This window comes from Polaribacter uvawellassae, from assembly GCF_039748955.1.
GTDB classification, from domain to species: Bacteria; Bacteroidota; Bacteroidia; order Flavobacteriales; family Flavobacteriaceae; genus Polaribacter; species Polaribacter uvawellassae.
In genome coordinates, this window is sequence record NZ_JBDIZN010000001.1 from 230,686 (window position 1) to 288,356 (window position 57,671).

Below are 57,671 nucleotides of genomic sequence, written 5' to 3' on the forward strand. Positions count from 1 at the left end.
GGCGCAACGGCTTTTGTTCCTGCGTTGGTAAATTCTGGTTTGCCAAATGATAAATTTGTTTTTGAAGGATTTTTACCTGTTAAAAAAGGACGACAAACACGTTTGTTATTGTTAGCCGAAGAAACCAGAACGATGATTTTTTATGAATCTCCACATAAATTAGTAAAAACTTTAGGGCATTTTGTGGAGTATTTTGGAGCAGACAGACAGGTTTCTGTTTCTAGAGAACTCACTAAACTATTTGAAGAAACCATCAGAGGAACTGCAACTGAAGTGTTAGCACATTACACCAACAAACCACCAAAAGGAGAAATTGTGGTTGTTGTTGAAGGAAAGAAATGATTAATGTAACAATTTGCTAATTTTAAAATGTAATAATGTCTGTTCGAGCGAAACAAAGTGAAGTCGAGAAATCTGTAAACTAATTAATTGAGATCTCTCCACCACGGTTGAGATGACAGAACATTGTTGTTTTAAAATTATCGAGAAATTTGTATTTTTATAAGATGCAAAACCTCCTCACAGAAATAAAAAAATGCACACTTTGCGAACCTCATTTAGAGTTGGGCGCAAATCCTGTAGTTTCTACGCATCAAAATTCTAAAATTGTAATTATTGGGCAAGCACCCGGAATTAAAGTCCACAAATCTGGCATTCCGTGGCACGATGCAAGCGGAAAACAATTGCGAAAATGGCTCAATGTTTCTGATAAAGATTTTTACGATGTAGAAAAGTTTGCGATTATCCCAATGGGATTTTGTTATCCTGGAAAAGGGAAAAGTGGAGATAAACCACCACGAAAAGAATGCGCTCCGTTGTGGCACAAACAATTATTTGACAACATGCCAAATATAGAATTGATAATTCTTATCGGAATGTACGCGCAAAATTATTACTTAAAAGAAAAAGCAAAAAGAACATTGACAGAAACAGTAAATAATTACCCTGAATATTTACCTAGCTATTTTGTATTGCCACATCCATCACCTAGAAATCGGTTTTGGTTGGCAAAAAATCCGTGGTTTGAAAAAGAAGTACTCCCAATTTTAAAACAAAAAGTTTCAGAAATTTTTACATAAAAGTAATAAGACTTTTTACTTCTATTTGCCTTTGTAATTGCACAACTTTTTCAGTCATTGACGAGAAAAATAGTTGTCGCTCTACATTGGTGTCGTTCGATATTTTTTTCGAATATTGCAACTGCTTATATAAATACGCCTCAACTTCTTTACAGGTTACTTCATCATCAACCCTAAAATAAGACAAGCGTGTATACGGAATAATTAACGAGCTTGTTTTCTCTGTTTTTAAATACACCGTATTGTTCAAGTTGATAAGTTTGTTGTAATATAAATTGTATTTGGATTTGTTTGTTGAAGATTTAATAACCTCATTTTCCACATCCTTTAGTACATTAATAATGTCGTTACACAACTCTAAAGCTTCCTCTTTATCAATAAAATTCAGTTCAAAAAAATAATAAATTTGATAAAGTGTCGCGTTCATGGTTGTATCATTCCATATTTCTGTAAGTTTTACCTTTCTAAAAGTGTTCGAAAATTCATTAGCTGCGGCGATTAAATATTCTGGAACAACAAAATCTTTAAAATTAATTGTTGATTTTAAAGGCTCATCAAAATGAACATTTGAAAAAACAAACAAACGAAATTTAGTAAATAAAGTTCCTGGTGGTAGGTAATACAAAGGTAAATCTTTGGCAGCATAAAAAATCTCTAACGATTTAAATTTTGCATGTTCTTTGGCTGATTTCGTAACAATATTAAAATAAGTAGCTAAGCCTTCTAAAGAATTTGTATTTCCTCTTTTTAAAACATGAAAAATTTCTTTGTCTTCAATATCGTATAAACAATTTAAAGATATTTTAAAATGCTTTGCAAGCTTTAAAGCTTCAGAGAAAGAAAGCATTGTTTTGCCATTTATCCTCCGATACATGGCGTCATAACTAATGTTTAATACATCTGCAATTTCATCAATAAATGAAATAGTATCTGGTAATTTTTGCTTTATAAGGCAAAATAGCTTATCAACTTCTAAATTCATATCCTTTTTTTAGCCTATATTTTATATGAGAATTAAAAAGCACAAAACATAAAAAACTGTTTTGCAATTTTCACAACCGCTCTTCCAAAAAATATATTTTAATTTGCAACCGAATATTTAAAATTTAATGATTAGGGGCATTAAAATTTCAATACTAATTCAAAAGTCTTTTCTTGAAAAAGAAAAGGCTTTTTTTTTGCACTAAAATAGCATTTTTTACTTTAAAAAAAAGAAAATACTTAGTTTTCATATTTTTTTAATCAATTGGTTTCTAACAATTAGAATTGCTTTTTATAATCTATTTTAAATCTTTATCTTTCGGTCTTATTATTATAAACCTTTATGGCCATGTTTAAAAAATATGTTTTTACCATTGCAGTACTTGCATTCGGATTTATTGCGTGTAACACCAATGAAGAATTAAAACCATCAGAATATGCTGATGTTATCAACCAAGAAATGACTGGAGAATTGGCTTTTGAAACTGTTTCATTCGTAGAAAAATTTTGGAGAGTTGTCGGCAACACAGGTTTTAATAAAAGTGTGTACAGAATTGCAGCGCAATTAGAAAAAGATGGTTATGTTTTAGAAGAAAATGCCACAGATAAAGATGTGCTGACATACAGAATTGAAACCAGGCCGCTAAAAAGACCAACATGGGAGTCTGTTGATGCTAACATAATTATTAATGGAGAAGCTAATCCATTATTAGCACATACAACTAATAGAAATATGATTGCTTTAAATTCTTACAGTACTCCAAAAGAAGGTGTTACTGCAGAAGTAATTTATATTAAAGATTTAAAGAAATTAAAAACTACCAATGTTAAAGGCAAAATTGTTTTTGCAGAAACAAGTCCAGGTAGAATTTTTAAAACTGTTCTTGATGGCGGTGCTGTTGGCGTAATGACTTATAGTAATCCTAAATATTTGCAGCCAGAAAAAAACACAACATCTATTCAGTTTCGTTCAGTTCCTTTAGATTCAGTTCATAAATCTTGGGGAATTGCCATGTCTTATGCTGCAAAAGAACGTTTAAAAACGGCTTTATCTAAAGGGAAAGTCACTTTAAATGTTAAGATTGAAACAAAGATTTACAAATCAGAAGAATTAACAATTGTTGCTGATATTAAAGGAAGTGAGCAACCAAAAAAACGGTTGGTTTTTAGCGCACATATTCAAGAACCTGGAGCAAATGATAATGCTTCTGGAGTTGGTGCTGCATTAGAAATGGCTTCTTTAACAGCAAAATTGGTAAAAGCAGGAAAAATAAATCCGAAGAGAACATTAACCTTTTTATGGGGAGATGAAATTGTTTCTACAGGAAGATATGTAAAAGAAGATAGCATCAGAGCAAAAGATATTGTTTGGGGAATTTCTTTAGATATGGTTGGTGAAGACACTGAAAAAACTGGAGGAACTTTCTTAATCGAAAAAATGCCAGATCCAAGTGCAATTTGGACACGTGGAAATGACAAGCATACAGAATGGGGAGGAAGAAAAATGAAGTTAGATCAAATGAAACCTCATTATTTAAATGATTTTGTGATTGAAAAATTTAAAGCGCAGGGAAAACGTGCAAACTGGGTTGTAAATACAAATCCATATGAAGGAGGAAGTGATCACGTTCCGTTTTTAAGAGGAAATATTCCAAGTGTGTTGTTTTGGCATTTTACTGATCAATTTTATCATACAGACAATGACAGAATTGATAAAGTTTCTAAAACTACCTTGAAAAATGTTGGAACTGCTGCCTTAGTTTCTGCTTTTGAATTATTAAACTCTGATGCAAACACTGCAAAAAAAGTGTTGAAAAATATTGAAAACGCTGCAATTTCTCGTTTAAATGAAGAGTTAAAACAAGGCAAATTAGCAATTGAAAAAGGAGATGAGGTGAAGACCCAATTAGAAATAATTGCCGCTTGGGAAGATTGGTATGTAAAAGCTGCAGCAACAACTTCTGATATGGTTTCTGATGTTTCATTGATACAATCAGAAATAGAAAAAGTGCAAACTGTTATAAAAGAAAAAGCTGCAAGTATCACTCAAGAATTGAGTAAATAAAGTAACGCAAAATGAACGACACAAGTCACCACGATGAACGAATTGCAAAAATGACTTTTGCTTCTGTTTATCCACATTATTTAGCTAGAATTGAGAAAAATGGAAGAACTAAAGAAGAATTGCATCAAGTAATTGAGTGGTTAACTGGTTTTGATGAAAAAAAACTTACAGAGCTCATCAAAAATAAAGTAACATTTAAATCCTTTTTTAAAGAAGCTACATTACACAAAAATGCGCAGCTTATTAAAGGTGTAATTTGTGGTTATCGAATTGAAGAAATCGAAAACACATTAACAAAACAAACAAGGTATTTAGATAAATTGGTAGATGAATTAGCAAAAGGTCGTAAAATGGAGAAAATATTGAGAGCTACTTAAATAAATAAGCTTAAAAATCCTAAATAAAAAAAACCTCATCAATTTGATGAGGTTTTTTTATAAACTATGTTTAAATACAAATTAATCTAATCCACCTTTTCTTTGAGGAGAGCGAGGAGTTGGCCAAGCTCTTGGTTTTCCTGTTCTTGGATTGATTGGCATTACAATTTTCTCTCTAGAAGTTCTGTTTGGATCTTCACTTGCCATATAAGTTAAAATTGCTGTTAAGATTGCATTATTTCTAACATCGTCAAAAACAACTTTATCATAAGTATCTCTATTTGTGTGCCAAGTATAATTCCAATAAGACCAGTTTAAAGCACTTAAATTAAATCCTGGCGCTCCTGCTGCTAAGAAAGATGCATGATCTGTTCCTCCGCTACTTGGTGTTCCTGGGAAATTAGTTTCAATATGCTTTGTAATATCTCTTGGTACTGCAGCTAACCATCTTCCAACATAATCGTAAGCGTGTACAAATCCAGAACCAGAAATGTTTACAACACGTCCTGTTCCATTATCTTGGTTAAATAAAGCTTGAATATTTTTAACAATTTCAGGATGATCTTCTACAAAAGCTCTAGAACCGTTTAAACCTTGCTCTTCACTTCCCCAATGACCAACTAAAATTGTTCTCTTTGGATTTGGATACATTTTCTTTAAAATACGCATTGCTTCCATCATTACTAGAGTTCCTGTACCGTTGTCAGTTGCTCCAGTTCCACCATCCCAAGAATCGAAATGTGCTGAAAGAATAACATATTCATTTGGGAATTCAGATCCTTTAATCTCTGCAATTGTGTTAAAGTTATCTACTTTACCTAATTCTTTAGATTTTGCAACGATATCTATTCTTGGTTTGCTACCATATTCTGCTAATCTGTATAACATTCCGTAATCTTCTAACTCCATATCAATTGTTGGAATTTTTATAGTTCTAGCACTAAAAATTTTGTTTACACCAAATCCTCTAGACCAGTTAGAAGCAACTAAACCAGCTGCACCAGCTTTTTCTAATTCTGCAATTATTGTTCTAGAATTAAATCCTGTATTTCTAATATTTTGAGCCCAAGCACTAGCAGCATCATTACGGTCTTTTTTCATTTTTTCAAATGATTCTTTCGTTGCAAACTCTTCCCAGTTATAATCTGGTCTTCCTGTTGGTTGCTTCATAGAAATCAACACAATTTTTCCTTTAATTGTTTTTAACCAACGTTGAAACGCTGCTTTGTCAGAAATTGTAGGAATAATTACCACTTCTCCAGAAACTCCTTTATTAGAAGTACTTGGATTCCATGCTAATTGTGTTGCTTTTAAACTTTGAACTCTTGGATACGTCATATCTACATGCGTAATTCCGCGTTCCCATCCGCGCCATTCTCCCCACTTTTCATTTCTTGCAGAAATTCCCCAAGATTTGTATTTGGCAACAGCCCAATCATTGGCTTGTTTCATTTGTGGCGTACCAACTAATCTTGGTCCGATAACGTCTAATAATTCGTGTCCTAACCTTTCTAATTGTGAGTTGTCATTCGCTTCTTTAATAATGTTTTGAACAACTGGGTCTTTACTTTGTGCAGTTACAGCTGTTGAAGCCATAATAAACAACACAAAAATTTGTAGGATTTTTTTCATTGTGTAAAATTTAAATTAAGTTGATTACAAATTTGTTAACTGTAAATATAGCAAAAGAGAGTCTATCTAATTGTTAAAATTTATGTTAAATATCTAAGAACATCCTAAAGAAAATAAGGGTTTTAAGTAAAAAACGCATCAAAATACTGAAATAAATTCAGCATAAATGATGCGTTACATATATTTTAAAAATATTTATACGTGTTTTCCTTTTTCCCAGCCTGTTTTTCCTAAATATTTTTCGCCACTTTCTACCGCTCCGTCTTCAATTGATGTTCCCATAGAATCATTCCATCTATTTAAATATCCGAAGAGAGAAATAACGCCTAACATTTCTACAATTTCGCCTTCGTTCCAATATTTATATAACTCGGTTTTAATAGTTTCATCAACAGCATTTGGCACCATAGAAGCCGCCAACGAAAAATCTAAAGCTGCGCGTTCTGCATCAGAAAAAGCAGCATGTGTTTTATATTCCCAAATATTATCTAATTGTTCTTGTTCTGCTCCGTAACGTTCTGCTGCTCTAATGGCATGCGCTTGACAATATCTGCAACCTGTTGCGTTGCTAGAAACCCAAGCAATCATTCTTTTTAATGCTGATGTTACGCGTCCTTCATTTGCCATTACAGCTTTATTTAAATTGATAAATGCTTTAGAAATTGCTGGTCTTCGTTGCATTGTTAAAACCGAGTTTGGGCAAAACCCTAAGGTTTCATTAAAGAATTCTGCTAATTCTTGTGTTTCTAAATCGTGGTTTGCGGATAATGGTGTTACTAATGGCATATCTTTTCTGTTTTTATAACCTCAAATATATCTATTTTTATAACTTTAACTTTTAATTCATCAAACTTTCTATATGAAACTCAAATTACACACTTACGACTTAGTCTTAAAACATACATTTACAATTTCTAGAGAATCTAGAAACACACAACCTACTTTAATTGTTGAGTTAATAGATGATGGTTTTCAAGGTTTTGGAGAAACTTCTTCAAATAATTATTATAAAATTACCATGGAAAATTTGAATGATCAAATTACCGAAAATAAAGCTTTTATTGAATCATTGTCTGATGCAACTCCAGATGAATTTTGGACAAAACTACAGCCACTTTTTAAAAATAATATGTTTGCGTTATGTGCTTTAGACATGGCTTTTAATGATTTATACGCACGTAAACAAGGTAAAAAATTATACGAAGTTTGGGGTTTACAAGCTGATAATAATCCGATGACAGATTATACCATTGGAATTGATACTATTGAAACCATGGTTGCTAAAATGACAGCATTGCCTTGGCCGATTTATAAAATAAAATTGGGAACAAAGAACGATATTGAAATTGTAACTGAGCTTAGAAAACACACAGATGCAGTTTTTAGAATTGATGCCAATTGTGGTTGGACGGCTGATGAAGCCATCGAAAACTCCTTCAAATTAAAAGAGTTAGGTGTTGAGTTTTTAGAACAACCTTTAAGAGCTGATGATATTGAAGGTCATAAAAAATTATATGAAAATTCTGCGTTGCCAATTATTGCTGACGAAAGTTGTATTGTAGAAAGCGATGTTGAAAAATGTGCAGGTTTATTTCATGGCGTAAATGTAAAACTAACAAAATGTGGAGGTTTAACTCCGGGAAAAAGAATGTTAGAAAAAGCAAAAGGTTTAGGGTTAAAAACCATGGTTGGTTGTATGACAGAATCGAGCATCGGAATTTCTGCAATTGCACATTTATTGCCTTTGTTAGATTATGTAGATATGGACGGAACCTTACTTTTAAAAGAAGACATTGCAACCGGAATTACTATTAAAGATGGTGTAATTTTGTATGCTAATGAAAACGGAATTGGCGGAAGCTTACTGTAAATATGCAATTACAAAAAGCACCAAATACCACAGCAATAATCAACAATAAAGAGTTTTTGTTTTTTAGCGGAACATCTTATTTAGGAATTCCGTTATTGCCTAATTTTCAGGAATTGGTTACGCAAAGTATTTTAAAATGGGGAACATCTTATGGAAGTTCTAGAAGTGCCAATTTAAAACTTGCTGTATATCAAAAGAGTGAACAGTATATAAGTGCTTTTTTAAATACAGAAGACACGGTTACTGTTTCTTCTGGAACATTAGCCGGACAATTTGCTTTGCGAAGTTTACGAAAAAAAGTAGATGCTTTTTTTTATATGCCAAAAACGCATCCAGCGATTTTAACGGAAGATGCAAAACCTGTTTTTGAAAATTCTGAGGTAAATTCTGAATTAAAAAACATACAAAATAAATCGATTTGTATTATTGTTGATGCAATTGCCGCATTAGAAACAACGCCTTTTTCATTTGAATTTTTAAACACAATTTCCAATACAAATACTGTGTTTATTTTGTTAGATGAATCGCATAGTTTGGGTGTTTTAGGAAAAACCGGAAATGGAATTTCATCTCAAATTAAGAAAGCAAAAAACAGAGAACTTATTGTAGTTGCTTCTTTAGGAAAAGCATTTGGTGTAAATGGTGGAATAATTTCTGGAAGTAGAGAATTTATCAATTTGATAAAAACAGATTCGTTATTTATTGGTTGCGCAGGTATGAGTCCATCTTTTTTAGAAACATTTGTAAACGCAAAAGAAATCTATCAAAATCAGCAAAAAAAACTACAAGAAAATTGTAGTTATGTGTATCATAAATTAAAACATTTAACAGCAGTTAAGATTTCAGAAAAGTATCCTGTTTTCTTTTTTGAAAATGGAGAAATAGCTGATTATTTATACAAAAATAAGATTTTAATTACTAGTTTCTATTATCCATCATCAACCAAAAAAATCAATAGAATTGTATTGAATGCAAATCACACAAAAAAACAATTAGATTCTTTAATTGATTGCATCATCCAATTCAAAATATAGTAAATTTGTAAAAACATATATAAAAATGGCAACAAATACAGTAACAACATCTTGGAAAAAAAACGGAATTTTAGAATCGGATAATCCGAGTGGAAACTCACTAATTATGTACGATGCAAGTGAAGATCAAGGCGATTTAGTAGGTTTTGGACCAAAAGCTTTAATGCTTGCTTCTTTAGCTGGTTGCTCTGGTTTAGATGTAGATTCGCTTTTGAAAAAAATGCGTGCAGAACCTGAAGATTTTAAAATAGTTGTTGAAGCAGAATTAACAGAAGAGCATCCAAAATTTTATCATAAAGTACATGTTGCTTATCATTTTTACGGAACTGATTTAAAAGAAGATAAAATTAAAAAAGCTGTAAATTTATCTGTTGATACCTATTGTGGTGTGATGGAAATGTTTAGACAATTTGCTAAAATAACAACAGAAATACATTTGCATGAAAATGAATAAGTAAAACAAAAATATTGCTATGCGTTGGACTTTAAAAACAAAACCCGAAAAAGAAAAAATTAAACAACTTGTTAGCGAATTATCCATAGAAAAACCTCTTGCAGAAATCTTATTGCAACGTGGAATTTCTACGTTTGATGAAGCTAAAAAATACTTTCGACCATCGTTAGAAGATTTGCACGATCCTTTTTTGATGAAAGATATGGATGTTGCTGTAAATCGCATTGAAACCGCCATTGCCAACAACGAAAATATTTTAATTTATGGCGATTACGATGTTGACGGAACTACTGCGGTTTCGTTGGTTTCATCCTATTTAAAAACTTTTTATCCAACTGTTTCAACTTACATTCCAGATAGATACGGCGAAGGTTACGGCGTTTCTTTCAAAGGAATTGACTTTGCCGAAGACAACGGTTTTTCGTTAATTATTGCATTAGATTGTGGCATCAAAGCAATCGATAAGGTTGCATACGCATCAGAAAAAAACATTGATTTTATTATTTGTGATCATCACAAACCTGGCGCAGAAATTCCGAAAGCTGTTGCAATTTTAAATCCGAAAAGAACAGATTGTAATTATCCGTACGATGAATTGTGTGGTTGTGGAGTTGGTTTTAAATTGATTCAAGCGTTGGCATCCAAAAGAAATCAAACCATTGATAATTTAACGCCATATTTAGATTTGGTTGCTACGGCAATTGGCGCAGATATTGTTCCGATGACTGGCGAAAATAGAACTTTGGCGTATTTTGGTTTGCAGGTAATCAATACAAATCCTAGAAACGGATTTAAAGCAATTATTCATCAATTAAAAAAGAAAGAATTAACCATTACAGATGTGGTTTTTATCATCGCTCCGCGGATAAATGCTGCCGGACGCATGAAACACGGAAATTATGCGGTAGAATTATTAACAGAAATGGATTTTGAAACTGCGGTTGAATTTGCATCAGCCATCGAAAAAAATAATTCTGACAGAAAAGAACTCGATAAAAAAATTACGCAAGAAGGATTGCTACAAATTGCAGAAAACAAGGAAGAAAAAAACGTTACAACAGTTGTTTATCGTGAAGATTGGCACAAAGGTGTTATTGGAATTGTGGCTTCTAGATTGATAGAAACGCATTACAGACCAACGCTAGTTTTTACAAAAAGTGGCGATAGATTAGCCGCTTCTGCACGTTCTGTAAAAGGATTTGATGTGTATAATGCACTTGAACAATGTTCTGAATTTATTGAACAATTTGGCGGACATAAATATGCAGCAGGATTAACATTATTGCCAGAGAATTACGAAAACTTTAAACAGAAATTTGAAGAAGTTGTGCAACAAACCATTTTACCAGAACAATTAATTCCAGAAATTACCATTGATGCAGAAATTGAACTTTCTGATATTACTCCGAAATTTTTTAGAATTATACAACAAATGGCGCCTTTTGGTCCGCAAAACATGAAACCAACTTTTAAAACTGCTGCGGTTAGAGATAACGGATTTGGAAAACAAGTTGGCGAAGACAAAAGTCATTTACGCCTCAATTTAATTTACGGTTCTGATAACAAAACCTACACCGCAATTGGTTTTGGTTTGGGAGATAAATTACCTTTAATTAAAAATGATTTTGATATTGTATATAACATCGATGAAAATACGTGGAATGGCTTTACGAGTATTCAGTTGTTGTTAAAGGATATTAAGTAAATTTTCTTATTCAGAGAATTAAAATCAATATATTTGGTTGATGTAATTAGCTGTATGTAATTATGAAAAAACTTCTAAATTCAATATTTTTTCTACTTTTAAGCTTTTCTTCTTTTAGTCAAAATAGCGGAAATGAAAATTTGAATTTAGTCTTTTATAGTGAGTGTTCTACTAAAAATATAAAAGCTGAATTTGAAATTGATTCTATTCCTGGATCAAAAAACCTAAAAATATAACCTATTATGTCATGCGCGGAGAATGGTTTTCTTCTAACAGAATCACAATTAATTTAAAAACAAAAGATATAATTAGAATTCCTAGAATATTATTGAGTTTTGGAAATGAATTACACACAGCGTTGGAGTTATTTAAACTGTAACGAAATTTGTAATGGAGAAATATATTGATTTGTATTCAAATGGAAATAAAAGACTAGTAGGAAGTTTTATAAATGGAAAACTTAAAGAAATAAAATTCTACAGAAAAAAGGAATTATTGAAAGAGAGGAAATATATAAACTTGGAAAATTTGATTATAGACGACAAAATTATTTTAATTCCTTGGGAGAGCTAAAAGAGTTCAAAACGTTTGATTATAAAAAAAGAAAAACAATAATTAAGAGGTTTAATGCAAAAGACAAGCTACTTAATAAACAACAAATAAAAGAATAACTACGTACAACATTTATAATTAATTGCTACGGAGAATAAATTGTTCTTTTAACCGCAACAAATTACACACAAGCAAGTTTCTGGTAATTTAACACAACAACTAAAAGTAAACCTTATTGTTTACTTTTTTTATTTTTTATAAACACATATAATTACTTTTTTATATATTTGTAAATATATATGTTTACAAATATGTGTTTTTGTAAACTTAAAAAGTTACAAAAAAAATGAGAAATAAACGAAAACTTTTAATTGAGCAGCTTGCCCAAAAGCTTCAACCATTTTCTAAAACCAGTAAGGTCCTGGTACCAGAACGTGGATGGATTAATACAATTAGAACCACATTGAATATGACAATGGCTCAACTTGGTACGAAATTAAATATAACTAGACAAGGTGTAAAAAGAATTGAAGAAAGTGAGGCAAATGGAACAATAACACTTAATTCTTTAAAAGATGTAGCTAATGCAATGGATTTAAAATTAGTTTATGCGCTGGTTCCAAAAGAGGGAACCATCAATAATTTAATACAACTGAAAGCAGAAAAACTTGCCAGAAAAATTGTTTTAAGAACCAATCAAAATATGAAATTAGAAGATCAAGGAATTGGAGATAAAAAGATGGCTAAAACCATAAAAGAACTTGCTAATGAAATAAAACGAGAGATGAAAAAATCGTTATGGGATTAGAATTTGATTATAAAGATGGTCAAACACCTTTAGACGAAGAAGAAAAGGAAGGTCTTAAAATAAAATCAATTACAACTCAAGGAGAGCTGGATGAATTTGAGCAATTGAATATTGAAAAAGCAGTAGAATGGACTATTCACACAAAATTAAAACCTGAAAAAATTTTAACAGAAAAGTTTGTAAAAGACTTACACAAAAAAATGTATGGTGATGTATGGAAATGGGCAGGCGAGTTTAGAAAGACCGAAAAAAACATTGGAATTCCGTGGACACAAATTGGAATTGAATTAAAGAATTTATTAGACGACACTAAATATTGGATAGAAAATAAAACTTTTCTGCCAGAAGAAATAGCTATAAGATTTAAACACCGCATAGTATCCATTCATTGTTTTCCAAATGGAAATGGAAGGCACTCTAGAATGATGGCTGACATTATTATGGAATCAATTTTTGGGAATGAAATATTTTCTTGGCATCAATCAAATATGGTTAAAGCTAACGAGATAAGAAGTCAATATATAAAAGCGTTAAGAAAAGCTGATAATGGTAATTATGAACAGTTAATTGAATTCGCAAAAAACTAAACCAACAAATAGCTGAGCTAAAAAACAACTCTTTTCTTTAGTAATTATTTACTAAACTTAGTGCTTAAAAAAAGCAACTAATCTTGTACAAAAACGTTACTCTAAATTAAAAAATCATTCTTTTTTAATAATTTATTATTGTTTTTCGATAATTTTTATATCTTTGCAATGTAAAAAATATAACATGGCACAAAAACCTATATCAAAAGAAAGGATCATAAAAGGAAACAAGTTAAGTTGTACCGTTTGTAAAAACGAAACTTTTTGGGAAAGAGAAACATTAATGAATACAACTGCTTTAACTTTTTTTAAACTCGATTGGCTTAACAAAAAAGCACAAAATTTAATCTGTGATAATTGCGGACACGTGCATTGGTTTATGAATAAAAAATAAGAAGTTATGAAAACAGAAAAACTATTAAAAGTCATGAAGTTCTTTTCATGGTTTGCATTTATTGGATTAATGATTAAAGCTGGTGCAATTTTAGTTACCTATTTATTGAGTATAGAAAATGCAACAGTATCTAAAGATTTATACGAAGGAATGAATCTTATTGAATATAGAAATTATAGCTTTACGCACTATTCTTTTATTATAGGGTATAAAATTTTACTGTTTTCTGTAGAAGCTTACATTGCGTATTTGGTAATTAAACTATTGCAGAAATTAAATATGGAACATCCTTTTAATATGGATGTACAAAAGTTTATGCAAAAAATAAGTTACTGCATTTTTTATCTGTGGATCATTGCAATTATTCATAATACACATATGCAATTGATTGGTAAAAAAAACGATTTTGAATTGTATTTATTCTCTAGCGATTTTGTATTCTTATCTGTTATTATCTTTATTTTTGCGCAAATTGTAAAACGTGGAATTGCCATTCAATCAGAAAATGACTTAACAATTTAACGTATGGCAATAATTGTAAACTTAGATGTAATGCTTGCCAAACGAAAAATGAAAAGTAAAGACTTGGCAGAAATAATTGATATTACAACTGCTAACTTATCCATCTTAAAATCTGGGAAAGCAAAAGCCATTCGTTTTTCTACTTTAGAAGCTATTTGTAAGGCGTTAGATTGTCAACCATCAGATATTTTAGAATATGTAAATGATTGATAGATTTTGTGTAGTTTTGAAGAACTATTTAAAATCTTATAAAAATGCGTTTACAAATTCTTAAAATTTTAGTGTTATCGCTTTGTATTACTACCATGAGTAATGCTCAAAGTTATATTAATTACGATATTTCGTTTCCAAATGCTGTGCACCACGAAGCAGAAATTAAAGTATCGTTTACAAAAATTAAAAAAGGTCAATTCTCTTTTAGAATGAGTAGATCTTCTCCTGGAAGATATGCAATTCATGAGTTTGCTAAAAATGTTTACAATGTAAAAGCAACAAACAGCAAAGGAGAAGCTTTACAAATTACGCGTCCAAATCCATATCAATGGGATGTAGATAATCATGACGGAACTGTAATTGTTACGTATACATTATTTGCAAATAGAGGCGGAGGAACGTATGCTCAAATTGACGAAACACATGCGCATTTAAATATTCCTGCAACATTTATGTTTGCGCCATCATTAAAGGAAACTCCAATTCAAGTTACATTTAACCCAAGAAAAGATTGGAAAATTGCAACGCAATTAAAACCAATGTTCGACAACACCTATTATGCTCCAAACATGCAGTATTTTATGGATAGTCCAACTGAATTGAGTGATCATTTTGTGCGTTCTTTTGAAGTTGAATCTGACGGAGAAAAATTAAACGTAAAATTAGCATTACATAATATTGGAACAGAAGCAGAAGCTGATGAATATTTTGAAAGCGTTAAAAAAGTTGTATTACAACAAATGGCTGTTTTTGGCGAATTACCAAAGTTTGATTATGGCGAATACGTGTTCTTAGCTTGTTATGTACCAAATGCAAGTGGAGACGGAATGGAACACAGAAATTCAACCGTTTTAACAAGTACAAGAACGTTGGCTAATGGCGGAATGAAAGGTAATATCGGAACTGTTTCACATGAATTTTTCCACGCTTGGAATGTAGAAAGAATTAGACCACAATCTTTAGAGCCATTTGATTTTGAAGAAGCAAATATGAGTGGCGAATTATGGTTTGCAGAAGGTTTTACCAGTTATTACACAAACTTAATCTTAACAAGAGCAGGTTTAATGTCTCATGAAAGCTATATAAATAGTTTAAACGGAACTTTTAACTATGTATGGAATTCTCCTGGAAGATCATTTTTTAATCCAATAGAAATGAGTTATCAAGCTCCGTTTGTAGATGCAGCAACTTCTGTTGATCCTGTAAATAGAGAAAACACATTTATTTCTTATTATTCTTACGGAAGTGCTTTAGGGTTGGCTTTAGATTTGGCTTTACGTAACGAAAAAGGAAATTTAAGCTTAGATGGTTATATGAAAGTGCTTTGGAAAACGCACAGAAAGAAAGAAAAACCATACACTATTGATGATTTAAATAATGTTTTAAATAAGTACGCAGGTAAATTATTTGGAGATTATTTCTTTTCTCATTTTATCTATAAAAGTGCAATGCCAAATTACGAACCTTTATTTAAAAAGGTAGGTGTTGTTTTAACTCGAGATAGTAAGGATGTGTTTTTTGGAGCTTCAATTTCGAATGGTGTTGTAAGAAATAATCCACAAATTGGAAGTCCAGCTTATAAAGCAGGAATCAATTCTGGAGATAAAATTTTAGCAATAGACAATCACGTTGTTGGGAGCAGAAACTCCGTAAATGCAATTTTAAGCAATTATAAAATTGGAGATACTGTTACGATTAAGTTTAGCAGATATAACCAATTAAGAAGCGCAAAAGTTACGTTGATAAAAGATCCTAGTTATACAATTATGTCTTTTGAAAAAGCTGGATTAGAAGTTTCTCCAGAGGTTTTAAAGAACAGAAAAGATTGGTTAGATAAAAAGTAATATCTAATTAAGATGTATAAAAAAACGCCGAGCTAAGCTCGGCGTTTTTGTTTTTTTTAAGGAATTGTATTATTTATTCTTCGGGTTGTCTCTATTCATTTCTGTAATATCTACACCAGTAGCTTCAACTCCTAAAAAGTATTTGCTAAAATGATCTGCTCGTAACCAGAAAGAATATTCTGTCATGCTTCCAAATCCGTGACGTTGTCCGGGCATAATCATAAATTTAAAACGCTTATTCGCTTTAATCAATTCATTTGCCATTCTAATTGTTCCAGCAGGATGCACGTTGTTATCAACATCACCATGAATTAACATTAAATGTCCTTTTAAATTTTTTGCCAAAGATTGATTGTCATCAATTTTGTATTTATAAGTAGATTTTCCTTTTTCGTCTATTTCTTCTTTTACTCCGTGATGCGTTTCACTCCACCAACTATTATACACATTATTATCGTGGTTTCCTGCTGATGAAACTGCTGCTTTAAAGAAATCTGGATAAACTAACATTGCTGCTGTAGACATAAATCCACCACCAGAATGTCCGTAAATTCCTACTTTAGAAATATCAATATAACTGTGTTTATTTGCCAATTGTTCTGCTACATATTTTTTATCAGCCAAACCATAATCTCTTAAATTTCCGTAACCATAATTATGATACCATTTAGAACGGTCTGGATGTCCACCTCGATTTCCTAATGTAATCACTACAAAACCAACTTGAGCCATTCTGTCTAAACGATCCATTCTGTAAGAAAAAGATTTGTTTACAGATTCTGTTTGTGGTCCTGGATATACATATTCTAATAATGGATATACTTTTGTAGAATCAAAATCGAAAGGTTTATACATTACTCCGTATAAATCTGTAATTCCATCATCCGCTTTTACTTTAAATGTTTCTGGGAATTTATATCCAGTTGCAAACAATTGAGATAAATCTGCTTCTTCTAATTTCATTACTAATCTTCCGTCTGAAGAGCGTAATTCAGATTTCGGAACTGTATTTACTCTAGAAAAATTACTTACAAAATACTTGTTAGAATCCGCCATACTTGTACTAGAAGTATAATCTCCAGGATTTAATGTACGCATTCCAGATCCGTTTAAATTAATTTTATACATGTGTGCATAATAAGGATCCTGTGATTTATTTACACCATTTGCTGTAAAAAATAATGTTCTAGATTTTTCATCCAACCCAGAAAAACCTGCTACGTGATAATCTCCGTTTGTAACTTGATTTTTAAGTTTTCCGTTGGCATCATACAAATAAAAATGTGCCCAACCATCACGTTCTGCCCAATGCAACATTTCTGTTTCATTGTTAAATAAAATTAAAGGTCTAGATTCTATATAGGTATTAAAACGCTCTTCGATAAGTACTTTTGATTTTCCTGTTTCTAAGTCAGCTACACAAATATCATATTTTTTACGATCTCTGCTGATAACACTATAATAGATTTTTCCTTTTTTTGACAGCAATAATGAAGGCTGAAAGTCGTCATCTCTATTAGATTGTTTTCTTGGCGCTCTAAATACCGACACACTTTGTTGTTTAATGGTATCTAGTTCAACATTCACTACTTTTTTAGTCGGAATATCAAAAATTAATAATTCTGATTTGTAAAATTCAGCTTCTCCTGGCATGTGATATTTATACGTTTCTAAAACTGGTCTTTTACTTGATACAGAATTAATTACCCATAAATCTTTGATGTGCCTAGAATCAGATTTTTGAAAAACGAATTTTTTAGAATCATGAGACCAAGTTCCCCAAACCCCTTTACGTTTGTCTTTATTTTTGATTTTAGTTTCGTTGTTTTCACCTCTTCCTCCACCGCCATAGCCGTAGTTTTCAACTCCATCTTTTGTCCATTGGTGCTCAACAATTGTAGAATCTTTTTCGTCTTTAACCGCTTTTAAAAAGTTAGCTTTATCCATCCAAAAAAGATTAAAGTTTTTTGAAAATAAAACAATAGAGCTATCTGGTGCAATATTTGCCCAATTTTTCCATTTCTTTTCTTCCTTTTCATTATCTATAATGGTTAATCCGTTACCACCTAATCTATATTCTAAGTGATACACTTTCTTTTCCATTTTAGGTTTTTTGCTTTTTGCTTTTTTATCTTTTTTATCATCGTCTTCCTTTGCAAGAACTTCTTCAGTAGATGTTACTCTAAAACGAATTGCAGTTTCAGCTTCATTAAATTTAAAACTAAAACGCGGTAAATGTTGTCCATCATAAGGGTCCTTTGTGATTTCTGTTAACCATTTTGCCATTTTTACATTGTCAAAAAGTTTTCTTCTTGTTTTTCTATCTGCATCTACGATATAATAATTAGCTCCTTCTGATGTTTTGTATTGATACCAAAAACGGTTTCCTTTTTTTAACCAATGCGGACTAACAGAGGTTGAGTGTACTAACTTTGCCAGGTTTTTGGGAGAATATTTTGCTGCTTGTCTGTAGTTTGGCTTTGGTGTTTCTTGTGCAAATGAAAGGCTAGAAACAAATACAAAAAGCAATACTAATGCACTATTTTTCATAATTTAATTGTTTGGTTTATAGATATAAAAGCTAAAGTTCTTTAAAACAAACAATATATCAAACTTTAAATAGCTTTTTTATTTAATATTTAACATAAACGCATAAAAAAAGCCCTTATTAAAATAAGGGCTTTCTGTTTTGTTTCTTTTTATTAAAATTAATCGGCCAATAAAATTACTTTATTGTCTTTCATTTCAATAGTTCCAGAATTTATTTTAAACGTTAAAATTTTATCATCATCAATATGTGGTACTAAATGACCACTAATCATGTCCATTTCTAAATGCTCTTGAGTATGTACATGTATTTGCACAGTTCCTTCTTTTAAAATAGAAACAATTGGTGCGTGATTATTTAACATTTGAAAACTTCCGTTTTTACCAGGTACAGAAATAGAGTCTACATCTGATGAGAATAAAACGGCTTCTGGTGTTACAATTTCTAAAAACATATTTTTACTGCTTTTGGCTTTAAGCTTTTGGCTTTAAGCTGATTTTTATGCTTCCGCTAACATTTTTTCCCCAGCATCAATTGCATCTTGAATTGATCCTCTTAAGTTAAATGCTGCTTCTGGATATTTATCTAATTCTCCATCCATAATCATGTTAAATCCTTTAATAGTGTCTTTAATATCAACTAAAACACCTGGAATTCCTGTAAACTGCTCAGCAACATGGAAAGGTTGAGATAAGAAACGTTGTACACGTCTTGCTCTATGTACAGCTAATTTATCTTCTTCAGACAATTCTTCCATACCTAAAATTGCAATAATATCCTGTAATTCTTTATAACGTTGTAATAATTCTTTTACTCTTGTAGCACAATCGTAATGTTCATCACCTAAAATATCTGCTGATAAGATTCTAGAAGTAGAATCTAAAGGATCTACAGCTGGATAAATACCTAACTCAGCAATTTTACGAGACAATACTGTTGTTGCATCTAAATGCGCAAATGTGGTTGCTGGTGCTGGATCTGTTAAATCATCTGCAGGTACATAAACTGCTTGTACAGATGTAATAGAACCTTTTTTAGTAGAAGTAATACGTTCTTGCATTGCTCCCATTTCTGTAGCTAATGTTGGTTGATAACCTACTGCAGAAGGCATACGACCTAATAAGGCAGAAACCTCAGAACCTGCTTGTGTAAAACGGAAAATATTATCTACGAAGAAAAGAACATCTTTTCCTTGAGATTCTCCTGCTCCGTCTCTAAAATATTCTGCTATTGTTAATCCTGATAATGCAACTCTAGCACGTGCTCCAGGTGGCTCATTCATTTGTCCAAAAACAAATGTAGCTTTTGAGTCTTTCATTCCTGGCATATCAACTTTAGATAAATCCCATCCGCCTTCTTCCATAGAATGCATAAAGTCATCACCATATTTGATAATCCCAGATTCTAACATTTCACGAAGTAAATCATTTCCTTCACGAGTTCTTTCTCCAACTCCAGCAAATACAGATAAACCTCCGTGTCCTTTTGCGATATTGTTAATTAACTCTTGAATCAATACTGTTTTTCCTACTCCAGCTCCTCCAAATAATCCAATTTTACCTCCTTTAGCATAAGGCTCAATTAAATCGATTACTTTAATTCCTGTATATAAAACTTCTGTAGAAACAGATAAGTCTTCAAATTTAGGCGCAGCTCTGTGGATTGGTAAACCATTTTCACCTTCTTTGTTAAGATTTCCTAACCCATCAATTGCATCTCCAGTTACATTAAATAATCTTCCGTAGATATCATTACCTATTGGCATTTGAATTGGGCTTCCAGTTGCTCTAACTTCTTGCCCTCTTTGCAAACCATCTGTTGCATCCATAGAGATTGTACGAACTGTATCTTCTCCAATATGTTGTTGAACTTCTAAAACTAAAAGTGAACCGTCAGTTTTAGTAATTTCTAATGAATCGTAAATTTTTGGAAGTGCAGCAGTTTCTGTATTAAACTCTACATCGATTACTGGACCAATAACCTGTGAAACTTTACCTGTTGTTGTAGACATTATAGTATCTAATTAATGTTAGTTATTTTATTTAGTGGTTTTTACCCCTCTTTTTCAGGGTGCAAAGATAATTTATTTAACGCAAAATTAAAAGTGTTTTCAATATTTTTTCTAAGGAAAAAGAAAAGGAATAATTCTTTATAAAATTTTAATTCATATTATAGAAGACACCTTGTATTTATTTCATAAAAAAAGCCTCATACATTGTATGAGGCTTCTTAGTTTTATATAATTTGAAATTATTCGTTGTTAGCAACTTTAATTTCTACTCTTCTGTTTTCTGTTCTACCAGCTCTTGTTTTGTTATCAGCGATTGGTGAACCTTCTCCAAATCCTTTTGCCTCTAATCTATCAGTAGCAATTCCTTTCTTTACGAAGTAATCTCTAACAGCCATAGCTCTTTTTTCTGAGATTCTTAAGTTAAGTGCTGCTCCTCCTGAGCTATCAGTATGACCTTCAATCATAAAAGTAGCTTTTGGAAATTGATTCATAATAGCAACGATATCATCTAATTTACTAGTAACTCCTGGCTTAAAGCTATATTTACCAGTATTAAACAAGATAGATTTAGCTCCCATATTAATTGTTTGAACAGCTGCATCAGTAATTACTGGCTCTGGACATCCATTGTTTGAAGCAGGCCCTGCTTCATTAACACAGTTATCATCTTTATCTAAAACTCCATCACCATCAGTATCAGGCCAAGGACATCCTCCGTTAGCTGCAGGTCCTGCAACATTTGGACATTTGTCATCTTTATTAACTACACCGTCTCCATCAGAATCTGGACAACCTCTATTAGCTGCAGATCCTTTTTCATTTGGACACATATCATCTTTATCAGCAATTCCGTCTCCGTCAGCATCTGGACATCCATTTAAAGCTGCTAAACCAGCAACGTTTGGACAAGCATCTTTTGAATCTTGAACTCCATCGCCATCAGCATCAGGGCAACCATTAAAAGCTGCTAAACCAGCAACATCTGGACAAGAATCATCTTTATCATAAACTCCATCTCCATCAGAATCTTTTCCTCCAAACTTAACCGTTAAACCTAAAGAAGATTGATAATGTGCGCGTACACCACCGTCAGTAAATCCTTTTTTCGTTCCTGTTTGAAAAGTAATTCCAACATTTTCTTTTAACCAAGTGTTAAATCCAACACCTACATTCATCATAGCTTCACCATTTCCGTCTACAGAAGTATATGTTCCTCCTAAATAAACAAAAGGATCAAAATATTTTGTAGTAGAACCAAAAGTCATTTCAACTAACTTGTTTACGTCGTATTTTACATTTGCATCAAGTGAATAATACATGAAATCAGAGTCGTTTTTTGTATCTAAAGTCTCAATCTTATTAAGAGACCCCATCAACTGCAAACTAAAACCTTTTTCTAAATATTTTGTTGCAGAAAGTGTTGAAATCGCTGGCAAAATATTCCAATCTCCATTTCCTAATAAATCTTTAATGTTATCAGTAAAACTATTACCTACACCATAAAAATCTACAGTATTTACACCAAGAGTAATTGCCCATGGATTATCTGAATCCTGTGCGTTTACATTTGCGACCATCACAAACGTAAATAAAGCTATCAAAGCTATTTTTAAATGTTTCATTATCAAATTTTTAAATTAAAAGTTCTTTATTAAGAATACAAATGTAAGTTGTTCTAACGTATTTACAAAGATTTTTTAAAAAAAATTATAAATATTATATCCTATAACACTTCTATTTATATAACATTAAGTAATTTACCTACCTTTATAAATGCTTTAATTGCATGATCTAGGTGTTCTTTGGTGTGTGCTGCTGAAAGCTGCACTCTTATTCTTGCTTTTTCTTTTGGCACTACCGGAAAAAAGAACCCAATAACATAGACACCTTCTTTCAAGAGCATATTTGCCATTGTTTGGGATAATTTTGCGTCATACAACATTACAGGAACAATAGCAGCATCAGCACCAACCAAATCAAAGCCAGCTTCTTCCATTTTTTTTCTAAAATAATTTGTGTTCCATTCTAATTTATCACGAAGAGAAGTATCATTTTCAATTAAATCAAATACTTTTAATGTTGCTCCTACAATTGCAGGCGCTAAGGAATTAGAAAATAAATAAGGCCTAGAACGTTGACGTAATATTTCTATAATTTCTTTTTTGCCCGTTGTATATCCTCCCATTGCGCCACCCAAAGCTTTACCAAAAGTTCCGGTTACAATATCAACTCGATCCATTACATTTTTTAACTCAACAGTTCCTCTTCCTGTTTTACCAATAAATCCAGTAGCATGACATTCATCAACCATTACCATTGCATCATATTTGTCTGCTAAATCACAAATCTCATCCAACTTTGCCACGATTCCATCCATAGAGAAAACTCCGTCTGTTACAATAATTTTAAAACGATGATTTTGCTTTTCTGCTTCAATCAATTGAGCCTCCAAAGCTTCCATATCATTATTTTCATAACGATAACGCGCTGCTTTACACAGACGAACTCCATCTATAATAGAAGCATGATTTAAACTATCAGAAATAATAGCATCTTCTTTTGACAATAACGGTTCAAAAACACCGCCATTTGCATCAAAAGCTGCTGCATATAAAATAGTATCTTCTGTTTTGTAAAATTCTGCAACTTTTGCCTCTAATTCTTTATGAATATCTTGTGTTCCACAAATAAAACGAACGGATGACATTCCAAATCCATGACTATCTAGCGTGTCTTTTGCGGCTTGAATTACCGCTGGATGATTCGACAATCCCAAATAATTATTTGCACAAAAATTTATTACCTCTTCTCCAGTAGATATTTTTATAATTGCATCTTGAGGTGTTGTAATTATGCGTTCAGATTTATACAATCCGGCATCTTTTATTTCTTGAATCTCTTGCTGTAATTGCTCTTTTATGTTTCCGTACATTTTGATTTTTTTTTTGATTTTACAAAGATAAATTAAATTTCTTCTATTGTAATTTCTTCGTTAATATATATAAGTAGTTTTTTTATCACTTTTAAGCCCATTGATGTTAGCAAATCTTGGTAACTAATTAATTGTTGATGATATTCTTTCGCTGGTTTTCCTGTTTTATAATCAATAATAATAACTTCGTTTTCTGAATTAAAAACCAATCGATCTGGAATAAAAATATGATTGTCTTTTGATACAATTTCTTGCTCGTTAAAAACAACAACTTCATCAGAATAGTAGTTTTTTAACTTCGGATGACAAACCACATCAAAAAATAATTTCTTTAATTTTTTTGTTTTTTCAGAATTCAAAAAACCCTGTTGTAAATAGTGCTGAACTACTTTTTCTACATCTTCTTTTACTACTATTTTAGACAACATTTCGTGCACCAAATTTCCATATTCAATCGCTTTTCCTTGTGCTGTTTCCCAAAGTTTTGAAGAATTTGCAACCATATAAATATTATGCTGTCGCCAAGAATTACTGATAAATTCTTTCTGAATACTGGATGTGGAAATTGTCTTTTCAGAAATGCTAACTTTCCTTTTATCACCAAAACTATACGTCAACTTTTCATCTGACCAAAAACCATTTTCTTTTAGAAAATTAATTACAATTCCGGAAGTAAAATTGGTACTTACTTCTTCTTTTGAATTGATAGTTTTGTCAGTCACTATATACAATTGTTCAATTGATCTAGTTAAAGCAACATACAGCAAATTAAAATTATCTAATTCTAATTCTTGTCGTTGATTTTCATAAACTGCCACACCGTTTTCTCCAATATATTGAATACTTGAAGTAGCGTTTACCAACAATTCATCAAAACTTTCAAATTGTTCTGTTGGTAAATCTGTCAACCAAGTTTTTGGATTTATTTGTCGATAAATTTCAATATTATACGGGAAAATAACTACAGGAAACTCCAAACCTTTCGATTTATGAATCGTCATAATTTGAACCGCATTTTCTGCTTCTGGCGCAACAATGCTTAATTTGTCTTTCTTCAAATTCCAAAAGTCTAAAAATTGCTGAATTTCAGTTCCTTTTTTCTGCTGTTCAAAAACTACATCTAAAAAGAATTGAATGTACGCATCAGATTCTTCTACTAAATAAAAAGCTCTGATAACTTCTTCAATTTTTTCGTAAAACGGAAGTTTAGAAAAATTTTCTAAATCAAACTGAATGTTATAAGTTGCAATCAATTTAAAAAAGTTGGCACCATTTTTAATATCAAAAGAAGCAATAAAATGGTGTTTATCAGTGTTGATGCTTAAATGGTCATGTAAAAAGTAAACGATATTTAACCACGTTTCTTGATCTTTTGGATGCTGAATTACCTGCAATAAATCAACAATAAAATTTACTTTTTTACTGTTTTGAATCAGTAAAGTTTCCGACGATATTATCTCAATTCCTCTTTCCGATAAATAATTTGCAACAGCAACGCCTTCTTTTTTTCTTCTCACTAAAACACACACGTCTTTTCTAGAAAAATTAGCATCTAAATTAATGATGATTTCATGTACTTTCTTAGCGTATTTTAAGTCATTTTCTTCTTTATCATCTTCTTTTTCTAAAAAATCGATTGAGACAAATCCGCCTTGTTTTTGTGTAGTAATTTGTTTGTTTCCATCAACAAAAAGTTGTTGATACATTGGATTTTGAAAATACCCAGAAACGTACTGAAAAAACGAATTATTAAAATCAATTATTTCGCTATAACTTCTATAATTTGTTTCTAATCCTTTTACCTCTTTATAAACCTGAAATGGGTTCGAATTTCGTTCGTTTTGAACATCAGAGCCCAGTTTAATAAACTGTTCTGCTTTTCCGCCACGCCAACGATAAATTGCTTGTTTTCCGTCACCAACCAACATCAAATTACTCTTTTCTTGCGCCAATGCGTTTTCTATTAACGGAATCAAATTTTGCCATTGTAATATTGATGTATCTTGCATTTCATCAATAAAATAATACATAAATTTTTGACCAATTCTTTCGTAAATAAATGGCGCTGGTTCTTCTTTGATATTGTTAGAAATTAACTGATTAAATTCTGAAATTAACCGAATGTTATTTTCTTCTTTTATGGTTGTTAATTCTGCATTTATTTTGGTTAAAACGGCAAGCGGAATAATACTTTTTAATGCTAAAGAATTCAAGGTAAATTGTTGATATAATTCTTCCGATTCGTTATATAATTCAAGTAATTTTGGAAGAATTTCTTCAATAGTTGTTTTTACTTCGTTGGATTTTGATTTCGCATAAAATACATTTTCTTCAATACGCTCTTTTAGTTTTGATTGATTAAAAAAGCGAGCGTTTTCTATCGTTTTTAAGGATAAAAAGTGCTTCGGTAGTAATGAATAATAAAAATCGTTATGTTTTAAATCTGTCAAATCAATAATTGCTAAACCTTCTTCACTAATTTCTACAAAACGTTTTTCAAGTTCTTTTTGATGACCCGTTAATTTCTTTTTTAAAGAGGTAAAATCACTGATCGTTTTTGAGTTCAGCTTTTTAAAATGCTTTGCATCTTCATCTTTCAATAAAATCTTTGCAAACTCATTTAAATCTTTAGAAATATCCCAAGATTTATCTTCTTTTGCTTTGTCTAAAGAATAATCGATTAAGGTATTTGTAATATCGTTTTCTACACCTATTTTAGAAACCAAGACATCAACCGCTAAAGACAATAAAGTGTCGGAATCTAATTCAACCTCAAAGTTTAAATTCAATCCTAAATCAAAAGCAAAACTTTTAATTATTTTGTGTGTAAAACTATCAATTGTAGTAATTGCAAAAGCGCTGTAATTTTGCAATATCGCTTCTAAAACCAAAGAGCTTCTTTTCTGAATTATGCTTTTATCGAGCTGTGTTTCTTTAAGAATATCTGAAAATTCACTATTTTCTTTTCCTTCAGAAAAAAGCTGCAAATTATTTAAAACGCGCTCTTTCATTTCTGATGCCGCTTTGTTGGTAAACGTAATGGCAAGAATTTTCTGAAAAACAAACCGATCATCAGATTGTAAAACAACTTTTAAATATTCTTTTACTAGCGTAAAGGTTTTTCCGCTTCCTGCGGATGCATTATACACTTGAAAATTTGATGTTGTTTGCAAAAAAAGCTTGTTAAAGTTTGAGTTAGCAATTTAACTAAAAAAAGATTCCCGCTTTCGCGGGAATGATAATTTTTTTATAAAATAAATTGTGTGCTATCCTAAGCCAACATCTAACGACATCATTACAATAAATCCGCCAATAAAACCTAAAGTAGCAATATCAGTGTATTTATCTCGCTGTGTTTCTGGAATTACTTCTTCAACTACAACAAAAATCATTGCTCCTGCAGCAAACGCTAATGCATAAGGTAAAATTGGTGTAAAAAAGGAAACTGCAACAGCACCTAAAACAGCAGCTATTGGTTCTACAATGGCAGATAATTGTCCATACCAAAAACTTTTAAACCTACTAACTCCTTGTCTTCTTAACGGCATTGCAACAGCAAATCCTTCTGGAAAGTTCTGAATTCCAATTCCAATTGCTAATGAAATCGCAGCAATAATCATTTCGGTTTGTTCTACACCAACCAGCGTTGATGCTGCACCAAATAGAACTCCAACTGCTAATCCTTCCGGAATATTATGTAACGTAATTGCTAATGTTAACAAAGTTGTTTTGTGCCAATCGGTTTTTACACCTTCGGCTTCAGATTCTTTAAAGTTGATATGTAAATGCGGTAATAATTTGTCCATTCCAAACAACGCTAATGCTCCTAAAGCAAATCCAATAACAGAAGGCAGTACTTTTACAAAACCTTCTCCAGGACTGTTCTCTATTGCTGGCGCTAACAAACTCCAAAAACTTGCAGCTACCATAACACCGCCCGTAAAACCTAACATTCCGTCTAATACAGCTCTGTTTAATTTCTTAAAAAAGAAAACTAAACTTGCTCCTAAAGCTGTTAAGCCCCAAGTAAATAAAGATGCGTATAATGCTGCCCAAATTGGGTTTTCTCTCGCAAATGCAACTAATTGATCAAATGTACTCATTGTTTTTGTATGTATAAATTGTTTGCAATTTTATGTGAAACTGTCATTTTTTTATGGTTGATTTTTATCGTCATAGAATTATCAAAATCTTCTTTTTCCAATACTTCAACTTGTTGACCTAATGCAATTTTCTGTTTGTCTAAAAACTGTAAAAAAGAAGCCGAAGAATCTTTTACGCCAACACAAATTCCTGAATCGTTTATTTTTAATGTTGATAGTAAGTTTTTTTCCATTTGATGAAGGTTTCCATCTGTGTCGGGAATCGGATCACCATGTGGATCAAATTTAGGAAAGCCTAATAATGCATCAATTTCATTAATTAATTTAGATGATTTTATATGTTCTAATTGTTCTGCTACATCGTGTACTTCATCCCAATTAAAATTTAATTTTTCAACTAAAAAAACTTCCCATAAACGATGTTTTCTAACTATTAATGCAGCTGTTTTTTTACCTTCTTTCGTTAAAGTAACTCCTTGATATTTTTTATAAACCAGCACGTTCTTATCTGCCAATTTCTTAATCATATCAGTTACTGAAGACGCTTTGGTTTCTAATTTTTTTGCAATAGCATTTGTGCTTATTCCATTCTCAGAATAGAACCCTAAGTGATAAATAGTTTTTAAATAGTTTTCTTCAGAAGATGTAAACATATCGAGATAATTATACTGCAAATATATTCTTTTTTTGAATTAATTGAAATTATTTTTAGACTTATCTAAAAATAATTTTATATTTACAAAAAAATTACTCTACTTTAAATGAAGTTATCAAAAAAAATTAATGCTATTATAATACTCTTTATAACAGGAATTACCTCTGCACAAGAAATTATCACCGATAGACCAGATCAAACGGAAAGTTCATCTACATTACCGGCAAAGAGTTTACAAATAGAAGCTGGTTCTCTTTTTCAAAGAAGTAGCGGAATACAAACAAATGCTTATCCATCCGTTTTATGGAGACATGGAGTTACTAAAGGTGTTGAGTTTCGGTTTTTAACCCAATTCGAAACCAACAAACAATTAAATAGCTCATTAAAAAATAGCGGAATAAGTGATATTCAAGTAGGGACAAAAATTCAACTATTAAAAAAAGAAAATATAAATACTGAAATTGCTTTTTTATCACATTTAATCTTGCCAACTGCAAAAAGTGAACTATCAAACAATAACATTGGAACTATAAACAAGTTATCAATATCACATTCTCTTTCTAAAAATATTGACTTAGGATACAATGTTGGTTATGACTACTTTGGAACTGGGAATGGAAACTTAACGTACTCTGTTGCTCTAGGTGTTTCCTTATCTCAAAAAAAGAATTTAATTATTATTACTCCATAATCTAGGCACCTGATTTCGGGGCTTAAAACTATATACAACACCTACAGAAAAATAAGTATGAGAACGCATACTTTTATATGCTTCTGGCGAAATTTTATAAAGCAATTGTGAATTTATACCATAATTAGAGTTCAACCAAAATGTTCCACCAGCACCAATATTAGTTGTTGATGTTAGTTTATAAGTTGTTTTTAAAAGACTTCCTCCAAGAATTATATAGGGAACAAAATTATCATTAGAAGCACCAAAATCATATTTAAAAGCGCCATCAATAGATAAATAAGAAACACTATTTGTGTAAAGCCCAGAAATTCTATCAATAGCACTAAAAGAAAATCCAGCGTCTAATGTTAATCCATTAAAAAAGTATCTAGAAATATTTAAAGTTGGAACTTGAAAAATAAATTGATCTCCAACAACCTTTGTGTCTTCCGATGCAAATTTTGCAACTCCAATACTTGCACCAACCACCCAACGATTTTCTTTATTTTGTGCAATAGTTTGAAAACCAATAAGTAGTAATAATAAAAATGTTTTTAAAGATTTTAACATATGTTTTTATGCATTTCTTTTTAATAACTAATTTTTGATAAAGTTATTGTATTTTTTTTAAACTGAGTTTAGAGATTAATTTATTACAAATAGTTGTAGTACATTTGCTTAAAATAGTTGAATTGAGTAAAGAGATTATTATCAATCGATATAAAAAATCTGCAAAAACAGCGCAGATTTTATCGGAACTTCAACGCGAAAAGAACCATTTTCAAATTACGAATTTGGTAGGTTCGTCGTTGTCTTTTGTTATTTCCGAAACTTTTAAAAAAATAGATAAACCTTATCTTTTAATCTTTAATGATAAAGAAGAAGCTGCTTATTTTCTAAATGATTTTGAACAATTATTGGGCGATAAAAACGTGTTGTTTTATCCTGGTTCTTATAGAAGGCCTTACCAAATTGAAGAAGTAGATAACGCAAATATTTTGTTGCGTTCTGAAGTTTTAAACAGAATTAATTCGCAAAAAAAACCTGCAATTATTGTTACATACCCAGATGCATTATTTGAAAAAGTTGTAACTAAAAAAGAGCTTGAGAAGAATACGTTAAAATTAAATATTGGAGAAAATCTTTCGTTAGATTTTGTTAACGAAGTCTTGTTTGAATACCATTTTAAACGTGTAGATTTTGTAACCGAACCTGGCGATTTTTCTGTGCGTGGCGGAATTATAGATGTATTTTCTTTTTCTAATGACAAACCTTACAGAATAGAATTTTTTGGCGATGAAGTAGAAAGCATCAGAACTTTTGATGTTGAAACGCAACTTTCTATTGACAAATTGAAAAAAATCAGCATTATGCCAAATGTTGAAAATAAAACACTGCAAGAAAAAAGAGAAAGTTTTCTAAAATACATTTCGTCTAAAACAATTATTTTTCATCAAAATATTGATTTATTAACGGGTAAATTAGACACTTTTTACGCAAAAGCAACCGAAGCTTTTAAAGAATTATCCAAAGAAATTAAACGCGCAGATCCAGAAGAATTGTTTTGTAATGGCGCGTACATAAAAGAACAAATAAATCAGTTTTCTGCAGTTGCAATCAATCAATCAGAAAAGGCAAAAACAACTACAAATGTTCGGTTTAATGTGTTGCCCCAACCTTCTTTTAACAAGCAATTCGATTTATTAATTACCAATTTAAACAACTATTCTAAACAGGGTTATACCAATTATATTTTTTGCGCAAATACAAAACAAGCTGAACGTTTTCATGATATTTTTAACGATGTAGAAAAAGATGTTAGCTACGAAACTATCGTTTTTCCGTTGCATGAAGGTTTTATAGATACTGATGAAAAAATAGTTTGTTATACAGATCATCAAATTTTTGAACGTTATCATAAATTCAGATTAAAAAACGGATACGCAAAAAAGCAATCCATTACGTTAAAAGAAATCAATAATTTAGAAATTGGCGATTATGTAACGCATATAGATCACGGAATTGGAAAATTTGGTGGTTTACAAAAAATTGATGTTGAAGGAAATAAGCAAGAAGCAATTAAGTTATTTTATGGCGACCGCGATATTTTATACATCAGCATTCACTCGTTGCATAAAATTTCAAAATTTAATGGAAAAGATGGCAAAGCACCAAAAATTTACAAATTGGGTTCTGGTGCTTGGAAAAAAATCAAACAAAAAACCAAAGCAAGAGTTAAGCATATTGCATTTAATTTAATTCAATTATACGCAAAAAGAAAACTGCAAAAAGGTTTTGCTTTTGGACCAGATACACACATGCAACATGAACTGGAAGCGAGTTTCATTTATGAAGACACACCAGATCAATTAGCAGCAACACAAGATGTAAAATCCGATATGGAAAACCAACAGCCAATGGATCGGTTAGTTTGTGGTGATGTTGGTTTCGGAAAAACAGAAGTTGCAATTAGGGCCGCTTTCAAAGCTGTTGATAATGGTAAACAAGTTGCTGTTTTAGTGCCAACAACAATTTTGGCATATCAACATTTTAGAACATTTACTGATCGATTAAAAAACTTTCCAGTTACAGTAGATTATTTAAACCGTTTTAGAACTGCAAGTCAGAAAAGAGGAGTTATTGAAGGAGTTGCTGACGGCTCAGTTGATATTGTAATTGGAACACATCAATTAACCAACAAAAGCATTCAGTTTAAAGATTTAGGTTTGTTAATTATTGATGAAGAACAAAAATTTGGTGTTGCTGTAAAAGACAAATTAAAAACCATCAAAGAGAATGTTGATACGTTAACATTAACTGCAACTCCAATTCCAAGAACTTTACAATTTAGTTTGATGGCTGCAAGAGATTTATCAGTTATAAATACGCCGCCACCAAATCGTCATCCGATAGAAACTAACGTAATTCGATTTTCAGAAGAAACCATTAGAGATGCTGTTTCGTATGAGATTTCTCGTGGTGGACAAATATTTTTTATTCATAATAGAATTGAAAACATTAAAGAAGTTGCTGGTTTATTACAACGTTTATTGCCAAGTGCAAAAATCGGAATTGGTCATGGACAAATGGAAGGAAAAAAACTAGAAGATTTAATGCTCAGATTTATGAATAATGAATTTGATATATTGGTTTCTACAACCATTGTAGAAAGCGGGTTAGATGTACCAAATGCCAACACCATTTTTGTGAATAATGCCAATAATTTTGGGTTATCAGATTTACATCAAATGCGTGGTAGAGTTGGTAGATCAAACAAAAAAGCGTTCTGTTATTTTATTACGCCACCGCATCATATGATGACTGATGATGCTCGAAAACGAATAGCTGCATTAGAATTATTTTCTGAATTAGGAAGCGGAATTAATATTGCTATGAAAGATTTAGAAATTCGTGGCGCTGGAGATTTATTAGGCGGAGAACAAAGTGGATTTATCAACGATATTGGTTTTGATACCTATCAAAAAATATTGTCTGAAGCAATTGAAGAATTGAAAGAAAACGAGTTTGCAGCATTGTATCCGGCTGATGAATCGAAACCGAAAGAATTTATAAAGGAAGTTACGATTGATACCGATTTCGAAATTTTATTTCCGGATGATTATGTGAATTCTATTACAGAACGTTTGAATTTATACAACAAATTGGGAGACTTAAAAACCGAAGAAGAATTGGTAAATTTTGAAGCTGAAATCACGGATCGGTTTGGGGAAATTCCGATTCAAGTTGTAGATTTATTAGATTCTGTTCGCATTAAATGGTTGGCAAAAAAATTGGGATTAGAAAAAATTATCTTGAAGAAAAAACGCATGATTGGTTATTATGTTTCTGATCAACAAAGTCCTTTTTATCAAACAGAAGATTTTACAAACATGTTAAAATATGTTCAGCAAAATCCAAAAAGTTGCGTAATGAAAGAGAAACAAACCAAAAATGGTTTGCGTTTATTAATTACTTTTATTCATATTGATTCTGTAGGTAAAGCATTGTCTATTCTTGAAAAAATTAAATAAACATGTCCGTTCGAGCGGAGTCGAGAACTTTTAAAATATAGAATCATAATAGCAATCTCTCGACTCCGCTCGAGGAGACAAAAAAAATATGAAAAACGAACATCTAAAACACATTTCAGAACTTTTACTCGCTACTTTATTTATAAGTACTTCTGGTGTTTTAGGAAAATATATAGAAATGCCGCCTTCAATTATGGTTTGGTGGCGTTCTGCTTTAGCGCTTGTTTTTTTATATGCTTATTGCCGATTTAAAAAAATAGATCTTAAAATACATTCTAAAAAAGATTTCTTCACATTTACACTTGGAGCTATTTTTATGGCAGCGCATTGGACTACATATTTTTATGCTTTAAAACTTTCAAACGTTGCTTTAGGAATGTTGTCTTTATATACATTTCCAGTAATTACGGCTTTGTTAGAACCGTTGTTTATCAAAACAAAATTCAATCCAATTCATATTGTTTTAGGTTTGGTTGTGTTGCTCGGAATTTACATTTTAGCACCAGAATTTGATTTAGAAAGCAATCATGTAAAAGGAATTATTTTAGGGGTGATTTCAGCCTTGTGTTATTCGTTAAGAATCTTAATTTTAAAACAACATGTTGCGGTTTATAACGGAACCATGTTAATGTTTTATCAAGTGCTTTTTATCACCATTTTATTTGCGCCATTATTGTTCTTTTTTGATACTTCTGGAATAGAAACGCAATTGCCATATTTGTTGTTATTAGGTTTATTAACAACTGCAATCGGACATACGTTAATGGTAAGAAAACTGACATATTTCTCCGTTTCTACAGCAAGTATTATTAGTAGTATTCAGCCAATATTCGGAATTCTTTTAGCTTTTTTCTTCTTGAATGAAATTCCGACTTTAAACACATTTTTTGGCGGATTGTTGATTTTATCTACTGTTGTAATTGAGAGTATTCGCTCAAAGAAAAAGTAAAATTCTATTTCGGGTTTTCGTCTTGATAATTCCGTTTTACAAACTCTAAAGCAGTTTCAATAATTTCACCCATATTATTACTTTTCTTAAAATTAACATCTAAGGTAAAATCAAAAATTTGATTTTTTAGCAACGTTACATTTTTCTCAGTTGAAATGGTATCATGTTTCATAGCGTTTATCAACTGGGTAATTCTATTCTCAGAACTTAAAATTCTTTTTGCAACAATAGAGCGTTCTTCAATTTTATATTGCTCAATAGAAGAATCCTGTAGCTTTTCACCAACCAAAGAAACCATTTTATTATTTTCTTTAAAAAACTGCGGATAATAGACTTTAAACTTTCCTTCAAAACTTTGCTGGTCAAAATCTATGGCTCTAATTTTATATACAATATGATCAAAATCGTGCGTTGGCACAATCACATAATTATAAGAACGCATGTCTCCTAAAAGCCGAATCATACAGCGTTCGTTAAACTTTACAAACTCTTTTGCAATTTGCGATTTTTCTGATTCTGTACATTTTGGTAAAAAATCTTTGATAAAATCGTCTCCAGGAATTCCTGCAATATGTTCTTCTATTAACGTGTCTTTGTACACCAAAAAATTTAAATTATAAGGCGATAAAATATGTTCTAATTCTAATCCATATACTCGAGAAGCGTCTGTTTTTTTTACATAAAAATACGTGTAATTATCGTTTAAAATATTCCGAACTTTTACACGAAAAGGTTTCGAATTGCCAAACGTGCAATAATCAACAGCATCAATATTTAAGTATTTAATGGTTTCTTCGTTTCCGTTAGAATGCAATATTGTGTAAACTTTTTTTAAACTTAAATCAATTTCTTGTCGTTCAAATTCAGAATAATACGTTCGTACCCAAAGTGTGTCTTCATCATTTTTATCATACACAACTACAGAACCTTGAAAACGAAGTAAGTCATCATAAAAAATCGGAATTTTTATATTTCTACTATTTTCTATCAAATAGTCATTTAATAACTCATTAACAGGAAAAGCAGGTTTTTTTTGCGACATTAATTTTTCTTCGGATGCCATTTCTTATGATTTTTATCAAAAATAAGGATAAAAACTACACTTCAAACAATTTTCCCGGCAAAGGTTGTACAACACCTTTCATTTCTAATTGTAATAATAAAGGCGCTAATTTGTAAATTGGAATATCACAATCTATAGCAATTATATCCAAAAGTTGTTTGCCGTTTTGAAGCAAATAATCGTACACTTTTTGTTCGGTGTTATTCAGTTCAACAAACAGTTGTTTTTGAATAGGTTTTGACTTTTTCTGTTTTGAATCAAGATCCCAATTCAACATTTTTGCAACATCTTCTGCAGAAGTTAACAACGCTGCTTTGTTGTCTTTCATCAAACGATTACAACCTTTACTATATAAATCTGTTGTTCTTCCAGGAACTGCAAAAACGTCTCGACTATACGAATTGGCAATATCTGCAGTAACCAACGAACCTCCTTTTTCTGCAGATTCTATGATAATTGTTGCTTGAGAAATTCCTGCTACAATTCTATTTCTTTGTAGAAAATGTTCTCTTAACGGATCTTCATCATGCCAAAATTCTGTAATAAAACCGCCATTTTCATTCACTTGATTGATGTACTTTTTATGTGATTTCGGATAAATTTGCTCAAATCCGTGCGCTAAAACGGCAATAGTTTGTAGTTTGTTTTTTATCGCTTCTTTATGTGCACAAATATCAACTCCATAAGCAAAACCACTTACAATAATCGGATTATACGCCGTTAAATCTTTGATCAATTCATTACAAAAACCGCTTCCGTAAGACGTCATATTTCTTGTGCCAACAATGCTAATGATGCGTTCGTTTTGCAGGTTGATATTTCCATCTTTAAAAAATAAAATGGGCGAATCAATACATTGTTGCAAGTTTTTTGGATAATCATCATCTAAAAAATAAGAAGTTGCAATATTATTCTGCTCAATATATTCGAGCTCTTTTTCTGCTAAATTTTTGTGTTGATTATCAAATAATTGATTGGTAACATGCGTTCCAATTCCGTTGATTTTTAATAAAGTAGCTGGTTTCTCTTTAAAAATCTGACGAACATCTCCGGTAGCGACAATTAGTTTTTTTGCTAAAATATCGCCCACAGCTTTTGTTTTTTGCAAACGCAAAATGGCTAGTAATTTTTCTTTTTTCAAATCGCAATAAATTGACACTCAATATACAATAAATTTTTGTTGATAAGTTTCTAATCACCTTCGTTTTTTTTACAAAAAAATACTAACTTTGTTTCTATGACTTTAACTAGCTACATCAACGATTTATTATACAGATACGATTGCGTAATTATTCCAGATTTTGGAGGATTTGTAACCAATGCTATTTCGGCGAAAGTGAATCATTTTTCACATACATTTTATCCGCCAACAAAACAAGTTACTTTTAATGCGCATTTAAAAAATAATGATGGTTTATTAGCCAATCATATTGCTTCATCAGAAAATATTTCTTTTGAAAAAGCATCAGAAAAGATTAGTGAAGTTGTAAAAGCTTGGAACGCGCAATTAAAAACAGAAGCTGTTGTTATTGGTAAAGTTGGTAGTTTGTCTTTAAATAAAGAAAATCAACTAATCTTTGAACCAAATTCAGAATCAAATTATTTGATTGAAACGTTTGGAATGAACACTTTAAGTTCTCCAGCAGTAAAACGTTTAGAATATCAACAACAAGCAACAAAATTAACGCCTGTTGTTGCAAAAAAATCATCATCAAGATTTATAAAATATGCTGCTGCAGCTGCCATATTTTTAACTGTTGGCGCAATTGGTTGGAATGGTTATCAAAACAATCAATTAAAAGAACAGTACGCAAAACAGCAACAAGATCTTGAGAAAAAAATACAATCTGCAACTTTTGTAATTGGAGATCCGTTACCGACAATTCAATTAAATGTTGCAAAAGAAACACCTAAAAACTTTCATATTATTGCTGGTGCCTTTGAATTTCCTGAAAATGCTGAAAAAAAATTACGCCAATTAAAAGCAAAAGGTTTTAATGCAGAAATTATAGGGAAAAATAAATGGGGCTTAACGCAAGTAACCTATTCTAGTTTCGAAACCAGAGCAGAAGCTTATAAAAATCTAGAAAAAATCAGAGATACTTATTCTGAAGATGCTTGGATGTTTATAAAGAAACTACAGTAAAATCACTTTTTTAAGACGAATATCACAATAAGATTCATCTCTTATTGCTTATCTTTGCGGAAAATTTAAATTTCTATTTCTAATGCATTCAAAAACTCCAAAAGAATCATTAACTGTTTTAACAGATATGGTTTTACCAGGCGAAACAAATCCTTTAAATAATTTATTTGGTGGAGAAATTCTGGCAAGAATGGACAGAGCTTGTAGTATTGCTGCTCGTCGTCATTCTAGAAGAATTGTTGTAACTGCATCTGTAAATCACGTTGCATTTACAAAAGCAGTTCCTGTTGGTAGCGTTGTTACTGTTGAAGCAAAGGTTTCTAGAGCTTTTAAATCTTCTATGGAAATCTATGTGGATGTTTGGATTGAAGACCGAGAATCTGGAGAAAGAGCAAGAGTAAACGAAGGAATTTACACCTTTGTTGCTGTTGATGAAACTGGAAGTCCTGTTCCTGTTCCGCAAGTTACACCAGAAACAACATTAGAAAAAGAACGTTTTGATGGCGCTTTAAGAAGAAAGCAATTGAGCTTAATTTTATCAGGAAAATTAGAGCCAAATAAAGCAACAGAATTAAAAGCTTTGTTTAACTAAAGAGTTTGTGTTATTACTTAAAAAGGCAAAAAGAAGAAGATTCTTTAGTTAGATTCCCGTTTTCACGGGAATGACAATTTTATTTGAATTTCGATGCAAAGCCTCGAAAAACATTTTTCAACTAAACTACCTTTTTAGCAACCAACTTGATGGGTTTTGTCGTTGTGTTTCTTTGTGTAACACAAAAACTAATGTTGTTTTTCCAGTAACTTTATTGGTAAATATTTTTCCTAGAACTTGTCCTGTAACAACGTTATCGCCTTTATTTACTGTTAACGATTCTAAATTATTATAGGTTGTAATGTAATTTCCATGCTGAATTAAAATTGCTTTTCTTCCACCAGATAAAACTTGTATTGCCAATACTTTTCCGTTAAAAACACTTTGAGCTGTTGAACCTTCTTCTGTGGCAATATGTAACCCAGAACTTGTAATTGTAATTCCGCGTAATGTTGGGTGCGATTGTTTTCCAAATCTACGAACAACCAATCCGCTTTTTACAGGCCAAGGAAGTTTTCCTTTATTTTGTTCAAATTTTAATGCTAAGGCTTTTGCTTCTGGAGTTAATGCAAAACTGGTTGATTTTTTATTGCCTTTTTTTGCATTTGATTTTGCAATAGCCTCTTTAATAATTTTATCTATCTGAGCTGCAATTTTACGTTCTTCTTTTTGCTTTGCATTTATTTCTCTGATGTATTGTTTTTCTTTTCTTTTGATTTGAGAAACCAATTTTTCTTTGTTTTTTTTATCAATTTCAATTTTTTGTTTCTCTTCTGTTTCTACTTTTATCAACGTGTCTTTTTCTTGTTTTGTAAATAAAAGTGAATCGTTTAGTTTTTTTATTACATCCGTTTGTAAAACAATTTCTTGTCCTTGTTTTTTTCTAAACTTAGTATATTGTTTCATGTACTGCACACGTTTATAAGCTTGCTGAAAACTTTCTGAAGACATTAAAAACAACAACTGACTTTGTTTAGATTTACTTTTGTATGATTTAAAAATCATATCGGCATAATCTTTCTTTAAAGAAGTAAGTTGCTTGGTTAGTTTTGTAATTCTTTTTTCGTTTTGCTTTATTTCTGATGATAAAAGCGCCACTTCTTTATTGATAGATGCAATATAATCTGCTCTAGTAACTATTTTCTGATTAAGATCTTCTAAAGCATCTAAAGCGTTTTTTTCTTTCTTTTGTTCAGAAAACAACAACTTGTTTACTTGAAGAATTTCTTGCTTTAACTTTTTCCTTTTTTCTTCTAGTTCTTTTCTTGTTTGCGCGTGAGAAGTAGCAATATTAGAAAATAATGCAATCAGAAAAACACAGAAAAAAAATTTAAAAGGTTTCATTAAAAAACAACTTGTTTATATCCGTTTGGTACTTTAAAAGGTGTAGAAAACTTTTTATTAAAAATAACCGATCTATATTCTATGTCTATATTTGTAAAGCTATTTTTTCCTATTGCTCTAATTTCTATATTCTTCGGAAATACTTCTCCGTCTGTTGTTGTGTATCTTTTGTAGGCAACTTTTAAGGATTGATTTTTAAGTGAATTGTACAATTCTTGCTTGTCTAATTTAAAGTGAATTGGATTGATCCAAAACAAAATATCAAACAATGCTTTTTGTTTTTCTGGAATCAATAAATGTGCGTTATTATCTACAACAGCTTTGTATTTTTGAGCGTTTAAATCAAGTATTGTTTGTCCTAATAATAAATTTTGCAATTGTGTAAAATTAACTTCAGTTCCTAACATCTTTTTTAGCAATTCAAAATTACCTTTAAAATACGTTCTATTTATTTTTTCGTAATAGCTAACAGAATTGGGTGTTATTTTAACTCGAGCTGCAATTACGCCATAATAAGTAGCGTTTAACCAAATAACTTTGTCTTTGTCTATTCGTAATTTTACAGTTAAATTTTCATCAGTTTTATTGTCTTTATAGGCAACTTTAAGTCTTGCTTCTACAGTATTTTTATGAAATTTATTTTGGATGTGTTTTTTAGAAACTTTCTTTGCCGAAATTGATTTTATATCAGCAGAACTACCAATTGCTGTTCTGCTAGATTTACACGAAGTAAATGCTAATATTAAAATGATTACAACTCTAAAAAACTTCATTTTTATTCTTATTTTTTACGTAATGCTAACGCTTTATTTTTGTTTTTTATTGCTTCTTTTTTGTTTCCTAATTTACCATAACTTATGGCAAGTTCTTCATAAAAATCAGCTTCTAAATTTTTATCATCAATCACAAAGTCTATTCCGTTTAATAATTGTTCAATTGCTTTTTCAAAATTATTATTCTGGTTTAACGCCTTTGCGTTCATTAAATAAACAAAAGCTTGCGCAGGAAAAAGCTCTAAACCAATTTGACTATAAGATAGCAAAACATTGGTGTTGGTATTTGCCGACAAAGTTAATATTTTATAAAGCGACTCAAAACTTTTATCAGATTCAAATTCTTTAATAAATTCTGACAAACCTTTTACTTTTTCGACTTTTGTTGCAACTGTTGATTTTACAAATTCTTTTCTTAAATGAATTAAACCTGGTGTTAATTGATTTGTTTTTTCTAAATCATTTAAAAGTGTTTTTGCTTTTTCTAATTGATTGTTTTGAAAGTATAAATACACTAATTTTTCTCTTCCTTTTGGATTGATTTTTACAATTTTTTCTTGAATTACAATCGCACGTTTAATATTACTAGAAGCCAAATATATTTTTCCTAAATGTTCTAAAACCCAATAATTTTCAGGCTCAATTTTTAAAGCTTGCGTTGCATATTGTTCTGCTTCTAAAAAGCGTTTCATCATCAAATAATTTTTAGAAAGCTCAAATAAAACCGAAACATCATTTGGTTTTAACTCATTACATTTTTCTAGATTTTCTATGGCAACTCTATAATTATAAATAGATTTTTGCGCCAAAGCTTTAAAAAAGTGATCTTGAAATTTTAAAAAATTTTCTTCTTTTAAATTTGGTGAAATAGGAATGCTATCTTGTGAGAATACCTTAATTGGATTCCACAAAAAAAGAAGTAAGAGCAAAGAAGTAACACTTAATTTCATCAAAAAATAACAAATAACGTTGCAAGATAGTATTTATAATATTTCTTAAAAGATAAATTGCCTAAAACCTCTTATAGTTTGATTAGTTTTTAGGTTCTTTGTAAAAACTTTTTATAGTGAATTACTTATCAGTAGAAAATATCTCTAAATCTTACGGCGAAAGAATCCTTTTTGAAGATCTTTCTTTTGGAATCAACAAAGATCAAAAAGTAGCATTTGTTGCCAAAAATGGAAGTGGAAAAACATCCATTTTAAACATTATTGCTGGTTTAGATGTTCCTGATACAGGACAAGTAATTAGCAGAAAAGGAATTCAGATTTCGTATTTAGCTCAGAATGATGAATTAGACCCAAAACTCACCATTAAAGAAGTTGTTTTTTCTTCAGAAAACCAAACTCTGCAAGTTATTGAGCAATACAATAAGGCGTTAGAAAACCCAGAAAATGCAGAAGCGTATCAAAAGGCATTTGAATTGATGGAGCAACACAATGCTTGGGATTTTGACACCCAATACAAACAAATTTTATCAAAATTAAAGTTCGATAATTTACTACAAAAAGTTTCTGATCTTTCTGGTGGACAAAAAAAACGGTTGGCTTTAGCAACTGTTTTAATTAATAAACCCGATTTATTAATTTTAGACGAACCAACAAATCATTTAGATTTAGAAATGATTGAATGGTTAGAAAGTTACTTTGCTAAAGAAAAAATAACGCTGTTTATGGTTACGCACGATCGTTATTTTTTAGAACGTGTGTGTAACGAAATTGTAGAATTAGATCACGGAAAATTATACAAATACAAAGGCAATTATTCGTATTATTTAGAGAAAAAAGAAGAACGAATTGCCTTAGAACAAATGGCTGTTGACAAAGCTAAAAACCTTTATAACAAAGAACTAGATTGGATGCGTCGTCAACCAAAAGCACGTACTACAAAATCAAAATCTAGAATCGATGATTTTTACGAAATCAAAGAAAAAGCACACAAAAGAAGACAAGATCATCAAGTACAATTAGAAATAAATATGGAACGCTTGGGAAGTAAAATTCTTGAGTTGCATAAAATTAAAAAATCGTTTGATGATACATTAATTTTAGATGGGTTTGATTATGTTTTTAAACGTGGAGAACGTATCGGAATTATTGGTAAAAACGGAACAGGAAAATCGTCTTTTTTAAATGTGATTACACAAAAAACTTCTGTTGATGGCGGTAAAGTTATCTTAGGAGAAACCGTAAAATTCGGCTATTATACGCAAAGCGGAATTACCATAAAAGAAGGTCAGAAAGTAATTGAAGTTATTAAAGAATTTGGAGAATATATTCCGTTAACCAAAGGCAGAAAAATTACGGCTGGGCAATTATTAGAGCGGTTTTTATTTGATAGAAAAAAGCAATACGATTTTGTAGAAAAATTAAGTGGTGGCGAACAAAAACGGTTGTATTTATGTGCGGTTTTAATTCAGAATCCAAACTTTTTAATTTTAGATGAACCCACAAACGATTTAGATGTTGTAACCTTAAACGTCTTAGAAAATTTCTTGTTAGATTTCCCAGGAAACTTATTAGTAGTTTCTCACGACAGGTATTTTATGGACAAAATAATGGATTCTCTTTTTGTTTTTAGGGGAGAAGGAGTGATCGAAAATTTTCCGGGAAATTATTCAGATTTTAGAGCCTATGAAGATTCTAAACCTAGAGAAGAAAAACCGAATATCCCTTCATCAAAAAAAGAAGTAACAAAAACTGTTTCTAAACCAAAAGGAAAATTAAGTTTTAACGAAAATAGAGAATTTGGTTTGCTAGAAAACGATATTGCTAAGTTAGAGAAAAAGAAAACTCATATCGAACATCAGTTTGCAAATAACGAAATTTCTCCGGAAGAAATTAACGAGAAATCACAAGAATTAGAGAAAATTATTTTCGATTTAGAACAAAAAGAAGAACGTTGGTTAGAACTTTCAATGAAATTAGAAGGCTAATTAAGCTCTTACAATTTGAAACTCTTCAAGCAATTCTTCATTATTAAAACGCAATACTAATTGCGCAACAGCAACGGTGTCTTTTTCACAATACGTTACAATTCTATCCAAGTTTTTTTCTTTATAATAAACATCGGCAACTTCGCTTCCATCAATATCATCTTTTGGTGATGGAATTCCTAAAATAGATGTTAATAATTTTAAAGAAGAATAATGTTTATAATCGCCAAATTTCCACAACTCCATGGTATCTAAATGCGGAATTTCCCAAGGTTTTTTACCAAATAAATTTAATTTTTTAGGCAATTCAATTCTGTTGATAATCATTCTTCTGGCTATATACGGAAAGTCAAACTCTTTTCCGTTATGTGCACATAAAACGTGTTCTTTTCTGTTAAAGTGCATATCTAGCAATTCTTTAAACTCCAGTAATAAAACTTTTTCATCATCGCCAAAAAACGATTTTATACGTAATTGTTTTTCCTTTTGATTTGATGTAAAATACCCAACCGAAATACAGATTATTTTGCCAAATTCTGCCCAAATTCCGGCACGTTCATAAAAATCTTCGGGAGTAAATTCTTCTTTTCGTTGATACGCTGTTTTTTGTTCAAAAAGCAATTGAGTTGTTTCGGAAACTGCGTGCCAATTTTCTTCTTGCGGAACAGTTTCTATATCAAGAAATAAAATATTTTCTAAGTTGATTTGTAAATTCATAGCAATAATTTTTTATTGTGAAGTTACTAAAAATAAAAAAACCTCGAAAATTCGAGGTTTTTTTAAAATCATTAGAACTAAATAAGGTTATTTAATAACTAGCTTTTTAGTCGCTATTTTATTACCTTCAATTACTTTCATAATGTAAATTCCAGAACTTATATGAGAAATATTTAATTGCTTCGTTCTTCCAAGGAATTTCTGAGTAAAAACTCGTTTTCCAATTACATTAAAAATAGTTACTTCTTTTTCATCACTATTAGAAGACGTAATCGTTAGTTTTCCATTATTTACAGGGTTTGGGTAAGCTACAAAACCTTCAATTGTGTTTTCTCCAATACTTGCTGTTGCTCCTTTTGGAGTTACTTGAGCCCATGTAGTTCCTATACGTAATTCATCAAAATCTATTGCTGGTGTATCAGAAGATTTATCTTGTCTCAAAATAAATTTACTTAATGATGTTGCAACAGCAGATCCAACGACAGTTGTAGATGCGTTAGTGCTTGGAGGCGTTCCTGTTTCAAATGTTGCTGCATCTGGGTTTATCCATAATGAAATTACATGTGTATCAAAATTATAAGCCATCACTACAAAAACTGGTTCTGCTATATTAGCAGTAAAACCTCTATCAAAAATTCCTGTACCATCATTACTAATACCAACTTGAAAAGTTTTTCCTTCTGCTGTATTGTCTTTTACCCAAAGCCTTACTTTAAAAGAACCATTTGGTTGAGCTAAAATAGCAAAGTAATCTCCATTAGTATTAGTTTTAAAGTCATCCATATTTGTTATCTGAAACAAAAAAGAAGTATAAACAATACCTGTACTTGTCTCGTTAAATTTAATTGCCGGATCACTTCCTCCACTAACTAAACTTACCATATTACCTGTTGGGTCTGGATATTGTGCAGCCGTATAATAATTAGTTAAATTTGCTGTTTTAACCTGTATATTATTTGGTGTTGATGATGTGCTATGATTACTCCAATTAGAAGCTGCTATTAAATCTGTATCAGCAGTATAATTAAATGTTTCTGTAATTGGAAAAGGAACACAAGTTGGAGCTTTTAAAGTTTTTGTATAATTACAACTACTTGTACCAGAACCCACAATAGTAATTTCTGTATCCATTCCTTCTGTCATTCCTGTAAATGTAATTGTACCCGTTGCAGAAGTGTTTGGATCATCTCCACCAACTACTATTCCTGCCGGAGCAGTAATTGCATAAGTGCCTCCTGTATTTCCTCCTGTAAAAGCAATTGAGCCATTGTAAGTATCAACACCACTGGTTATTGCATCACAAGTTGTTGTAATAGCTGTAAGAACTAAATCACACGGTTGTGCTACTGAAAAATTTACAGTTTTATTTACAGGTGTACTTAAAGGGTTGCCAGAATTATCTACTAATTCCATATAAATTTTATATGAGTTTCCAGGGGCAACAGTTAAATTAATGTCATTTACGTCTGTCTTGTCTGCTTGAGCAACGTCGTTTAACTTCCATTTAATATAACCATCTCCTGTTCCTCCTGCTGCAACATTAAAATTGTTAACGCCAATTAAAACAGAAACATTTGTTCTAGCATCAAAAACTTGTCCTTCGGTTGGTTGTGCAATTGTTAATATTGGGTCTGTTGATGCAACATTATGCATAAATGATAAATCATCCCAATAAACTGTTGCTCCGCTATATGTTCTTAATTCAAAATAAAATTTTGCAGCACCTGCTGGCGCAGTAATTGTTGTTTCATATTTTGACCATACTCCGCCATTATTATCTAAATAAGCATTGTTTGGACCTCTAATTGCATCTTCTGTATCAACATCATTGTTATCAATGTTTGAGTTTGAATTATCTTTCCAATAAGACCAAATTCTTGCAGAAGTTGCATCACCAGCAGTAACTTTATACCAAATTGTAATTGTGTAGCTATCTCCAGGGACAATTCCTGTTATTGTTTGACCTAAATCTTTTGTTCCACCAATGTGTTTCGCAGAAAAAGAGCCGCCATGTTTCTCTGTAGCATCTTTAGTTGTATTTTCTACTTTTGTCCAGTTAGTTGGACTGGTATCGCTATCCCAGTTTTCAAAACCTCCGTTAAGAAGCATTTCTTGTCCAAAAGAAAAAACACTAATAAAAAGGGTTAATAAAAAAGTTAAAAAGTAATTTTTTTTCATGTGTAAAAAGTTTAAAAGTAAAGAGTTTTTAAAGATATAAAATTATTATTATTCTCAACATTATTATTTTATATTATATAACATAAACTACTGTTTTACAGTAAAAAAGAAAAAGCAGACCTAAGCCTGCTTTTATTCTCAAATAATTCTATAATTTACAATCCTACTGTCCAACCAGCTGCCCAAGTTGGTGCATTTTTACCGTTTCCTGCTCCTGAGTTTGTTCCTTCTGTAAAGTAAGTCTCAGTTCCTGTGTATTCATCTTTTTTAGTCACATTATCAAACTGAATATTTGTTATAACAATGTTTCCGTTTTTTACATTTGCATTTGCTGCGGCATCAGATGATTTAATTTTAATTCCTAAATCAAATCCTGAAGCAAAAATGTTTGATGCAGTCCAGTGACCACCGCCTTCTTTAATGTATAAAGCGCCTTCAGAACCTGGTCCAACAATAGAAATATCTTTTAATACGGCTGTTGTTGTTGGTGAAGCGTTTCCATCATCTCCATTATTAGATCCTTCAATTCCTGCTTTTGTTCCTTTACTAATGTACCAATATTGTCCTGTTCCAGACCATCCATCAGCAAAGTCGATTGAATCATCACCTGAACCTGTAGAAACTAAGTATTTACCAGTTACTGTTCCTCCAAAAAATTCAATTCCGTCATCGCCTCCATTATAAGACTGTACATATTCGAAAGTAGTTCCAGAACCCACACCGAATAATGAAACTCCGTTAAATTCTTTTGATCCATTAAAAGTTGCTCCAGTATATTCTACTCTTAAATATCTAACTGACCCAGAGTTGTCGTTTGTTACTGTTCCTCCATACGTTAAATCAGAAACTTCTGCAGTTGCTGTTGCTCCTTTATTTGTTGGTGCTTTTCCACAAATTACCAATCCACCCCAATCTGCTGGTGCTGGAGTTGCTTTTGAAGAAGTCATAATAACAGGGTTTGTTGCTGTTCCGTCAACAAAAATTTGCGCTCCTTGTGCTACTGCTATATAAGAACTTGTTCCTCCAGATGCTTTAATAACTGTTCCTGCCGGAATTACCAATTTAGCGCCTTCTTGCACAACTAATGCACCTGTTAAATTGTATTCTAAACCTGCATTTAAAGTTACAGTTCCTTGTGTAATATTTCCTTTAAAATTTGTTGCATCAACTATAAAACCATTATCTGGTTCTTCGTTTGAAACTGTACAACTTGTAAATGCAATTGCTACAATTGCTACTAATAATAATACTCTTTTTTTCATTTTATGTTTTTAATTATTTCTATCACAAAGAAATACTTCTTGTTTAATACCTATTTTACCAAAAGTTTAAAAGACTGTTAAGCGTTCTCTTTTTTTGTTATGCTTATGTTAAGCGACTTTAGTCTAATTTATAGGTTAAAGAAAAGCTAGCGTTTACTCCATTTTTAAAAGATAAAACTTCAATGTTTTGAATGTCTTGAACTCTTTTTACTGATGGATTTAAAATGTTTTTTACTGAAAGACCTAATTTTACTTTTTTAGAAATTTGAGATTTTACAATTACATCTAAACTTCCAATTCCTTTATCTATTAAATCTCCTTTACCTGCAGAACCAATGGCTGCTATTCTATCAGAAAAATAGTTATAAGTTACAGTTGTTAAAAGATTAGCTGTTTTAGAAAAATCTTTTGTAAAAGTTACATCGGCATTTAAAATTAAGTCTGATGCTCCTGTTAATTTTCCTTCGTTATTGGTAAAATTTACATTTAAATTGGTTTCGTTAATTACTTTAAATCTATCAAAATCTTGATTAGAATACATATATGAAGCATTAAATCCTGCAGATAATTTATTTGTCAATACCTCTGTTTCTTTATCATTTTCTAATGAAAAAAGGTTTTTTCTAATTTCAAATTCTGCTCCAAAAATAGTTGCTTGTTTTCCTGTATTTACATAAGAAATATCGTTTGTTGCAGATGCTACAACAACTTCGTTAATTGGATTTTGAATAATTTTACCAAAACCTGTTACAGAAATAACCTCTTCTCTTGTAGGAAAATATTCCCATCTAATATCTGCATTATAATTGGTAGAAACATCTAAATCTGGATTACCAAATTTAATTTGAGTTACCTCTTCGAATTGGAAAGGCGCTCTTTCTTTATATTGTGGTAAAGTGTACGATTTACTTGCTGCAAATTTTAAGTTGTTTTTTTCGTTTACAGCATATTTTACATTAGCATTTGGTAAAAACTCAAACTTTGCAAAAGCATCTTTGTCTCCGCTTGGATCTAATGATGTTTTCCATGCAATATCTTGGTAAATATGCTCAAATCTTAATCCGATTACAGCTGTAAGTTTTGAATTAAATTTATATTGTGCTTCTGCAAAACCACCATTTATATATTGATTTCCAAAATAAGTTTGTGGATCTAAAGCGTTTTGTGTTGATGCATCACCTCTAAATGTTTCTACTTTAAACAAATTATTTGTTAAATTAGATTGTGTAAAATACGCATCTAAATTTGATGGATTTACAACTGGTTGTGCTACATTTCTATTAATTCTAAAATTAAATTGTGTTGCTTTAAAATCTACTTTTTTAAATCTTCCGCTATAACCAACAGTAATTTCCCCTTTATATTCATCTTCTTTATCTTTTGAGAAAAAGTACGATGCTGTTAAGTTTGCAGAAACTTCATCTTCAAATAATTCTTGAAAAAAACGATGATTGTCTGATGCTGCTAAATCCGAGACTGTTTTTACGCCCGTTGGATCGTTATCACTTTTTGGCACCAACATATTTTGCCTTCTATCAGGAATTACATTGTTAATATGGTTGTAAGAAACGCCCCAATCAACCGTAATTTTTTCTCCAAATTTATGGTTTCCTAAAAACTGATTTACAAACAACGCTGTTTTATCAAAAGTGGCTCTTTTTACAAATCCGCCGCCATTACTTGCATTATCAAAAACGTTAATTACACCATTATATTCATCTAAACTTTGGCTTGAAGAGTTGATAAATAACGAGCTAAACTTGTACGTATTATTTGTATTTATTTTATACGCCGCATTTAACATTGCAGTTGTATTTGTGTTGTAATCGTACGATTTAAACGTATAATCTGTAAACGCTAAACCTTGTGCATTTACACTTCCGCGATTAATTCCTTCTTTAAATTTAAATCCGTTAGAAAAAGATGCTGTTGCAAATAAATTAAAACTTCCTTCTTCTCCAATTTGAAACTTTTTTCCACCTTTAATAGATAAATTTGTTGCAATTGGCGATTTAGAAACATTATCCCAACTTGTAGAAAAATTATATCCGCTTAAAACATTTGCTGAATAATTGTTGTTATAAAACCCTGTAAAACTTGGGCCGTCTTGTACATAAAAATCGTTCGATAAATTTGAGTTTGTTCCAGAACCAAATCCAATTTCTAAAGATGGTTTACCAACATGTTCTTTAGAAACAATATTAACATTTGCGCCACCAAAATCTCCATAAATTGCACCGTTATAAATTTTATTAATATCAATTTTCTGAACAATATCTGTAGAAAAAATATCTAACGTAATGTTTTTTCTTGACGGATTATTAGACGGAATTGGCAATCCGTTTAATGTAGTAGAGTTGTACCTGTCTCCTAAACCTCTTACAAAAATGTAATTAGAGCCTTCTTGTTTAGAAATCCCGGTTGCTTTCGTTACGGCAGTTGCCAAATCAGAAATTCCTTTATTTTCTAATTCTTGAGCGCCAATAGTCGTCTTAATTGCAACTGCTTTCTTTTGATCTAATAAAATTGCAGAAACTTTTGCTCTGTTGATAGTTGATTCAATTTTTATTTCATCTAATGTAACTCCATCTTCTACACTTAACTTTTCGTTAATAATTAAGGTTTCTTTACCTTTTACATCAATCTGTTTTTCTAACGTTTTATATCCAATAAAACTAAAAACCAGTATGTGTTTTCCTGCATCAACATTTAGTAAATAGTTCCCGTCAAAATCTGTTGTTTGCCCAACAGTAGATCCTTTTATAAATACATTTGCAAATGGTAAAGGTTCATTATTAGAGTCTGCATCGGTTATAATTCCTTTTACAGTTCCTTTACTTTGAGCAGAAATTAATTGACTTAAAAATACAAATACAATGATTATTTTTTTCATTTTTTCTTTACTATATATTATTATCTTTTAACATACTGCAAATGTCTAGTGGCTTTGTAAAGGAAATGTTAGACTAAAATTAACCTTGCGTCAACAGAAGGTTAAGTCTAAGTTAAGTCTTTAAATGATTGTTATGTAACCTTTGATTTACAATATTTATCCATACTTTTGAACAATACAAGTCAAAAAACAATCATGAAAAAAAGTGATATTAAAATTTTATTAGTTGATGATGAACCAGATATTTTAGAAATTGTTGGTTACAATTTAAAAAATGAAGGCTATCAAGTTTTTACTGCTAGAAATGGAGTTGAAGGTGTTAAAACCGCTAGAAAAATAATTCCTCATTTAATTTTATTAGACATTATGATGCCAGAAATGGACGGAATTGAAGCTTGTGAAAAAATCAGAAAAATAAAAGAATTAGAACATGTTCTTATTTCGTTTTTAACTGCCAGAGGCGAAGATTATTCTCAAGTTGCTGGTTTTGATGCCGGTGCAGATGATTATATCACCAAACCTATTAAACCAAAAGTTTTAGTTAGCAAAATCAAGTCTTTATTAAGGCGTTTAAAAAATAACGAAGAACAAGAAACCACTACTAGAATTGGTGATATTGTAATCAACAGAGAAGAATATGTTGTTTTTAAGGGCGATAAAAAAATTGTATTACCCAAAAAAGAGTTTGAACTTTTTTCTTTATTAACTTCTAAACCAGGCAAAGTATTTAAGCGCGAAACAATTTTAGATTCGGTTTGGGGAAACGAAGTTGTTGTTGGCGGAAGAACCATAGATGTACACATTAGAAAATTAAGAGAAAAAATTGGTGATGATTTCTTTAAAACCATAAAAGGTGTTGGTTATAAATTTGTTTTAGAAGAAAAAAACTAAAGTCCTTTTTGTGAAACTAAAAAAAACATATTCTTTTGCAATTATCACTGCTATATATTTAGCACTTTTGGTTATTGTTATCAATGTTTTGTCTTATTTTTTATATCAAAAAATTGGTTTTTGGTTTTTGCCTTTTGCTATTTTAACACTATTATTTATTTCTTTTTTCATTATTCAATACAGAGTAGAATACTTTATTTATAGACGCGTTCGTAAAATATATGAAGATGTTTCGTTGTTAAAAATTGAAGATTTAAAAAGAAAATCTGTAACAACAGATATGGAAACTCTATCTAGAAGTCTTCAAAAATTTGCCGAAGGAAAACGCATCGAAATTCAGAATTTAACCGAAAGAGATTCTTTTAGACGCGATTTTTTAGGAAATGTTGCGCACGAATTAAAAACACCATTATTTACTGTTCAAGGCTATTTACTAACCTTAATTGAAGGCGCATCAAAAGATAAAGAAATTCTAGAAAAATACTTAAAGAGAGCAAACAAAGGTGTAGAAAGGTTGGCTGCAATTGTTAAAGATTTAGACATGATTGCTAAATTAGAAACCCAAGGTTTAAAAATAGATTTACAACCATTTAATATTCTAGAACTCGTTCAAAATGTGTTTGATTTGTTTGAAATGAGAGCGAAAAAAAAGAACATTTCTTTAGTATTTGATAGAGTTTATGAATTTCCTATTTATGTAATTGGCGATGTTGAAAAAATTGAACAAGTCCTTATTAATCTCGTTGTAAACTCAATTAAATATGGGAAAGTTGGCGGCATAACTAAGGTTGCTGTAGATGATTATAACGAAAATAAATTCATTATAAAAGTTTCAGACAATGGAGAAGGAGTAAAGCAAGAACATATTTCTCGACTGTTTGAACGTTTTTACAGAGTTGATCAAAGTAGAGCAAGAAATCAAGGTGGTTCTGGCTTAGGTTTGGCAATTGTAAAACATATAATTGAAGCTCACAACCAAACCATTCTATTAAAAAGCACTTTTAAAGAAGGTTCAGAATTCTCATTCTCTCTTGAAAAAGCAAAGTAATTCTTTGTCTAATTTATTTTGATTACAAGAAATTCCGTTGTAGTTTTTTACTTCTTCTATACAACTTAACTTAAAATCCTTTTCTTTGCAAAATGGCACATATTTTATCGCTCCTAAATGCTTTGCTAAATACTCTTGTTCTGTTTGATTTTTTGTCGGAATAAAAAAAGCTTTCTTTTCTAAAACAGCTAAATCCATAATGGATGAATACCCAGATCTACAAATAATGATTTCTGATTGATTGATTTCTGTTTCTAACTCTTTTGAAAGTAAATAGTTATATATTGTTACGTTTCCAATCGTTTTTTTTGTTTGGTTTTCTTCAATTTTTCCTTGAACCAATACTACTTTTTTAAGATGATTTTCAAAAGTTTTCAGCAGATTTTCTTCTAATCTTTTTCTTTGTGATTCAATTCCCGACAACACAATTAAAATCGAGTTTTTAATTGGTAAATCTACTTTTTCAAACCGACTTAAAGCACCAATATATTTTAAGTTTAATTTTTTATTGGTTGATTTAGAAAGTTTTCCTGATAACGAATTTTCTTTAGAATCTGGCACCCAACATTCATCAAATCTTTGAATGATTTTCTGATGAATTTTCGTAGTAAAAAAAGTAAAAACTCCAGACAACACAGTCAATTGATGCGTGATATACACAGACGGAATTTTAGCATTTCTAACTCCAAAACGATTGTCAGAAATGATGCCAACAACATCGTTGTTTTTAGTGATAAAATCAGCAATAACATTGGTTTCTTTTTGTACTGCTTTTACAATTTTTGGAAGTTGAAAAAACAATCCTAATTTTAAATTTCTAGTATAAGAAATGTTGTAAGAAGGCAATTGTAAAGATTCTAAATTTGGAAATTCTTTTTGTAAAAAAGTCAAAGCTTTTCCATCAGAAGCAATAATTGGTGTAAACTTATTTTCTAATAAAAAATGAATAATTGGCACACATCGAGAAGCATGACCTAATCCCCAATTTAGCGGTGCAACAATTATTTTTTTCACAAAGTTAATTTTAGGTTTCGACTCCGCTCAACCCGACAATAAGTTTGTCTCCTCGATCGGAGTTGAGAGGTATTGTTTCTATATTAAATCAAAACCAATATCTTTTCTATAATTCATATTTTCAAAAGAGATTTTATCAATAGAATTGTACGATTTTTTCAATGCTTCTTCAATAGAATCTCCAAAAGAAGAAATTGCCATCACTCGTCCTCCGTTTGTATAAACTTTTCCGTTTTCCATTTTTGTTCCTGCGTGAAAAACAATAGAGTTTTCGACATTTTCAATGCCTGAAATTTCTTTATTTTTTTCATATGCTTCTGGATATCCACCAGAAACCAACATTACGGTTGTTGCAATTTTTGACGTTACAGAGAACGCCTTTTTGTGCAATGTTTGGTTGGCAACGCCTTCAAATAAATCGAATAAATCAGATTCAATTCTTGGCAATACTGCTTCTGTTTCTGGATCGCCCATTCTTACATTATATTCAATTACTTGCGGATTTCCATCAACGTTCATCAAACCAATAAAAATAAACCCACGATAATCAATTCCGTCTTTTTGCAATCCGTTTACTGTAGGAATTACAATCCTTTCTTCAACTTTTTGTAAAAATTCTTTGGATGCAAAAGGTACAGGAGAAATTGCTCCCATTCCGCCCGTATTTAATCCTTTATCGCCTTCACCAATACGTTTATAATCTTTTGCTGAAGGTAAAATTTTATAGCTTTTCCCGTCTGTTAATACAAAAACCGACAATTCTATTCCGTCTAAAAATTCTTCAATAACAACGGTTGATGAAGCTTCTCCAAATTTTTGATTAGAAACCATTTCTTCTAATTCTGATTTTGCTTCTGCTAAAGAATCTAAAATTAATACACCTTTTCCGGCTGCTAATCCGTCTGCTTTTAAAACATACGGAGGTTTTAATGTTTCTAAAAACGCAAATCCTTCAACTAAATTTTCTTTGGTAAAAGACTGGTAACGAGCCGTTGGAATGTTATGTTTTTCCATAAAAATTTTAGAAAAATCTTTAGATCCTTCTAACAAAGCACCGTCTTTTTTAGGTCCGATTACAGGAATATTTTTCAACTCACTATCCGCCAAGAAAAAATCATGAACTCCATTTACTAATGGCGCTTCTGGACCAACAACAACCATGTTAATTTTGTACTTTAATACGGTTTCTTTAACCGCTTTAAAATCGGTTGGACTGATATTAATATTGCTTGCAATTTGCAAAGTTCCTGCATTTCCTGGAGCAACAAAAAGTTGATTTACTTTATTACTTTCAGCTAATTTTAATGCAAAAGCATGTTCTCTTCCTCCAGAACCTAAAATAAGAATATTCATTGTTGTGTTGTTGTTTTAAACTACAAATATACATTCTGAAAATGTATTATCTGTTTAATTTTGCCATTTCTTAAAGTATTTTCTAGCAGAAAGTAAATGCTGAAAAAGTAAATTGATTTTTTTAGCAGAACCTCTTTGATGCAAATGCTTGATTGTTTCGTTTGGGAAATACATTTTTTTCTTGTTAATAATATCAATTTTTTTACAAATATCAATGTCTTCCATATATAAAAAATACCGTTCGTCAAATCCGTTAATTTTTATAAAATCTTGGGTTTTAAAAAGCATAAAACAACCGTGCATGCTTTCTGGAAAAAACGATTTTGATAAATCTAAATTCCTGTATTCACTTGCTTGAGTTTTACGTTTAAAAAGCCCTAATCTTCTATAAATTAATTCAGAAAAACTTGGATATTTTCTACAGTAAAATTGCATGCTACCGTCGGGATAAACAATCTTTGGAGAAATCATGGCAACTGTTTCTTGCTTTCTTAATTCTTGTATTAAATTGGGTAAAACTTGTGAGTTAAAAGTGACATCCGGATTTAAAATTAAGTGAAATTCTGATGTTAGTTCAGAAATAACCAAATTATGTGCTTTTCCAAAACCCAAGTTTTTTCCGGCAAAAAAATAGGTAATTTCTGGCTGTTTAAGATGATTTTTTAAAGCATCAGTTGGTGAATTATCAACTACATATAGTTTTTTAGAAAGCGGTGTATTTAAAAAACAATTTACTGTTTTTTTGAGCGTTTCAATATCTTCATTATAAGTAACAATAGTTGCTGATATTTCAATGTCATCACTCAAAATTAATACGCTTTTTCTTCTCCGTTAAACACATTAAATACAGTTTGGAATATAATTTTTATATCTAAAAGGATAGACCAATTTTCTATATAAAAAATGTCTAACCGAATTCTGTTCTTTATGTCTGATTTCTTTTTTATTTCGCCTCTATATCCTCTTACTTGAGCGAGTCCTGTAATTCCTGGTTTCATGGCGTGTCTTTCTAAATAATTATTAACATTTTTTTGGTACTCTACAGATAAGCTTTTTAGGTGAGGTCTTGGACCAACAACACTCATATTTCCTTGTAAAACATTAAAAAACTGTGGCAATTCATCTAAACTTGTTTTTCGTAAAAAAGCACCAAAATTAGTAACTCTAACATCATTTTTTACCGTGTGTTTATTATTTGAATTGATATTCACTTTCATCGATCTAAATTTATAACAAACAAATAACTCTCCATTTAATCCTTCTCTTTTTTGTTTGAAAAAAGCTGGTCCTTTAGATTCTAATTTTATCAGAATCCAAATTATTGGTGTTAACCACGTCATTAAAAAAATTAAAACAAAAGAAGAAAAGACAATATCAAATATTCTTTTAATAACTCTATTTTCTAAAATTTCAAAAGGGAGCTTATTTACATTTAAAACTAAAAGAGAATCTTCATAGTATTCTGTTTTGTAACTTTTACTATACAACTCATTTGCATTCGGAATTAACTTAACAACAATGTTATTTTCATTCGCAAATGTTGTAATTTTTTTTATTTCTTCTCTACTTAGCTCTGATAATGAACAATACACTTCATCTATGTTTTCCTCTAAAATAAACGAATAACTTTTTTCAATTAATCCTTTAAATAATTTTTTGTTTGATGTTGTTTTATCAGAAAAAAAACCTGATACTTGATAACCAAGTTCTTTTTTTCCTTCAAAAAGATGTATTATTTTTTTTGCTGTTTCATCAGAACCAAGAACAATTACTTTTCTAAAATTATTTCCTTTTGCCCTATATTTTTTTAAAGCATATATAAAGCTATATTTTAAAATTGCAATTCCAGAAAAAATTGCAACAAGAATTACTGTTTGATTATTGACAACATTTCCTTCTCTAAACAACGAGAAATATGTGAAAAACCCTAAGAAAAAAACAGAAAACTGAACTGCTAATAAGCTTAAAACTCTAAAAAAAGTAGTGTGTCTAAATACTTTGTAAAACCCGCTAAAAAAAGAAGAAATTATCCAAAAAACATTGATATAAATTAAAAAACTAGCTTGTAAATATTCTTTATCAGAAATATAAAGAATTACTGTATTAATGATTATTAAATCAATAAAAATGTATAGCGGTATAATAAATTTGGAGTATCTCTTTTTCAATTTTTTTTTACTTAGTGATTGTATAAATTTTCTAGCAAAATTATATTTTTATCTATAACATAACGAGTTTCATATTCTTTTCTTGCGTTTATAGAGAATTGTTTTAGCAATTCCTTATTTTCTATAAGGATATTAATTTTTTGTGCAATATCCTCTGGGTTTTCCAATGTTACAAATCCATTAAAAGTATCTTTTATAACATCTTTATTTCCGTCAACATCTGTTACTATACATGGTTTTTTTAACGCCAATGCTTCTAGCAAAGCATATGGTAAACCTTCATATCTTGATGAAGATACATAAAATTTACTATGTTGTAAAATAGCTAAGGTTTCTGTTCTACTAAGCCAAGGAATTATTGTAATGTTATCTTTTAAAGAGTGTTTTTCTATCAGTAAGTTTACCTTATTTAACAATGGAGAATATAGACCTGCTCCAAGAATTACAAGATGAATAGCTGTGTTTGTCTTTTTTACTATTTTTATAGACTCTATTAAAAGTTCAATATTTTTTTGATACGAAACTCTTCCAATTGTACAAATAAATTCTTCTGGAAGCGCTTCAGGAATTGGTAATTTATCTGAAACAAAAACATCTTCTATCGAATTTCGCCAAAGTAAAACTTTATCCTTAGTAATGTTTATATCTGTTGTGGCTCTTATATATTCAGATTCTGAACAAGCAATTGTTTTTGAAGGTAAAATACCTAGTAGCTTTTCTAATTTTTTAAAAAACCTCTTTTTCAATTTGCCTTCTGCACTTAAATAGGAATAAGCATGCGGAGTATAAAATGTTGTAATTTTTAAATAGGCTCCTGCTAGTCTTCCTAAAATTCCTGCTTTAGCACTATGACAATGGATAATATCTGGGCGCTCTTTTTTTAAAATTTTTACAATTTGAAAAAAAGTTTTGACATCGTTTATAAGATTTATTTTTCTAATCAGGTTTGCGTGATGCGTATTTATTTTTTGATTATTTGTGTCTAAAAGTTCAATAATTTCATCATTTGTATTACAAATTATTGCATTGCTAAACTTGTTTTTATTTATATGCTTTGTTAGTAAAGAAATATAGACTCCAACACCTGCAACGGGTCTTGCAATATGTATTATTTTAATCATATAAAGGCCTCTTTTTTAACGATAAAATTAATGCAAATAGAAAAAATACAGAAATTCCTTTTACTCGTACTAGAACAGATTCTGTGAACATTATCAATATAAAAAACAAAAGGAAATATATGTGAGATGTCGGCATTTTAAAAAAATTAGCCAT

The 57,671-nt window shown here is 30.7% G+C and carries 50 protein-coding genes (2 of these 50 only partly in view); 23 read left to right on the forward strand and 27 right to left on the reverse strand.

From position 1 onward, the window contains the following. On the forward strand, positions 1-342 hold the 3' portion of the coding sequence (gene rsmI / locus ABDX67_RS01100; RefSeq protein WP_347172886.1) for a 16S rRNA (cytidine(1402)-2'-O)-methyltransferase. Its footprint begins 330 nt before the window's first position; the window shows 342 of its 672 coding nt (coding positions 331-672); its start codon lies beyond the left edge, outside the window; its stop codon occupies positions 340-342. A gap of 164 nt (positions 343-506) precedes the next feature. After that, complete coding sequence (locus ABDX67_RS01105; protein ID WP_347172888.1) at positions 507-1,079, forward strand: uracil-DNA glycosylase family protein; 573 nt, start codon at positions 507-509, stop codon at positions 1,077-1,079. On the opposite strand, the gene ABDX67_RS01110 is transcribed toward ABDX67_RS01105, so the two are convergent. Beyond that, positions 1,072-2,061 carry a helix-turn-helix domain-containing protein gene (locus ABDX67_RS01110; protein ID WP_347172889.1) on the reverse strand — a complete coding sequence of 330 codons (990 nt, stop codon included), beginning with the start codon at positions 2,059-2,061 and terminating at the stop codon, positions 1,072-1,074. The genes ABDX67_RS01105 and ABDX67_RS01110 overlap by 8 nt on opposite strands. A gap of 348 nt (positions 2,062-2,409) precedes the next feature. Here ABDX67_RS01110 and ABDX67_RS01115 point away from each other — a divergent pair, with 348 nt between their 5' ends. Beyond that, positions 2,410-4,125 carry a M28 family peptidase gene (locus tag ABDX67_RS01115; protein WP_347172891.1) on the forward strand — a complete coding sequence of 572 codons (1,716 nt, stop codon included), beginning with the start codon at positions 2,410-2,412 and terminating at the stop codon, positions 4,123-4,125. Between the two features lie 11 nt (positions 4,126-4,136). Further along, positions 4,137-4,502: a DUF2200 domain-containing protein gene (locus ABDX67_RS01120; RefSeq protein WP_347172893.1), complete on the forward strand. Its 366-nt coding sequence runs from the start codon at positions 4,137-4,139 to the stop codon at positions 4,500-4,502. An 81-nt stretch (positions 4,503-4,583) separates the two neighbouring features. Here ABDX67_RS01120 and ABDX67_RS01125 read toward each other — a convergent pair whose 3' ends face one another. Next, complete coding sequence (locus ABDX67_RS01125; RefSeq protein WP_347172895.1) at positions 4,584-6,134, reverse strand: M20/M25/M40 family metallo-hydrolase; 1,551 nt, start codon at positions 6,132-6,134, stop codon at positions 4,584-4,586. A 195-nt stretch (positions 6,135-6,329) separates the two neighbouring features. Further along, positions 6,330-6,920, reverse strand: a complete 591-nt coding sequence (locus ABDX67_RS01130; RefSeq protein ID WP_347172897.1) for a carboxymuconolactone decarboxylase family protein — start codon at positions 6,918-6,920, stop codon at positions 6,330-6,332. 73 nt (positions 6,921-6,993) lie between these two features. On the opposite strand from ABDX67_RS01130, the gene ABDX67_RS01135 reads away from it, so the two are divergent. The 11 genes from ABDX67_RS01135 (at position 6,994) to ABDX67_RS01185 (ending at position 16,117) form a co-directional block, all read left to right on the forward strand. Further along, positions 6,994-8,004 (forward strand): dipeptide epimerase, encoded by a 1,011-nt coding sequence (locus ABDX67_RS01135; RefSeq protein ID WP_347172899.1) that lies wholly within the window; start codon positions 6,994-6,996, stop codon positions 8,002-8,004. A gap of 2 nt (positions 8,005-8,006) precedes the next feature. After that, entirely contained in the window at positions 8,007-9,038 is a 1,032-nt protein-coding gene (locus tag ABDX67_RS01140) for an aminotransferase class I/II-fold pyridoxal phosphate-dependent enzyme (RefSeq protein ID WP_347172901.1), read from the forward strand. 25 nt (positions 9,039-9,063) lie between these two features. Further along, the gene (locus ABDX67_RS01145; RefSeq protein ID WP_347172903.1) at positions 9,064-9,492 is read left to right on the forward strand and encodes an OsmC family protein; all 429 of its coding nucleotides are present in this window, start codon (positions 9,064-9,066) and stop codon (positions 9,490-9,492) included. A gap of 19 nt (positions 9,493-9,511) precedes the next feature. Next, complete coding sequence (recJ, locus tag ABDX67_RS01150) at positions 9,512-11,197, forward strand: single-stranded-DNA-specific exonuclease RecJ (RefSeq protein ID WP_347172905.1); 1,686 nt, start codon at positions 9,512-9,514, stop codon at positions 11,195-11,197. A 390-nt stretch (positions 11,198-11,587) separates the two neighbouring features. After that, positions 11,588-11,770 (forward strand): hypothetical protein, encoded by a 183-nt coding sequence (locus tag ABDX67_RS01155; RefSeq protein ID WP_347172907.1) that lies wholly within the window; start codon positions 11,588-11,590, stop codon positions 11,768-11,770. Positions 11,771-12,095: 325 nt separating this feature from the next. Beyond that, a complete protein-coding gene (locus ABDX67_RS01160; protein WP_347172909.1) occupies positions 12,096-12,557 on the forward strand; it encodes a mobile mystery protein A in 462 nt (153 codons plus the stop codon). After that, entirely contained in the window at positions 12,548-13,144 is a 597-nt protein-coding gene (locus tag ABDX67_RS01165; protein ID WP_347172911.1) for a mobile mystery protein B, read from the forward strand. Before ABDX67_RS01160 ends, ABDX67_RS01165 begins: the two co-directional genes overlap by 10 nt. Before the next feature lie 184 nt (positions 13,145-13,328). Next, positions 13,329-13,538, forward strand: coding sequence for a hypothetical protein (locus tag ABDX67_RS01170; protein ID WP_347172913.1), 210 nt, complete (start codon positions 13,329-13,331; stop codon positions 13,536-13,538). Positions 13,539-13,544: 6 nt separating this feature from the next. Next, the gene (locus tag ABDX67_RS01175; protein ID WP_347172915.1) at positions 13,545-14,060 is read left to right on the forward strand and encodes a DUF2975 domain-containing protein; all 516 of its coding nucleotides are present in this window, start codon (positions 13,545-13,547) and stop codon (positions 14,058-14,060) included. Between the two features lie 3 nt (positions 14,061-14,063). Beyond that, positions 14,064-14,270: a helix-turn-helix domain-containing protein gene (locus ABDX67_RS01180; RefSeq protein WP_347172916.1), complete on the forward strand. Its 207-nt coding sequence runs from the start codon at positions 14,064-14,066 to the stop codon at positions 14,268-14,270. 44 nt (positions 14,271-14,314) lie between these two features. Then, entirely contained in the window at positions 14,315-16,117 is a 1,803-nt protein-coding gene (locus ABDX67_RS01185; protein WP_347172918.1) for a M61 family metallopeptidase, read from the forward strand. Positions 16,118-16,186: 69 nt separating this feature from the next. Here ABDX67_RS01185 and ABDX67_RS01190 read toward each other — a convergent pair whose 3' ends face one another. From ABDX67_RS01190 to ABDX67_RS01225, 8 genes are all read right to left on the reverse strand, one after another. Then, the gene (locus tag ABDX67_RS01190; protein ID WP_347172920.1) at positions 16,187-18,667 is read right to left on the reverse strand and encodes a S9 family peptidase; all 2,481 of its coding nucleotides are present in this window, start codon (positions 18,665-18,667) and stop codon (positions 16,187-16,189) included. A 158-nt stretch (positions 18,668-18,825) separates the two neighbouring features. Then, positions 18,826-19,119 (reverse strand): FoF1 ATP synthase subunit delta/epsilon, encoded by a 294-nt coding sequence (locus tag ABDX67_RS01195; protein WP_347172922.1) that lies wholly within the window; start codon positions 19,117-19,119, stop codon positions 18,826-18,828. A 45-nt stretch (positions 19,120-19,164) separates the two neighbouring features. After that, entirely contained in the window at positions 19,165-20,676 is a 1,512-nt protein-coding gene (gene atpD / locus ABDX67_RS01200) for a F0F1 ATP synthase subunit beta (RefSeq protein WP_347172924.1), read from the reverse strand. A gap of 239 nt (positions 20,677-20,915) precedes the next feature. Then, a complete protein-coding gene (locus ABDX67_RS01205; RefSeq protein WP_347172926.1) occupies positions 20,916-22,298 on the reverse strand; it encodes an OmpA family protein in 1,383 nt (460 codons plus the stop codon). Between the two features lie 116 nt (positions 22,299-22,414). Further along, positions 22,415-23,608 carry a glycine C-acetyltransferase gene (gene kbl / locus ABDX67_RS01210; protein ID WP_347172928.1) on the reverse strand — a complete coding sequence of 398 codons (1,194 nt, stop codon included), beginning with the start codon at positions 23,606-23,608 and terminating at the stop codon, positions 22,415-22,417. A gap of 32 nt (positions 23,609-23,640) precedes the next feature. Beyond that, entirely contained in the window at positions 23,641-26,781 is a 3,141-nt protein-coding gene (locus ABDX67_RS01215) for a UvrD-helicase domain-containing protein (protein ID WP_347172930.1), read from the reverse strand. Positions 26,782-26,874: 93 nt separating this feature from the next. Continuing rightward, complete coding sequence (locus ABDX67_RS01220) at positions 26,875-27,711, reverse strand: ZIP family metal transporter (RefSeq protein WP_347172932.1); 837 nt, start codon at positions 27,709-27,711, stop codon at positions 26,875-26,877. Further along, complete coding sequence (locus ABDX67_RS01225; protein ID WP_347172934.1) at positions 27,708-28,364, reverse strand: metal-dependent transcriptional regulator; 657 nt, start codon at positions 28,362-28,364, stop codon at positions 27,708-27,710. The genes ABDX67_RS01220 and ABDX67_RS01225 overlap by 4 nt, the downstream gene beginning before the upstream one ends. A gap of 108 nt (positions 28,365-28,472) precedes the next feature. Between ABDX67_RS01225 and ABDX67_RS01230 the strand changes: the two genes are divergently transcribed. Further along, positions 28,473-29,057: a transporter gene (locus tag ABDX67_RS01230; protein ID WP_347172936.1), complete on the forward strand. Its 585-nt coding sequence runs from the start codon at positions 28,473-28,475 to the stop codon at positions 29,055-29,057. Here the strand turns inward: ABDX67_RS01230 and ABDX67_RS01235 are convergent. Then, the gene (locus tag ABDX67_RS01235; RefSeq protein WP_347172938.1) at positions 29,037-29,609 is read right to left on the reverse strand and encodes a hypothetical protein; all 573 of its coding nucleotides are present in this window, start codon (positions 29,607-29,609) and stop codon (positions 29,037-29,039) included. The two genes, ABDX67_RS01230 and ABDX67_RS01235, sit on opposite strands and share 21 nt — an antisense overlap. Before the next feature lie 176 nt (positions 29,610-29,785). On the opposite strand from ABDX67_RS01235, the gene mfd reads away from it, so the two are divergent. Both mfd and ABDX67_RS01245 read left to right on the forward strand, forming a co-directional pair. Further along, positions 29,786-33,070: a transcription-repair coupling factor gene (gene mfd, locus ABDX67_RS01240; RefSeq protein ID WP_430438066.1), complete on the forward strand. Its 3,285-nt coding sequence runs from the start codon at positions 29,786-29,788 to the stop codon at positions 33,068-33,070. A gap of 88 nt (positions 33,071-33,158) precedes the next feature. After that, positions 33,159-34,019, forward strand: a complete 861-nt coding sequence (locus ABDX67_RS01245) for a DMT family transporter (protein WP_347172942.1) — start codon at positions 33,159-33,161, stop codon at positions 34,017-34,019. 4 nt (positions 34,020-34,023) lie between these two features. Here the strand turns inward: ABDX67_RS01245 and ABDX67_RS01250 are convergent, their stop codons facing one another. Next, complete coding sequence (locus ABDX67_RS01250) at positions 34,024-35,082, reverse strand: hypothetical protein (protein WP_347172944.1); 1,059 nt, start codon at positions 35,080-35,082, stop codon at positions 34,024-34,026. Positions 35,083-35,116: 34 nt separating this feature from the next. Then, entirely contained in the window at positions 35,117-36,223 is a 1,107-nt protein-coding gene (gene dprA / locus ABDX67_RS01255) for a DNA-processing protein DprA (RefSeq protein WP_347172946.1), read from the reverse strand. Positions 36,224-36,319: 96 nt separating this feature from the next. On the opposite strand from dprA, the gene ABDX67_RS01260 reads away from it, so the two are divergent. Together ABDX67_RS01260 and ABDX67_RS01265 are read left to right on the forward strand one after the other, a co-directional pair. After that, positions 36,320-37,228: an HU domain-containing protein gene (locus tag ABDX67_RS01260; RefSeq protein ID WP_347172948.1), complete on the forward strand. Its 909-nt coding sequence runs from the start codon at positions 36,320-36,322 to the stop codon at positions 37,226-37,228. An 82-nt stretch (positions 37,229-37,310) separates the two neighbouring features. Then, entirely contained in the window at positions 37,311-37,820 is a 510-nt protein-coding gene (locus tag ABDX67_RS01265) for an acyl-CoA thioesterase (protein ID WP_347172950.1), read from the forward strand. Between the two features lie 126 nt (positions 37,821-37,946). Here ABDX67_RS01265 and ABDX67_RS01270 read toward each other — a convergent pair whose 3' ends face one another. The 3 genes from ABDX67_RS01270 to ABDX67_RS01280 are packed head-to-tail and all read right to left on the reverse strand — an operon-like array spanning position 37,947 to position 40,887. After that, positions 37,947-39,164, reverse strand: a complete 1,218-nt coding sequence (locus ABDX67_RS01270) for a murein hydrolase activator EnvC family protein (RefSeq protein WP_347172952.1) — start codon at positions 39,162-39,164, stop codon at positions 37,947-37,949. Beyond that, a complete protein-coding gene (gene lolB1, locus ABDX67_RS01275; protein ID WP_347172954.1) occupies positions 39,164-39,937 on the reverse strand; it encodes a lipoprotein insertase outer membrane protein LolB1 in 774 nt (257 codons plus the stop codon). Before lolB1 ends, ABDX67_RS01270 begins: the two co-directional genes overlap by 1 nt. Before the next feature lie 8 nt (positions 39,938-39,945). Next, on the reverse strand, positions 39,946-40,887 hold the full coding sequence (locus ABDX67_RS01280) for a tetratricopeptide repeat protein (RefSeq protein WP_347172956.1): 942 nt from the start codon (positions 40,885-40,887) through the stop codon (positions 39,946-39,948). Between the two features lie 116 nt (positions 40,888-41,003). On the opposite strand from ABDX67_RS01280, the gene ABDX67_RS01285 reads away from it, so the two are divergent. Beyond that, a complete protein-coding gene (locus tag ABDX67_RS01285) occupies positions 41,004-42,872 on the forward strand; it encodes an ABC-F family ATP-binding cassette domain-containing protein (RefSeq protein ID WP_347172958.1) in 1,869 nt (622 codons plus the stop codon). Here the strand turns inward: ABDX67_RS01285 and ABDX67_RS01290 are convergent, their stop codons facing one another. From ABDX67_RS01290 to ABDX67_RS01305, 4 genes are all read right to left on the reverse strand, one after another. Continuing rightward, positions 42,873-43,589, reverse strand: a complete 717-nt coding sequence (locus ABDX67_RS01290; protein WP_347172960.1) for a 3'-5' exonuclease — start codon at positions 43,587-43,589, stop codon at positions 42,873-42,875. An 87-nt stretch (positions 43,590-43,676) separates the two neighbouring features. After that, positions 43,677-45,767 carry a T9SS type A sorting domain-containing protein gene (locus tag ABDX67_RS01295; RefSeq protein ID WP_347172962.1) on the reverse strand — a complete coding sequence of 697 codons (2,091 nt, stop codon included), beginning with the start codon at positions 45,765-45,767 and terminating at the stop codon, positions 43,677-43,679. A 155-nt stretch (positions 45,768-45,922) separates the two neighbouring features. Beyond that, positions 45,923-47,029, reverse strand: coding sequence for a hypothetical protein (locus tag ABDX67_RS01300; protein ID WP_347172964.1), 1,107 nt, complete (start codon positions 47,027-47,029; stop codon positions 45,923-45,925). A 118-nt stretch (positions 47,030-47,147) separates the two neighbouring features. After that, positions 47,148-49,922, reverse strand: coding sequence for a TonB-dependent receptor (locus tag ABDX67_RS01305; RefSeq protein ID WP_347172965.1), 2,775 nt, complete (start codon positions 49,920-49,922; stop codon positions 47,148-47,150). A 195-nt stretch (positions 49,923-50,117) separates the two neighbouring features. Here ABDX67_RS01305 and ABDX67_RS01310 point away from each other — a divergent pair, with 195 nt between their 5' ends. Both ABDX67_RS01310 and ABDX67_RS01315 read left to right on the forward strand, forming a co-directional pair. Further along, a complete protein-coding gene (locus ABDX67_RS01310; protein ID WP_347172967.1) occupies positions 50,118-50,813 on the forward strand; it encodes a response regulator transcription factor in 696 nt (231 codons plus the stop codon). 10 nt (positions 50,814-50,823) lie between these two features. After that, entirely contained in the window at positions 50,824-51,861 is a 1,038-nt protein-coding gene (locus ABDX67_RS01315) for a sensor histidine kinase (RefSeq protein WP_347172969.1), read from the forward strand. On the opposite strand, the gene ABDX67_RS01320 is transcribed toward ABDX67_RS01315, so the two are convergent. From ABDX67_RS01320 to ABDX67_RS01345, 6 genes are all read right to left on the reverse strand, one after another. Next, entirely contained in the window at positions 51,835-52,875 is a 1,041-nt protein-coding gene (locus ABDX67_RS01320; protein WP_347172971.1) for a glycosyltransferase, read from the reverse strand. The genes ABDX67_RS01315 and ABDX67_RS01320 overlap by 27 nt on opposite strands. A 78-nt stretch (positions 52,876-52,953) precedes the next feature. Next, positions 52,954-54,228 carry a phosphoribosylamine--glycine ligase gene (gene purD / locus ABDX67_RS01325; RefSeq protein WP_347172973.1) on the reverse strand — a complete coding sequence of 425 codons (1,275 nt, stop codon included), beginning with the start codon at positions 54,226-54,228 and terminating at the stop codon, positions 52,954-52,956. Between the two features lie 54 nt (positions 54,229-54,282). Then, the gene (locus ABDX67_RS01330; RefSeq protein ID WP_347172975.1) at positions 54,283-55,035 is read right to left on the reverse strand and encodes a glycosyltransferase; all 753 of its coding nucleotides are present in this window, start codon (positions 55,033-55,035) and stop codon (positions 54,283-54,285) included. A 2-nt stretch (positions 55,036-55,037) separates the two neighbouring features. Beyond that, positions 55,038-56,396 (reverse strand): undecaprenyl-phosphate glucose phosphotransferase, encoded by a 1,359-nt coding sequence (locus tag ABDX67_RS01335; RefSeq protein ID WP_347172977.1) that lies wholly within the window; start codon positions 56,394-56,396, stop codon positions 55,038-55,040. Between the two features lie 11 nt (positions 56,397-56,407). After that, the gene (locus ABDX67_RS01340; protein WP_347172978.1) at positions 56,408-57,517 is read right to left on the reverse strand and encodes a glycosyltransferase; all 1,110 of its coding nucleotides are present in this window, start codon (positions 57,515-57,517) and stop codon (positions 56,408-56,410) included. Further along, positions 57,510-57,671, reverse strand: partial view of an O-antigen ligase family protein gene (locus ABDX67_RS01345; protein ID WP_347172980.1) — the 3' end only. The gene runs 1,188 nt beyond the window's last position; the window shows 162 of its 1,350 coding nt (coding positions 1,189-1,350); its start codon lies beyond the right edge, outside the window; its stop codon occupies positions 57,510-57,512. The genes ABDX67_RS01340 and ABDX67_RS01345 overlap by 8 nt, the downstream gene beginning before the upstream one ends.

Bases quoted from the DNA above. Each gene is read 5' to 3' on its own strand.
- ABDX67_RS01125 (WP_347172895.1), bottom strand. From the start codon at position 6,134: ATGAAAAAAATCCTACAAATTTTTGTGTTGTTTATTATGGCTTCAACA.
- ABDX67_RS01135 (WP_347172899.1), top strand. From the start codon at position 6,994: ATGAAACTCAAATTACACACTTACGACTTAGTCTTAAAACATACATTT.
- atpD (WP_347172924.1), bottom strand. From the start codon at position 20,676: ATGTCTACAACAACAGGTAAAGTTTCACAGGTTATTGGTCCAGTAATC.
- ABDX67_RS01250 (WP_347172944.1), bottom strand. From the start codon at position 35,082: ATGGCATCCGAAGAAAAATTAATGTCGCAAAAAAAACCTGCTTTTCCT.
- ABDX67_RS01300 (WP_347172964.1), bottom strand. From the start codon at position 47,029: ATGAAAAAAAGAGTATTATTATTAGTAGCAATTGTAGCAATTGCATTT.
- ABDX67_RS01180 (WP_347172916.1), top strand. From the start codon at position 14,064: ATGGCAATAATTGTAAACTTAGATGTAATGCTTGCCAAACGAAAAATG.
- ABDX67_RS01290 (WP_347172960.1), bottom strand. From the start codon at position 43,589: ATGAATTTACAAATCAACTTAGAAAATATTTTATTTCTTGATATAGAA.
- ABDX67_RS01230 (WP_347172936.1), top strand. From the start codon at position 28,473: ATGAAGTTATCAAAAAAAATTAATGCTATTATAATACTCTTTATAACA.
- ABDX67_RS01110 (WP_347172889.1), bottom strand. From the start codon at position 2,061: ATGAATTTAGAAGTTGATAAGCTATTTTGCCTTATAAAGCAAAAATTA.
- ABDX67_RS01160 (WP_347172909.1), top strand. From the start codon at position 12,096: ATGAGAAATAAACGAAAACTTTTAATTGAGCAGCTTGCCCAAAAGCTT.
- ABDX67_RS01170 (WP_347172913.1), top strand. From the start codon at position 13,329: ATGGCACAAAAACCTATATCAAAAGAAAGGATCATAAAAGGAAACAAG.
- ABDX67_RS01175 (WP_347172915.1), top strand. From the start codon at position 13,545: ATGAAAACAGAAAAACTATTAAAAGTCATGAAGTTCTTTTCATGGTTT.
- ABDX67_RS01310 (WP_347172967.1), top strand. From the start codon at position 50,118: ATGAAAAAAAGTGATATTAAAATTTTATTAGTTGATGATGAACCAGAT.
- ABDX67_RS01225 (WP_347172934.1), bottom strand. From the start codon at position 28,364: ATGTTTACATCTTCTGAAGAAAACTATTTAAAAACTATTTATCACTTA.
- ABDX67_RS01195 (WP_347172922.1), bottom strand. From the start codon at position 19,119: ATGTTTTTAGAAATTGTAACACCAGAAGCCGTTTTATTCTCATCAGAT.
- ABDX67_RS01165 (WP_347172911.1), top strand. From the start codon at position 12,548: ATGGGATTAGAATTTGATTATAAAGATGGTCAAACACCTTTAGACGAA.
- ABDX67_RS01145 (WP_347172903.1), top strand. From the start codon at position 9,064: ATGGCAACAAATACAGTAACAACATCTTGGAAAAAAAACGGAATTTTA.
- purD (WP_347172973.1), bottom strand. From the start codon at position 54,228: ATGAATATTCTTATTTTAGGTTCTGGAGGAAGAGAACATGCTTTTGCA.
- ABDX67_RS01120 (WP_347172893.1), top strand. From the start codon at position 4,137: ATGAACGACACAAGTCACCACGATGAACGAATTGCAAAAATGACTTTT.
- ABDX67_RS01140 (WP_347172901.1), top strand. From the start codon at position 8,007: ATGCAATTACAAAAAGCACCAAATACCACAGCAATAATCAACAATAAA.
- ABDX67_RS01185 (WP_347172918.1), top strand. From the start codon at position 14,315: ATGCGTTTACAAATTCTTAAAATTTTAGTGTTATCGCTTTGTATTACT.
- ABDX67_RS01295 (WP_347172962.1), bottom strand. From the start codon at position 45,767: ATGAAAAAAAATTACTTTTTAACTTTTTTATTAACCCTTTTTATTAGT.
- ABDX67_RS01205 (WP_347172926.1), bottom strand. From the start codon at position 22,298: ATGAAACATTTAAAAATAGCTTTGATAGCTTTATTTACGTTTGTGATG.
- ABDX67_RS01235 (WP_347172938.1), bottom strand. From the start codon at position 29,609: ATGTTAAAATCTTTAAAAACATTTTTATTATTACTACTTATTGGTTTT.
- ABDX67_RS01305 (WP_347172965.1), bottom strand. From the start codon at position 49,922: ATGAAAAAAATAATCATTGTATTTGTATTTTTAAGTCAATTAATTTCT.
- ABDX67_RS01260 (WP_347172948.1), top strand. From the start codon at position 36,320: ATGACTTTAACTAGCTACATCAACGATTTATTATACAGATACGATTGC.
- lolB1 (WP_347172954.1), bottom strand. From the start codon at position 39,937: ATGAAGTTTTTTAGAGTTGTAATCATTTTAATATTAGCATTTACTTCG.
- ABDX67_RS01190 (WP_347172920.1), bottom strand. From the start codon at position 18,667: ATGAAAAATAGTGCATTAGTATTGCTTTTTGTATTTGTTTCTAGCCTT.
- ABDX67_RS01270 (WP_347172952.1), bottom strand. From the start codon at position 39,164: ATGAAACCTTTTAAATTTTTTTTCTGTGTTTTTCTGATTGCATTATTT.
- ABDX67_RS01340 (WP_347172978.1), bottom strand. From the start codon at position 57,517: ATGATTAAAATAATACATATTGCAAGACCCGTTGCAGGTGTTGGAGTC.
- ABDX67_RS01105 (WP_347172888.1), top strand. From the start codon at position 507: ATGCAAAACCTCCTCACAGAAATAAAAAAATGCACACTTTGCGAACCT.
- ABDX67_RS01245 (WP_347172942.1), top strand. From the start codon at position 33,159: ATGAAAAACGAACATCTAAAACACATTTCAGAACTTTTACTCGCTACT.
- ABDX67_RS01155 (WP_347172907.1), top strand. From the start codon at position 11,588: ATGGAGAAATATATTGATTTGTATTCAAATGGAAATAAAAGACTAGTA.
- ABDX67_RS01115 (WP_347172891.1), top strand. From the start codon at position 2,410: ATGTTTAAAAAATATGTTTTTACCATTGCAGTACTTGCATTCGGATTT.
- ABDX67_RS01130 (WP_347172897.1), bottom strand. From the start codon at position 6,920: ATGCCATTAGTAACACCATTATCCGCAAACCACGATTTAGAAACACAA.
- ABDX67_RS01280 (WP_347172956.1), bottom strand. From the start codon at position 40,887: ATGAAATTAAGTGTTACTTCTTTGCTCTTACTTCTTTTTTTGTGGAAT.
- recJ (WP_347172905.1), top strand. From the start codon at position 9,512: ATGCGTTGGACTTTAAAAACAAAACCCGAAAAAGAAAAAATTAAACAA.
- ABDX67_RS01220 (WP_347172932.1), bottom strand. From the start codon at position 27,711: ATGAGTACATTTGATCAATTAGTTGCATTTGCGAGAGAAAACCCAATT.
- kbl (WP_347172928.1), bottom strand. From the start codon at position 23,608: ATGTACGGAAACATAAAAGAGCAATTACAGCAAGAGATTCAAGAAATA.
- ABDX67_RS01265 (WP_347172950.1), top strand. From the start codon at position 37,311: ATGCATTCAAAAACTCCAAAAGAATCATTAACTGTTTTAACAGATATG.